We start from the raw sequence: 57671 nt of genomic DNA on the forward strand, positions 1-57671 counted from the left end.
GAAGTAATTTTAATGGCAAAAAATAATGTGGATGGTGTGTACTCAGCAGATCCACGTATTGATGCAAATGCTACTAAATATGAAGATCTTTCATTCCTAGATGTATTAAAAGAAGGATTAGCAGTAATGGATTCAACTGCATCTTCTTTATGTATGGATAATGATATTCCACTTATCGTTTTCTCAATTATGGAACAAGGCAATATTAAAAAAGCCGTTATGGGTGAAAAAATAGGAACTGTTGTTAGGGGGAAAAATTAAATGCCGAAACAAGTTATTGCTGGTACAAAGGATCGTATGACAAAAGCAATTCAATCTTATACACGTGAGCTTGCTAGTATCCGTGCTGGGAGAGCAAGTGCATCCTTGCTCGATCGCATTACTGTTGATTATTATGGTGCGCCAACACCTGTCAATCAAGTGGCTGGTATTTCTACTCCAGAAGCTAGACTACTTGTTATTCAACCCTATGATAAATCTATTCTCGGTGATATTGAAAAAGCAATCCTTAAATCTGACTTAGGTTTAAATCCATCAAACGATGGGTCAATTATTCGTATTGCTATCCCACAGTTGACTGAAGAGCGCCGTAAAGAGCTTGTAAAAGTAGTGAAAAAAGAATCAGAAGAAGCAAAAGTTGCCATTCGTAACATCCGTCGTGATGGAAACGATGACTTGAAGAAGCTTGAAAAGAATGGAGAAATAACTGAAGATGCGCTTCGCGGCTATTCCGACGATATGCAAAAACTTACAGATGAATTCATTCAAAAAATCGATCAAATCACGAAAGATAAAGAAAAAGAAATCCTAGAAGTGTAATTGAGTGTGAAGACCCTCTATTTAGGGGGTTTTTTCACTATTTTAGGGGTATTTTTATTTAATAAGATTACCCGAGAATGTTTTCTGAACATTATTCTTAATTCCTTTTATTTTACATAAGTTATTTATTAGAGATATCTTCTTGCTTTTTTGGTATGATAAAAGCATGTAACCTTGTTTACCCTTTACATAAACAATCGGAGGCAATGATTAATTAATTGAGGAGCAATGCTATGTTTAATAAATTTAGGCTTGGGAAGAAGCAAGAACACTCTTCCACACTCCGAGATAAAATTGAAGAATTAAAAAAACAACCGATACCTGAGCATGTTGCAATTATCATGGATGGTAATGGACGCTGGGCTAAGAAGAGGGCCTTGCCACGTGTTGCTGGTCATCATGAAGGGATGAAAGTGGTTCGTAAAACTACTATGCTGGCAAATAAACTTGGAATTAAGGCACTTACATTATATGCATTTTCAACTGAAAACTGGAAACGCCCTAAAAATGAAGTAGAATATATCATGCGTCTGCCAGAAGAATTTTTAGGTACGTTTCTCCCGGAACTTGTTGAAAATAATGTTCAAGTGAAAATGATTGGATATAAAAATCAGCTTCCTGTACATACACTGCATGCAATTGAAAAAGCTATAGAAGAAACGAAAGATAATAATGGACTAGTATTAAACTTTGCGCTGAACTATGGCAGCCGAGCTGAGATTATTGATGCAGTCAAACAGGTCTTAAATGATAGTAAAAATGGAATACTGAATGAGACCGATCTAAATGAAGATATTTTTTCTTCCTACCTTATGACCTCTGAATTTAAAGATCCGGACCTATTAATTAGAACGAGTGGAGAAATTCGTTTAAGTAATTTTATGCTTTGGCAATTGGCCTACTCGGAGTTTTGGTTCACGGATGTTTTATGGCCTGATTTTAGTGAGAATCATTTACTTGAGGCAATCGAAGTCTTTCAAAAGAGACAGCGTAGGTTTGGCGGAATATTATGAGGTGAACTATTAGATGAAGCAAAGAATTATTACAGGAGTCATTGCTGCGGCATTATTTTTGCCTATTGTTTATTATGGTGGGTTTCCACTTGTATTATTAACCTATTTTTTAGCGACGATTGGTTTATACGAGCTGTTAAAAATGAAGAATTTAACGATTTTTTCTGTTCATGGATTTCTTTCCGTCTTATTTCTTTGGGTTCTTCTCTTTCCAGAGGAATATTCCGAAGTGATACAATCCTTTTATTACTCAAAAACAGAAATAGGCATTGCGTTAATTTTTTTACTGTTAACCTATACTGTGATTACGAAAAATCGGTTTACATTTGAGGATGTATCCTTCTCTATACTCTCTGCTCTCTATGTAGGAATTGGTTTTTACTTCTTCTTTGAGACTAGACAAGAGGGTGGCCTTGTTTTTATTTTGTATTCCTTATTTATGATATGGGCAACTGATTCAGGTGCCTACTTTATAGGGAAATCTTTGGGTAAGAGGAAGCTATGGCCTGAAATTAGCCCTAACAAAACGATTGAAGGCTCAATTGGCGGTGTACTATGTGCAGTCATCGTATCTGTACTGTTTGTTCTATTTACTGATATACATGCTTCTTTAATAGGAATAACTGTCGCCCTGTCAGTTTTTGGACAAATAGGCGATTTGGTTGAATCTGCATTTAAGCGTCATTTTAATGTGAAAGACTCGGGAAATATATTACCTGGTCATGGCGGTATTCTTGACCGGTTTGATAGCCTACTATTTGTTTGGCCGTTATTGCACTTTTTCCATCTTTGGTCTTAGGCGCATGCGTTTTATCTTTAGGAGTTGACATTATTGAAAACAATTAGCTTATTGGGAGCTACAGGGTCGATAGGCACTCAAACCCTTGATGTGATTCGTGAGCACCCAACAGAATTTAAACTAACTGCCTTATCTATAGGAAAAAATATTGAACTAGCAAGAAAAATGATAAGTGAATTTCAGCCAGAGCTTGTTTCTGTACAAAACAAAAGTGATTATATAACATTAAAAACAGAATTCCCACAGGTCAAGTTTGCGTTTGGTCCTGAGGGCTTAATTGAAACAGCAGTTTATGAAAAGGCGGATATTCTAGTGAATGCCGTTCTGGGAAGTGTTGGTTTAAATCCAACATTACAAGCGATTGAATGTGGAAAAACCATTGCAATTGCAAATAAAGAAACTCTTGTTACGGCGGGGCATTTAGTGATGGATGCAGCCAAACGAAATAGTGTAACACTTCTTCCAGTTGACAGTGAACACTCCGCAATTTTCCAAGCACTCCAGGGGGAAAAGGCGAAAAATATTGAAAGATTGATTCTTACTGCATCAGGTGGCAGTTTCCGTGACCGTTCAAGAAATGAGTTAGAAAATGTGACGGTTCAAGAGGCATTAAACCATCCGAATTGGTCAATGGGAGCAAAAATTACAATTGATTCTGCTACCATGATGAATAAAGGGTTGGAAGTCATTGAGGCACACTGGCTGTTTGATATTCCTTATGAAAGAATAGATGTTCTCCTTCATAAGGAAAGTATCATCCATTCAATGGTGGAATTCCATGATTCAAGTATTATTGCACAGCTAGGAACACCAGATATGAGAGTACCTATTCAATATGCACTCACATATCCTGACCGCTTGCCTCTAGCATCGGCAAATCGCTTGAATCTAGCTCAAATTGGGAGATTACATTTTCAGGAAATGGATGTTGAGAGATTTCGCTGTCTGAACTTTGCTTATATAGCTGGTAAAGAAGGCGGAACAATGCCAACAGTCTTAAATGCCGCTAATGAAGCTGCAGTAGCGGCCTTTTTAGAAGGAAAGATTCGTTTCCTGCAAATTGAAGACTTAATTGAAAAGGCATTAAGCACTCATCAAACCATCCAACATCCTAGCCTGAGCGTAATACAAGAGGTAGATCAAGAAACTAGACAGTATGTACAATCTCTTCTGTAAGGAAAGCGGATTGACAGTAATCAAAGTTAAGTGATTCACCCCCTATCCTTAAAAAAGGTGGTTTTAAAATTTGAGTACAGTTATTGCCTTTATTGTAATTTTTGGTGCACTTGTCTTCTTTCATGAATTAGGTCATTTTATTTTTGCAAAAAGGGCAGGTATCCTCTGTCGCGAATTTGCCATTGGTATGGGTCCAAAGGTGTTCTCCCATAAAAAAGGAGAGACTACTTATACGATTCGTCTTCTTCCAATAGGCGGTTTTGTTCGAATGGCTGGAGAAGACCCTGAAGTAGTAGAAATTAAGCCTGGATATCGTATTGGTCTTTTGTTTGATAAACAGGATCATGTGACAAAAATTATTTTAAATAATAAAGAAAAATTCCCTAATTGCCGAATTGTAGAGGTCGAGTATGCCGATATTGAGCAGGAGCTTGTCATAAAGGGATTTCCGGAAGATGAAGATGAAAGCTTGCACGCTTTTAAAGTACTTCCTAATGCAGTAATTGTAGAAAATGGAGTCGAATCACAAATCGCTCCGGTTGACCGCCAATTTGGTTCAAAAACATTAGGTCAAAGGTTTATGGCTATATTTGCTGGTCCGATGATGAACTTTGTTCTCGCATTTATACTATTTATTGTTATTGCATTGCTTCAGGGTGTTCCTTCCAATGAGGCAAAATTGGGTGAAATTACTCCAGATGGGGCAGCCAAGATGGCTGGTCTAAAAAAAGGTGATATAGTTCAGAGTATCAATGGCTCGGAAATTTCTAGCTGGACCGATGTCGTTGAAATCATTCGAAAGAATCCGAATGAAGAGCTTGATTTTTCAATTGTTCGTGCTGGAAATGAAAAGGAGATTCAAGTAACTCCTCTTGAAAAAACCGTTGAGGGCAAGAAAATGGGGATTATAGGTGTTTATAGTCCTGTGGAAAAATCACCTGTTCAAGCCGTGAAGTCTGGTTTCACTGAAACTTATTTCTGGACAAAGCAAATTTTTGTTATGCTCGGCAAATTGATTACAGGCCAATTCTCTATTGATGCCCTTTCAGGTCCAGTAGGAATATATAATTCCACCGCTGAAGTAGCTAAGTCAGGAATTTATTACTTAATGAAATGGGCTGGAATTTTAAGCATTAACTTAGGGATTATGAATTTATTACCAATTCCTGCACTCGATGGTGGAAGATTGATGTTCTTTGCAGTCGAAGCAGTGAGAGGAAAACCGATAGATCGACAAAAAGAAGGAATGGTTCATTTTATCGGATTCGCCCTCCTCATGCTGTTAATGCTCGTAGTCACATGGAACGACATACAGAGATTTTTCTTGAAATAAAAAATTGGGATCGCGAATTGCGGTCCTTATTTTTTTCGGATACATTTTTCCCGAAATGGATGAAGTTTTCTGTCGAAAATCGACGAATCATCATGTATCATATGATATAATTACTATTCAATAATAAAAGAGACAGAGAGATTTTAATATAGATGGGAGAGAGAACGATGAGCGAACATGCCCTAGGCAATAAAGAGCGATTCCAACTCTTGCTCCAGCAGCTGCAATTAATAGAGGATGCTGTTGTAGTGCATTTTACAAATGCGCAAATTGAAAGACTATTGGTCGAAAAGAAAGCGAGAAAGTGGCATTTTCAATTCTTATTTGAAAAAATCCTTCCTTTTAATGTCTATATGAGGTTCACCACACAGCTGGAACGAACCTTTTCCAATATTGCTACTATTTCCTATGATATCAAAGTGTCAAATCCAAACAGTACGCCCGAACTTTTACTAGAGTATTGGAGTCATTGTATCCAACAAATTGATGGAATTTCTCCCCCTCTCTTAAAACTTTTAAATGAACAAATGCCTATCGTTAGCGGAAATAAATTAGCGATTACGGTAAGAAATGAGGCGGAGGGTCTAGCCTTAAAACGAAAATATGGTTCAGTAATTGGAGATATTTTGCAATCGTTTGGTTTTCCGCTGTTTTCAATTGAAACAGATTTAAAAGTCGAAGAAAAAAATGAAGAATACGAAAAATTTCTACTGGCAAAACAAAAAGAAGATCAGGAACGTGCCCTTCTGGCAATGGTTGAAATGCAAAAGAGTGATGCAGAAAGAGACCAAGCTTCAGGAGATGTGCCTGATGGACCGCTTTCCATTGGTCTAACCATAAAGGATGATAATGATCTTCGCAGCATGATTGATATCGTTGATGAAGAACGACGAGTAGCTGTTGAAGGTTATATTTTTGATGCGGAAATAAGAGAATTACGAAGTGGGCGTTCATTATTAACCTTTAAGATTACCGATTATACAAGTTCGTTAATGGTAAAAATGTTTTCTCGAGATAAAGAAGATGCTGCCTTGTTCCAGCGTGTGAAAAAGGGAATGTGGGTTAAGGTTCGTGGAAGCATTCAAAACGATACATTTGTACGTGACCTTGTCATGATTGGAAATGATATAAATGAATTTAAACCCGCTGGGCGGAAAGATACTGCACCGGACGATGAGAAACGGGTAGAATTACATCTGCATACCCCTATGAGTTCAATGGATGCTGTCACACCTGTAAGTGCTTTAGTTGCTCAAGCAAAGAAATGGGGACATAAAGCAATTGCTGTCACCGATCATGCAGTGGCTCAATCTTTCCCAGAAGCATATGGTGCTGGTAAGAAAAACGATATCAAGATCCTATATGGTGTGGAAGTCAATTTGGTCGATGACGGGGTACCGATTGCTTATAATGATGCACATCGTCTCCTTTTAGAGGATACGTTTGTTGTGTTTGACGTAGAAACAACAGGACTTTCAGCTGTGTATGATACGATTATTGAATTAGCAGCTGTAAAAGTGAAGGACGGAGAAATTATTGACCGTTTTGAGTCATTTGCAAATCCGCACCATCGACTTTCAGCAACAACGATTAATTTAACAGGAATAACAGATGATATGGTGCAAAATGCACCTGAGGTAGAAGAAGTATTGCGAAATTTCCATGACTGGGTAGAGGATGCTGTTCTTGTCGCCCACAATGCATCCTTTGATATGGGATTCCTAAATGTAGGGTATAAACAAATAGGGTTAGAAAAGGCCAAAAATCCTGTTATCGATACACTTGAGCTTGGACGTTTTCTTTATCCTGAGCTGAAAAACCACCGATTAAATACCTTGACGAAAAAGTTTGATATTGAATTAACCCAGCATCACCGCGCGATTTATGATGCAGAAGCAACGGGCTACTTATTATTAAAAATGTTAAAGGATGCACTAGAAAAGGGAATCCACTACCATGATGAATTTAACAATAACATGGGTAAGGGGAATGCCTATCAACGTGCTCGTCCATATCATTGCACACTTTTAGCACAGACCGAGGCGGGGTTAAAGAACCTATTTAAGCTCGTTTCCATTGCACATATAGAATACTTTTATCGAGTACCGCGGCTTCCTCGATCGGTTCTGCAAAAATATAGAGAAGGAATTCTTGTTGGCTCTGGCTGTAATAAAGGTGAAGTGTTTGAAGGGATGATGCAAAAATCTCCGGAAGAAGTCGAAGCTTTCGCGGGATTCTATGATTATCTCGAAGTAATGCCAAAAGAAGTAAATGCACCATTGATCGAAATGGAATTGGTTCGTGATGAAAAATCAATGGAAGATATTATTGGCAAGATCGTTACACTAGGTGATAAGTTAGGGATCCCTGTTGTGGCAACGGGAAATGTTCATTATCTCAATGAAAACGATAAAATCTACCGTAAAATTTTAGTTAACTCACAAGGTGGAGCGAATCCGCTAAACCGTCATGAGTTGCCTGACGTTCACTTTAGAACAACCAATGAGATGCTCGATGCTTTTTCCTTTTTGGGTAAAGAGAAGGCAAAGGAAATCGTTGTTACTAACACGAATAAAATTGCCGATATGATTGACAACATAAAGCCGATTAAAGATGATCTCTATACACCAAAAATTGAAGGTGCCGATGAAGAGATGCGTGAAATGAGCTATTCAATGGCTCGTAAAATATATGGTGACAATCTTCCAGAGATTGTTGAAGCCAGATTAGAGAAAGAATTGAAAAGTATTATCGGCCATGGATTCGCCGTAATTTACTTGATTTCACATAAGCTAGTAAAAAAATCACTGGATGATGGTTATCTAGTTGGTTCCCGTGGATCAGTTGGTTCCTCCTTAGTCGCCACGATGACTGAGATAACGGAAGTGAACCCATTGCCGCCACATTATGTTTGTCCAACCTGTAAGCATTCAGAATTCTTTAATGATGGTTCAGTTGGATCAGGATTTGATTTGCCAGATAAAGATTGTCCACATTGCGGCGCTAAATACAAAAAGGATGGACACGATATTCCGTTTGAAACCTTCCTTGGCTTCAAAGGGGACAAGGTTCCCGATATCGACTTGAACTTCTCCGGAGAATATCAACCACGTGCTCATAACTATACGAAGGTTCTGTTTGGTGAGGAGTATGTCTATCGTGCAGGAACCATTGGTACGGTTGCAGATAAAACAGCATTTGGATATGTAAAAGCCTATCAGCAGGATAACAACCTTCAACTGCGTGGTGCAGAAGTGGAGAGGCTCGCATCTGGTTGTACAGGTGTGAAAAGAACAACAGGACAGCATCCTGGTGGTATTATCGTAATTCCTGATTATATGGATGTTTATGATTTCACACCGATTCAATTCCCGGCGGACGATAGAAATTCCGAATGGAAAACAACTCATTTTGATTTCCATTCCATCCATGATAATGTCTTAAAGCTTGATATACTCGGACACGATGATCCAACTGTTATCAGAATGCTGCAAGATCTAAGTGGGATGGATCCTAAAACCATTCCGACGGATGACCCTGAAGTAATGAAAATCTTTAGTGGAACAGAATCGTTGGGTGTAACAGAACAACAAATTATGTGTAAAACGGGTACGCTAGGGATTCCTGAGTTTGGGACTCGATTTGTCCGACAAATGCTAGAAGATACAAAGCCAACAACATTTTCAGAACTCGTCCAGATTTCAGGACTATCCCATGGAACGGACGTATGGCTAGGGAATGCACAGGAGTTAATTCACAACCAAACGTGTAATTTAAGTGAAGTAATTGGCTGTCGTGATGATATCATGGTCTACTTGATTTATCAGGGGCTAGAACCTTCATTTGCTTTTAAAATTATGGAATCTGTCCGTAAAGGTAAGGGCTTAAGTGAAGAAATGGAAGCCGAAATGCGGAGAAACGAAGTACCAGAATGGTACATTGACTCTTGTAAAAAGATCAAATACATGTTCCCAAAAGCACACGCGGCAGCCTATGTATTAATGGCGGTACGGATTGCGTACTTTAAGGTGCATCTGCCACTTCTTTACTATGCTGCTTATTTCACGGTTCGTGCAGAAGACTTTGACATTGAAGCAATGTCTCGTGGGCCTGAAGCAATCCGGGCAAAAATCGAGGAAATCAACGCAAAAGGACTGGAAGCATCCAATAAAGAGAAAAACCTCCTAACTGTTCTAGAGCTAGCGCTTGAAATGACAGAAAGAGGATTTTCATTTCAAAATTATGATTTATATAAATCAGATGCATCAGATTTTATTATTGAAGGGAATACACTCATTCCACCATTTAATTCGATTCCTGGGTTAGGAACTAATGCAGCTTTTAATATCCTAAAAGCAAGACAAGATGGAGAGTTCTTATCAAAAGAAGACCTTCAACAACGAGGAAAGGTTTCTAAGACCATTCTTGAATATTTAGACAAACAAGGTTGTCTAAATGCACTACCTGAGCAAAACCAGCTATCTTTGTTCTAAATAGGGATAATCCTGATAAACCTCCGTTGTGTTTGCATAAAAACAATGGTTATGGTATAGTTTTATTGGAAATACTAAGAAATACTCTCGTGTTCAAGAGTGGGGAAACCCACTCTTTCGTTATGTAATCGAGGTGCTTACACTTAACAGTTGTACGCATCTTGGTTTTGTTTACAAATGTTTTTTAGTGTTATTTGATAAAACTTACCGTGAACTACATAGAATATGGGTGATATATTTTAGAAAAGGAGGTAAAGCATGAGCAAAGTAACGGAAGTTGTAGAAGAGCTGGCTGCACCAATTTTTCAAGAACTTAGCTTAGAATTAGTGGATATTGAATATGTGAAGGAAGGCAAAAATTGGTATCTTCGCGTATATATCGATAAGGACACAGGAGTTGATATTGAGGATTGTGGTCTAGTTAGTGAGCGACTAAGTGAAAAACTCGACGAAGTGGATCCAATTCCCCATAACTACTTTCTTGAAGTATCCTCTCCGGGTGCAGAGCGTCCATTGAAAAAAGAAAAAGATTTTGAAAAGGCTATTGGTAAAAATGTCTTTATTAAAACTTATGAACCGATTGATGGAGAAAAAGGTTTTGAAGGGAAATTACTTGAGTTTGATGGCCAACACATAAAAATTGAAGTGAAAATCAAAACTCGTAAAAAGTCTATTGACATTCCATATGAAAAAGTAGCAAGTGCAAGACTGGCTGTTGTTTTTTCATAAATGAAAAAATTGAATATGAGTAGGGGGATACAAGCAAATGAGCAGCGAATTATTAGATGCTCTTACAATACTGGAAAGAGAGAAAGGTATTTCCAGAGATATACTAATTGATGCGATAGAGGCGGCATTGGTATCAGCTTACCGTCGTAATTTCAATCAGGCACAAAATGTCCGAATTGATTTGAACTTACAATCTGGTTCTATGCGCGTTTTTGCAAGAAAAGAAGTGGTTGATGAAGTATTCGATCCACGGCTTGAAATTTCTCTTGCAGATGCCCAACACATTAATCCTAATTACCAGGTAGAAGATGTTGTCGAAATGGAAGTAACTCCAAAAGACTTCGGAAGAATCGCTGCACAAACAGCGAAACAAGTGGTAACTCAGCGTGTTAGAGAAGCTGAAAGAGGTATTATTTATTCTGAATTTATTGACCGTGAAGAAGACATCATGACAGGTATCGTTCAAAGACTTGATTCTAAATTTATTTATGTCAGTCTTGGTAAAATAGAAGCGCTATTACCTTTAAATGAGCAAATGCCAAATGAACGTTACAAACCGCATGATCGAATCAAAGTTTTTATTACTAAAGTAGAAAAAACTACTAAGGGTCCACAAATTTTTGTTTCTAGAACTCATCCTGGGTTACTGAAACGTCTATTTGAAATTGAAGTTCCTGAAATTTACGACGGTACAGTTGAAATTAAATCTGTTGCCCGTGAAGCAGGAGACCGCTCGAAAATTTCCGTTCATTCTGATAATCCTGAGGTTGATCCTGTTGGTTCTTGTGTTGGACCAAAAGGAACAAGGGTGCAAGCGGTAGTTAATGAGTTAAAAGGTGAAAAAATTGATATCGTTAAATGGTCTGATGATCCAGTTGTTTTTGTCGCTAATTCTTTAAGCCCTTCAAAAGTGCTAGATGTTATGGTGAACGAAAATGAAAAAGCTACAACAGTTGTTGTACCTGATTATCAGCTTTCATTAGCAATCGGTAAACGCGGTCAAAATGCTCGACTAGCAGCAAAATTAACTGGCTGGAAAATTGATATCAAAGCTGAAACTGAAGCACGTGAGCTTGGAATTTACCCACGTGAAGAAACAATTAGACTTTTTGATGATCAAGTGGATACAGATTTTGATTATGAAGATGATGATTTGGACTAATTAGGAGGTGAATGATCGTGAACACAAGAAAAAAAGTTCCTATGCGCAAATGTGTGGCAACCGGTGAAATGAAGCCGAAAAAAGAACTCGTTCGCATCGTTCGCTCAAAAGAAGGGGATGTAACCATTGATTTAACTGGAAAAAAATCCGGTAGAGGTGCATACCTTTCAAGAGACAAAGAAGCTATCCTATTAGCCAAGAAGAAAAATACTTTAGCTAACCATTTAGAGGTTTCTATAAATGATTCGATATACGAAGAACTACTTGAGCTAATTGAGAAGGAGAACTGACAATCCAAATGAAACAAAATCAATGGATGTCATTGCTTGGCTTGGCCAATCGAGCGCGTAAAATCATATCGGGTGAAGAGCTTGCCTTAAAGGAAATTAGAAACGGTAAAGCAAAGCTCGTTTTATTAGCCGCGGATGCATCTGCAAATACGACTAAAAAAATAACAGATAAATGTAATTCCTATCATGTTCCGTTGAAAATGGTGGAAGACCGTCATCTTCTAGGTCAAGCAATTGGCAAGGAAGCACGTGTTGTTGTAGCTGTTTTAGATGTAGGATTTGCAAAAAAACTGGTAACGTTGCTCGATTAAATCTAGCGGGGGTGAAAATATGAGTAAAATCCGTGTTTATGAATACGCAAAAAAACACAATATTTCAAGTAAAGAAATCATTACAAAATTAAAAGAAATGAATATAGAGGTTTCTAACCATATGGCAACAATAGAAGATTCAGACGTAAAAAAACTTGATGCAACATTCAACAAAAAAGAAAGCAATACACAACAGAGTAAACAAATGGGCGGCGGGCAGCAACAACGCTCAAATGGACGTCCTGCTCAGCAGCAACAACAACAACGTCCAAATCAAAGACCGGCACAGTCTGGTCAAAAACCGCAAGTACAGTCTAAAAATGCACCTAAAGCGTTTGAGGAAGCTGCAGATAAATCTCCTACTCCTAAGAAGGTAAAAGTTGTCTCTCCTCCAAAAGCGGCTGAAGGCAAAAAACAGAGCCAAGAAACTCAATCAAAAGAAAATAAAGTCTTCAGTAGTGCAGATAAAGCTAAGGCTAAGCCTTATAATAATAACCAAAATCGTAATAATCGTAATAATAATAATAACAAGAAGAAGACTCATACACCAGTTCAGCAAGCACAGCCTCAGAAGAAAAAAGAAAAAGAGCTTCCTGCTAAAATTACTTTTAGTGAGTCACTCACTGTTGGTGAACTTGCGAAAAAAATCTATCGTGAACCGTCAGAGATCATTAAAAAGCTCTTTTTACTTGGTGTGATGGCTACCATTAACCAAGTGCTTGATAAAGATGCTATTGAATTGATTGCTGGGGAATATGGAGTAGAGGTTGAAGAAGAAATCAAGATTGACACAACTGATCTTGAAGTTTACTTTACCGAAGATGGAACTGAAGACTTAGTAGAAAGACCTTCTGTTGTAACGATTATGGGTCACGTTGACCATGGTAAAACAACCCTTCTTGATTCTATTCGTAATACAAAGGTAACTGAAGGTGAAGCTGGCGGAATTACGCAGCATATTGGTGCCTATCAAGTAGTTGAAAATGGAAAGAAGATTACTTTCCTTGATACACCGGGACACGCTGCATTTACAACCATGCGTGCTCGTGGAGCGAAAATTACTGACATTACCATTCTTGTGGTAGCGGCAGATGATGGTGTAATGCCACAAACAGTTGAAGCGATTAACCATGCAAAGGCTGCTGAAGTTCCAATCATTGTAGCTGTAAACAAAATGGATAAAGAAGCAGCAAATGCAGACCGAGTTATGCAGGAATTAACTGAACATGGATTAGTATCTGAAGCATGGGGTGGGGATACTATCTTTGTACCACTTTCTGCAAAAACCGGAGAAGGAATTGACACTCTTCTTGAAATGATCTTACTTGTAAGTGAAGTAGAAGAATATAAGGCAAATCCTAACCGAAAAGCTGTTGGTACGGTTATCGAGGCACAATTAGATAAAGGCCGTGGATCTGTTGCGACATTATTAGTTCAAAACGGTACTTTGAAAATTGGTGATCCGATTGTTGTTGGAACTACATTCGGACGGGTTCGTGCGATGGTGAATGATAAAGGACGCCGAGTAAAAGAAGCGGGTCCTTCTACTCCAGTAGAAATTACAGGACTAAATGATGTTCCGCAGGCAGGAGATCGTTTTGTTGTATTTGAAGACGAAAAAACAGCCCGCCAGGTTGGGGAAGCACGTGAGCAAACTGCTTTAGTAGCTCAACGTGGTGAAAAATCCGTTGTCAGTCTTGAAACACTATTTGACCAATTGAAGCAAGGTGAAATGAAGGACTTAAACATCATCCTAAAAGCAGATGTTCAAGGTTCTGCTGAAGCCGTTGCTGCATCATTGCAAAAAATAGATGTAGAAGGCGTAAACATTAAAATTATTCATAGTGGTGCCGGTGCTATTAATGAGTCAGATATCACTCTTGCAGCCGCTTCAAATGCAATTGTCATCGGATTTAACGTTCGTCCAGATGTAAATGCTAAGCGTGCTGCGGAAGCTGAAAAGGTTGATGTTCGTCTACACCGCATTATTTATAAAGTAATTGAAGAAATCGAAGCAGCCATGAAGGGAATGCTTGATCCTGAATTCCAAGAAAAGATTATTGGTCAAGCTGAAGTTCGTCAAACTTTCAAGGTTTCAAAGGTTGGTACCATTGCTGGTTCATTTGTTACTGAAGGTAAAATTACCCGTGATAGCGGAATCCGTTTAGTTCGTAACGGAGTTGTTATCTTTGAAGGACAAATTGATGCGCTAAAACGTTTCAAAGATGATGCTAAAGAGGTTGCTAAAGGTTATGAATGTGGTGTCACGATTAAAAACTTTAATGATGTTAAAGAAGGAGACATCATTGAAGCTTATGTAATGGAAGAGATCGAACGTAAATGATCATCGGTGTTGCCGAATGTGAATGTATCATCTATGATGCACATTCATTAAAAGAGAAACGAGCCGTTTTGCAGAGAATTCTAACTCGTCTAAAACAGAAATTTAATGTATCCGTTGCCGAGGTTGACTTTCAAGATGTATGGCAAAGAACGAAAATTGCCATTGCGGTTGTTACCTCTAATCGGGTATCTACAGAGATTGAATTGCAGAACTCACTAAAATTTATTGACTCGTTTCCAGAGATAGAACGAACAATCACCGAGATTGATTGGCTTTAAATTAAGAGGTGAATATGATGAGCCACAGAGCAAATCGTGTTGGAGAGCAAATGAAAAAAGAACTTAGTGACATCATCGGCCGGAAAATAAAAGATCCTCGGATCGGCTTTGTGACAGTTACTGATGTTCAGGTTACAGGAGATTTACAGCAAGCAAAAGTATTTATTTCTGTGTTAGGTGATGACGAGCAAAAGGAGAATACATTAAAAGGCTTAGCGAAAGCAAAAGGCTTTATTAGAACCGAAATTGGCCACCGTATTCGCCTTCGTAAAACACCTGAAATTATTTTTGAGTGGGATGAATCAATCGATTATGGTAATCGAATTAATACCCTTCTACATCAATTGCATACGGATGACGATAAACCGATGGAAAAGAATGACGAAGAATAAGTTCAAAAATAAGCAGAAATTTACAGTGGAAATGGATAGACAATCGTCTATCCATTTTTTTCGAATATTACTGAGATCGGAGTGAATATGGTGGAAGGTATATTACCGTTATTCAAACCAGCAGGGCTAACTTCCCATGATTGTGTATTTAAGCTAAGAAAAATTTTAAAAACTAAAAAAGTCGGACATACAGGAACACTTGATCCGGATGTAACGGGTGTCCTCCCTATTTGTATTGGAAAAGCAACAAAGGTTGCAGAGTATATTACGGACGCAGGAAAAGCATACGAAGGTGAAGTAACCATAGGCTTCTCCACCACGACGGAAGATGCATCTGGTGAAGTGGTTGAAAAGAAAGATGTTGATCGAAACCTTCTACGCGAAGAAATTCAAAAAGTCCTTGATTCGTTGACGGGAGAAATTGAGCAAACCCCACCGATGTTTTCAGCAGTGAAGGTGGGAGGGGTTCGGCTGTACGAGTATGCTCGAAAAGGCATTGAAGTAGAGCGCCCCACTAGGAGGGTAACCATCTATTCAATTGAATTACTGGATGATCGGACAGAATTTTCAGGAGAAACGATTCGATTCCGTTTTAGGGTCAGTTGCAGTAAAGGGACCTATATACGAACATTAGCTGTAATGATTGGGGAGAAACTAGGGTACCCTGCACACATGTCCAAACTAATAAGAATCCAGTCGGCAGCCTTCACATTAGAGGATTGTCTGACCTTTGAGGAAGTAGAAAAACTGATGGAAACTGGTGAAATTTCTACTGTTTTACGACCATTAGAATCAGCACTTTCTTATTTGCCGAAATTACAGATTAATGATAAAGTAGCAGAGAAAGTGAAAAATGGTGCGGTGTTACCAATACCAGAACACTTAAAAACAACTAACGGACCGATTATCGCTGAAAATGCAGAAGGACTGGCTCTCGCCATTTACGCAAAACACCCAAGCAAGCCAGACCTGCTTAAACCAGTAAAAGTATTGCGAAATGAATAATAAGGTTTCGGTATAGAAAAGGTGAGTTTCATTTGGAAGTCAAAAGACTTAATTTTCCACATAAATTAGATAGAAACGATTTTCCGCCTTTAGCAATGGCCTTGGGCTATTTTGATGGTGTTCATATGGGACATCAACAAGTAATCCTAGAGGCAAAAAAACAAGCAGAAGAACAAGATTTCCGAAGTGCAGTAATGACTTTTGATCCGCATCCCTCTGTTGTATTGGGAAAGAGCAAAAAGCACGTACAATATATTACGCCCTTATCAGATAAGATAAAGATAATTGAAGAGTTAGGTATAGATTATTTATTTATTGTTCATTTTACACCTGAGTTTGCTAACTTACTCCCACAGGAGTTCATTGATCAATATGTGATAGGTCTGAATGTGAAGCATGTAGTAGCTGGCTTTGATTATTCTTATGGGCGGATGGGAAAAGGAACGATGGAAACACTGCCTTTCCATTCTAGGGATCAATTCTCTTACTCTGTTGTCCCAAAATTAGCTCAAGGTGAGGAAAAGGTTAGTTCTACAAGAATTCGTCACTTGCTTAACGAAGCAAAAGTAAATGAACTTCCTGATCTTCTTGGCAGATATTATAGGACATCGGGCACTGTCATTCACGGGGACAAGCGTGGGAGAACGATAGGTTTCCCGACAGCAAATATAGACCTGAATGAAGAGTATATGATCCCTCCGTTGGGTGTATATGCTGTAAAAATGAAGGTAAAGGATCATTGGTATAATGGTGTTTGTAATGTTGGCTATAAACCAACCTTTAATAAAGAAACATTAAAGCTAACTGTTGAAGTTCACATATTTGAATTTGAACAAGAGATTTATGGAGAAGAAGTGGTAGTCGAATGGCATCTGTACTTGCGCAAAGAACAGAAGTTCTCCGGAATTGAAGAATTGGTTAGTCAGATAGAAAGAGATAAGCAAAAGGCAATAGATTATTTTGAAAAGAATCGACAATCTTCATGCTAAAGCCGCTTTTATCAAAGTTTTTCTTACATTTAAATAAGGTTTCGACTTGCTTTTTGACGTAAAAAGATGTATTCTTATATACGTATTAAAAACAACCTTTGCTTGGCAAGTCGAGTCACCGACGCTTGCTCGGTAACTGGGGATAGAAAAATTAGGAGGTGAACCTGGATGGCAATCACTCAAGAACGTAAAAATGAACTTATCAATGAGTATAAAACTCATGAGAGCGACACTGGATCTGCAGAAGTTCAAATCGCTGTCCTTACTGAATCAATCAATAACTTGAACGAGCACTTACGTACTCACAAGAAAGATCACCACTCACGTCGCGGTCTTTTGAAAATGGTTGGTAAACGTCGTAATCTTTTAACATTCCTACGTAACAAAGACGTTCAACGTTACCGTGTGTTAATCAATAAGCTTGGTCTACGTCGTTAGTCTACAGAAGCGGGATTTATCCCGCTTTTTTATTAGCCTAAAAAGGCAAAAATTAAAGTAGTAAAGAAATTTTTATACATAATTTTAAGTCAAGACTTTTATGTGCATACTAATACTAATTTGAAATTAATAACATAAGCATTTATGGCTTTTTTTATATTAGGAAGATTTAGAAAGAGGATTTCAGCGAGGAAGTATCCTCGCATTATCCTCCTAAAGTGATTTAGATAGAGAGGGGTACAAATATGGAACAAACGAAACATGTATATTCTATGGATTGGGCAGGACGTAATTTAACCGTGGAAATTGGACAGTTAGCTAAACAGGCTAATGGTGCTGTAATGGTCCGCTATGGAGATACAGCTGTATTAAGTACAGCTACTGCTTCAAAAGAGCCAAAAAATCTCGATTTCTTTCCATTAACAGTAAACTATGAAGAACGGTTATATGCAGTTGGTAAAATTCCAGGTGGATTTATTAAACGTGAAGGTCGTCCAAGTGAAAAAGCAATACTTGCCAGCCGTCTAATTGATAGACCTATCCGTCCACTTTTTGCTGATGGCTTCCGTAACGATGTGCAGGTAATCAGTATTGTCATGAGTGTGGATCAAAACTGTTCTTCCGAAATGGCTGCAATGTTTGGGTCATCACTAGCACTAAGTACTTCAGATATTCCGTTTGAAGGACCAATTGCGGGTGTAATTGTAGGCAGAGTAAATAATGAATTTGTCATCAATCCAACGGTTGAACAAGCTGAAAAAAGTGATATTCACTTAACGGTTGCTGGCACGAAGGATGCCATTAACATGGTCGAGGCAGGCGCACTTGAAGTGCCTGAAGAAACGATGCTTGAGGCAATTATGTTTGGTCATAACCATATTAAACAATTAATTGAATTCCAAGAAAAAATTGTTGCGGAAATTGGTAAGCCAAAAAGAGAAATCAATCTTTATGAAATTGATAAAGAACTTGAAGCAGAAGTAAGAGAAATTTGTGAAGCTGATATGCTTAAAGCTATTCAAGTTCAAGAAAAGCATGCACGTGAAGATGCGATTAAAGAAATAAAAAATCAAGTGATTGCTAAATATGAGGAACAAGAAGCAACAGCTGAAGATTTAAAACAAGTTAAGCAAATCTTGGACAAGATCGTAAAAGGTGAAGTACGCCGCCTAATTACAGTAGAAAAAGTACGTCCAGACGGTCGCAAAATCGATGAAATCCGCCCATTGTCATCACAGGTAGGTATTTTACCTCGTACTCACGGTTCAGGATTGTTTACACGTGGCCAAACTCAAGCTTTAAGTATTTGTACACTAGGAGCAATGGGTGATGTACAGATTCTCGATGGTTTAGGAATTGAGGAAGAAAAACGCTTTATGCACCATTATAACTTCCCATCCTTTAGTGTTGGGGAAACAGGTCCAATTCGTGGACCGGGTCGACGTGAAATTGGACATGGTGCACTTGGTGAACGTGCGCTCGAGCCTATTATACCGTCTGAAAAAGATTTCCCTTATACAATCCGCCTTGTATCTGAAGTGCTTGAATCTAATGGTTCTACTTCCCAGGCTAGTATTTGTGCTTCTACTTTAGCGATGATGGATGCTGGTGTTCCTATTAAAGCGCCTGTAGCAGGAATTGCAATGGGTCTTGTCAAATCAGGAGAGTATTATACAGTTCTATCTGACATTCAAGGGATGGAAGATCACCTTGGAGATATGGATTTTAAAGTTGCAGGTACCGCTAAAGGGGTAACCGCACTTCAAATGGATATTAAGATTGAAGGTCTTTCTCGCGACATTTTAGAGGAAGCATTGCAACAAGCAAAAATAGGAAGAATGCACATCTTGGATTCGATGTTAGCTACCATTACAGAGCCAAGAACAGAGCTTTCCCAATTTGCACCTAAGATTTTAACAATGAATATCAATCCGGATAAGATTCGCGATGTGATTGGGCCTAGTGGTAAACAGATCAATAAGATTATTGAAGAAACTGGCGTTAAAATCGATATCGAGCAGGATGGAACGGTATTTATTGCTTCGACCGATCAAGCAATGAATCAAAAAGCGAAAAAAATCATCGAAGATATCGTTCGAGAAGTTCAAGTTGGTGAATTGTACCTCGGTAAGGTTAAGCGAATTGAAAAATTCGGTGCTTTCCTTGAAATCTTTGCAGGAAAAGATGGTCTTGTTCATATTTCCGAACTGGCTGAAGAGCGGGTAGGAAAAGTCGAGGATGTTCTTAAAATCGGAGATGAGCTTTTAGTTAAAGTAACCGAAATCGACAAACAAGGCAGAGTCAACTTGTCTCGAAAAGCCGTGTTAAAAGAGCAGCGTGAAAAGGCTGAGAATAAAGAATAATTAATAAAGAAACTCAGGCTAAATCAAGGCTGTGATTAATTTATAAGAGTCAGGGGCTTCCCTGACTCTTTCTTTATATGGCAAGATTCGCTCTCTGAGTTCTACCTTGTCCCCCCTATACATAATCTTTATGGAAGGGGGAAAGGTAAATGAAAAAGGTTAGCTTATTTTTAATTATTTGTTTGAGTGCATGGATTTCAGTAAATAATCCTGTTGTGAACAATTATGTATCCTCTTTAAGGGATTCGGCACTTCCGGCAGCGAAACAGTCAGATCCCCTATATCAGAGTATAATAAAAAACGCTTCTACATATGAAATACCACCTTCCGATGCCAAGGTTGACAGGGTTTGGAAGGCTATTCCAGGATATAATGGACTTAAGGTAGATATTGGCGCTTCATATAAAAACATGAAAAGTAAAGGCGTCTTTGATGAAAAGAAATTAGAATTTACCCAAGTGAAACCAAAAATTCATCTAAAGGATTTACCACCAACCCCCATTTATAAAGGGCACCCAGACAAACCTATGGTATCCTTTATTATTAATGTGGCTTGGGGAAATGAATATTTACCTGAAATGCTAGCAACATTAAAAAGACACAATGTATCCGTTAGCTTTTTCCTTGAAGGAAATTGGGTTAAAAGAAACCCAGATGTTGCGAAAATGATCGTAAGCGCTGGGCATGAAGTAGGTAATCATTCCTATTCTCATCCAGATATGCAAAAGCTTACTGCAGCTCAGACAAGAGAACAAATACTAAAGACGAACAACATTATTGAAGCGGCTACAGGAGAAAAGCCAGTTTGGTTTGCACCTCCAAGTGGCAGCTATCGGGATGAGACGATAAAAATAGCAGATGAACTGAATATGTTAACGGTTATGTGGACGGTTGATACGGTTGATTGGCAAAAACCATCACCTGATGTCTTAATTAATCGAGTGATGTCTAAAATTGATAAGGGCTCCATGGTTCTCATGCATCCAACAGAATCAACTGCAAAATCACTTGACAGGCTCATTACTCTTATCGAGAAAAAGGATTTAGAGATCGGTACGGTCTCAGAATTAATGAGTGAGGAAAGAATGATAAAATAATTTGTGAGAATCTATCAGAAAATTGGAGAAAATATCTATAAAAACGTATAATAAATAATTGGAGTAGTAGCATCTGCTGTTTAATGACAGGAGGAAGTCGATGATTAATAAGTACACTTGCCAAAATGGAGTAAGAATTGTATTAGAAAATATACCAACTGTAAGGTCTGTCGCGATTGGTGTATGGATTGGAACTGGTTCAAGAAACGAAGATCCACAGACAAATGGAATTTCACATTTCCTAGAGCACATGTTTTTTAAAGGGACAACGACACGTTCAGCAAAGGAAATTGCTGAATCCTTTGACAGCATTGGCGGTCAAGTTAACGCTTTTACCTCTAAGGAGTATACTTGCTATTATGCAAAGGTTTTGGATACACATTCCAAGTATGCATTAGATGTTTTAGCTGATATGTTCTTTAATTCTACTTTTGTGGAAGAAGAATTGAAAAAGGAAAAGAATGTAGTCCTCGAAGAAATTAAAATGTATGAAGATACACCGGATGATATTGTTCATGATTTACTAAGTAGAGCCGTTTATGAAAACCATCCACTTGGTTATCCAATTTTAGGGACTGAGGAAACACTAAATACATTTACAGGAGATTCCCTGAAGGAGTACATCCATGAACGATATACACCTGAAAATGTGGTCATCTCAATAGCTGGGAATATATCGGAATCCTTTATTAAAGAGGTTGAAAATTATTTTGGATCTTACCAGGGTGGGTCAAAGGAAACACCTGAAAATCTTCCTACTTTCCATGCTAATCGTTTGTCACGCAAGAAGGAAACTGAACAGGCTCATTTATGTATTGGATTTGAAGGATTGAAGGTTGGTCATGAGGATATCTATAGCTTAATTACTTTAAATAATATTTTGGGCGGTAGTATGAGTTCCAGACTATTTCAAGAAGTTCGTGAGCAAAGAGGCTTGGCGTACTCAGTATTCTCTTATCATTCTGCTTATCAGGATAGTGGGGTGGTTACTGTTTATGGAGGAACAGGCGCGAAGCAGCTTGATGTTTTATTTGAAACCATTCAAGAAACACTTGATAAATTAAAACAAACGGGCATTACTGAAAAGGAATTGACCAATAGTAAAGAGCAGCTGAAAGGTAGCTTGATGCTAAGTTTGGAAAGTACAAACAGTCGAATGAGCCGGAATGGTAAAAATGAATTACTGTTAAAACGCCACCGTTCACTTGATGAGATTATTGAACAAATTGACCAGGTGACTAAAAATAGTGTGGATGATATGGCAAGAGCTATTTTTACGGATAAATATTCCGTCACATTAATTAGTCCTAATGGGGAATTCCCATCTAAATTATAATCCCAAAACAGTTCGAGTTTTCGAACTGTTTTTTCTTTAGTCTAAATATAATCTTCCTTCTATAAAATAATAGAAAAGGGGAAGAAGGGGGTTTTTGGGAATATGAGGTTAAGTGAATTAAGTGGGAAAGAGATTGTTGATGTAAAAAAGGCAGAACGCCTTGGTGTACTCGGACAAACTGACTTAGAAATCAATGAAAGCACGGGACAAATACAGGCGTTGCTTATTCCTTCATTAAAATGGTTTGGCTTTAGGAAACAAGGTGAAGAAATAAGAGTACCCTGGCAACATATCAAAAAAATCGGATCGGATATGATTATTATTGATGTTCCCGAAGAAGAATAGATCCACCGATGCGAATGAAAAGCCCAAGCAGAACATTTTCTGCTTGGGCTTTTTCTTTTACATGTTTGGAAAACTCACCGAATGAAGGGAACTTACATAAGATGGTGAAGTGATAAGAAGAAAAGGAATACCTAGAATGATTTTTAAAAAAAAGAAGGTGAATGTTTTCATGCTGACAGGGATGCAGATAGCCGTGATTGGCGGTGATGCCAGACAGCTGGAAATCATCCGCAAGTTAACCGAATTGGACGCGAAATTATCGCTTATTGGTTTTGAACAGCTTGACCATGCCTTTACAGGAGCGGTCAAGGAAAAGTTGGATGAGGTCGATTTTTCTAATATGGACGCACTGATCTTACCGGTGCCAGGTACAAATTTGGAGGGACAGGTAGAAACCATCTTCTCCAATGAAAAGGTTGTTATAACTGGAGAATTACTTAGTAAAACACCTGAACATTGTTCCATTTACTCAGGAATAAGTAACTCCTATTTAAATGGAATAACAAAAGAAAACAAAAGAACACTCATCCAATTATTCGAAAGAGATGATGTAGCTATCTATAATTCCATTCCAACGGTAGAAGGAACAATTATGATGGCAATCCAGCATACTGATTTCACGATACACGGATCAAATATTACTGTATTGGGCCTGGGCCGAGTAGGGATGAGTGTAGCACGTACGTTTGCTGCACTTGGAGCTAAGGTGAAGGTTGGAGCAAGGAAAAGTGAACATTTAGCAAGAATCACAGAGATGGGTTTAACGCCATTCCATTTAAACAATCTTGTGAATGAAGTAAAGGATACTGATATTTTGATAAATACAGCACCACATTTAATTGTTACGGCAATGGTTATCTCTAAATTACCTTCACATACTCTCATCATTGATCTAGCTTCGAAGCCTGGTGGAACAGATTTCCGATATGCAGAAAAAAGAGGGATTAAGGCGTTACTTGCTCCCGGTTTACCAGGCATAGTTGCACCGAAAACAGCAGGTCAAATTTTGGCAAATGTTCTTGCCCAACTGCTTCAAGAAGATTTACGAAAGCGAAAGGGGAAAGTGAAATGAGTTTAAAAGGTAAAAGAATAGGCTTTGGTCTAACTGGATCCCATTGTACCTATGATGCCGTATTTCCAGAAATAGAAAAGCTTGTTCAAGCAGGAGCGGAGGTTGTTCCAGTAGTAACCGCTACTGTTCAAAATACAGATACACGCTTTGGCAAGGGGATGGATTGGATTCAACGTATTGAGGACTTAACGGGAAACAAGGTAATTGATTCAATTGTAAAAGCAGAACCACTTGGTCCTAAATTCCCACTTGATTGTATGGTCATTGCCCCTCTAACAGGTGTTTCCATGAGTAAATTTGCCAATGCCATGAATGATAGCCCGGTGTTAATGGCAGCTAAAGCAACACTTAGAAACTTAAAGCCGGTTGTCCTTGGTATTTCAACAAATGATGCACTCGGTTTAAATGGAGTAAACTTAATGCGTCTAATGGCTACTAAACATATATTCTTTATTCCTTATGGTCAGGATGATCCAATAAAAAAACCAAACTCAATGGTTGCTAGAATGACGATGCTTTCAGAAACAATAGAAGCAGCGATTGAAGGAAAACAGATTCAACCCGTTTTAATTGAAAGATATAAAGATGCTGAATAACTCTCTCTCTCTTTCATCATCAAAAAAGGTTATTTCTTCTGAGGAATATGTTAAAATAAATTAATCTTTTAACAGTGGAGCTTCTTAATAACTGCTCCACTGTTAGGGTTATAAACTATACATGACATGCTGGCATAAGAGTGCCATTTCCTTTAAGACCTTCAAAATACCAGCCATGTTCAGGATGAAAGATTGAAAGGGGAACATGTAATGAGAGAGCATAATGGATTTCACGTTGCAGTAGTCGGAGCAACAGGAGCGGTTGGACAACAAATGATCCAAACATTAGTGAAAGAGAATTTTCCAATCAGAGAACTAACCCTACTATCCTCAGCACGGTCGGCAGGGAAAAAAATAGTGGTTAATGGTCAGGAATATACCGTCCAAGAAGCCAAGCCTGAGAGCTTTGAGGGTGTAGAAATAGCACTGTTCAGTGCAGGTGGAAGCGTATCTAAAGAACTTGCTCCAGAAGCTGCTAAGCGTGGTGCCATTGTCGTGGACAACACTAGTGCGTTTAGAATGGATGAAAATATACCGTTGGTTGTACCAGAAGTAAATGAAGGGGATTTGCATAACCATAATGGAATTATTGCGAATCCTAATTGTTCGACCATTCAAATGGTTGTTGCTTTAGAGCCTATTCGTCAAAAATATGGTTTAAAAAAAATCATTGTGTCTACCTACCAAGCAGTTTCTGGTGCAGGTGCTGCAGCAGTGGAAGAATTGATGGAACAAACGAGGTCAATTCTTAATGGAGAAACCTATGAACCAAATATTCTTCCGGTAAAATCAGACAAAAATCATTATCAAATTGCATTTAATGCCATTCCACAAATTGATAAGTTTCAAGATAACGGCTATACGTATGAAGAAATGAAAATGATTAATGAAACAAAGAAAATTATGCACTTACCAGAGCTGCAGGTCTCTGCTACATGTGTTCGCTTACCTGTGGCTGTAGGGCACTCTGAATCGGTATACTTTGAGATTGAGGAAGGAAATGTTAGCGCAAGTGAGATTAAAGCATTATTAAAAGATGCACCTGGCGTAGTCCTTCAGGATGATCCTGAAAATCAAGTATACCCAATGCCGGCTGATTGTGTAGGCAAAAATGATGTATTCGTAGGACGTATTAGAAAAGATATTGATGAAGACCGTGGGTTCCATATGTGGGTCGTTTCTGACAATCTGCTAAAGGGTGCTGCATGGAATTCAGTACAAATTGCGGAAAGCTTAGTTAAATTAGGTTTAGTAAAATAAAAGTTACAACCAAAGGCAGGTTTTGGTGTCACTATGAAAATAATTGTTCAAAAATTTGGCGGGACATCTGTAAAGGATGAAAAGAGTAGAAAGCATGCCCAAGGCCATATTGAAAAAGCATTAGCAGATGGATATAAAGTAGTGGTTGTTGTTTCTGCAATGGGTAGAAAAGGTGACCCATATGCAACGGATACACTTTTATCGCTAATTGGCGGGAATCTAAGCAAGATCTCAAGAAGAGAACATGATTTATTATTGTCCTGTGGGGAGATTATATCTAGTGTTGTGTTTGCAAATATGTTATTAGACAGTGGTATTAATGCTGTTGCTTTAACAGGTGCACAAGCAGGATTCCGTACAAATAATGACCATACAAATGCAAAGATTACTGAAATGAAGTGTGAGCGATTGCTCAGGGAACTTGAGAATACTGATGTAGTTGTTGTGGCTGGATTCCAAGGAGCGGCAAAGAACGGTGATATAACCACCATTGGACGCGGGGGAAGTGATACATCCGCTGCCGCATTAGGTGCTGCTCTCAATGCGGAATGGATCGATATTTTTACTGATGTCGAAGGAATTATGACTGCAGACCCACGTATTGCTGAAAATGCACGTCCGCTATCAGTGGTTACATACACTGAAGTGTGTAACATGGCCTATCAGGGGGCTAAGGTCATCCATCCAAGAGCAGTAGAAATTGCTATGCAGGCAAAGGTACCAATCCGTATTCGTTCCACTTATTCCGATAATTTAGGAACGTTAGTTACAACCCTAAATAAAAATAATCGGGGGAGTGATATTAAGGAGCGTGTGGTAACGGGAATTGCTCATGTTTCTAATGTTACTCAAATAAAGGTTTTTGCTAAAAAAGATCAATATTATTTGCAGGCTGAAGTTTTTAAGGCTATGGCAAATGAAAAGATCAGTGTTGATTTTATCAATATATCGCCCAATGGTGTAATTTATACGGTAACAGATGAGATGACAGACCGGGCAATAAAAGTATTAAATGAACTAGGGCATGAACCTGTTGTAGAGCGACATTGTGCAAAGGTTTCTGTAGTTGGTGCAGGAATTGCGGGTGTCCCTGGTGTTACCTCAAAGATTGTAACCGCACTATCAGATCAAGGGATTCGTATTTTACAATCAGCGGATAGTCATACAACTATATGGGTACTTGTAAAACAAGATGACTTAGTTAAATCCGTCAACGCACTTCATGACGCGTTTCAATTAGAAGATGAGTCAGTAGAATTCAATCTTTTAGATTTGTAATGGTGTTTAATGAAGTGATATAAGAAAAGTAGAAACATCTCCGTTTTTCACTAGTGGCACGTAACGAAAGGAGTAGAACAATGATTCATTTCGGACGGGTGTCTACAGCAATGGTAACCCCTTTTGATAAAAAAGGGCATATAGATTTTGCTAAGACAACTCAATTGATAAATTTCCTCATAGAGAATGGAACAGATTCACTGGTTATAGCTGGGACGACAGGGGAATCACCAACTTTAACAAAAGAAGAAAAACTTGCGTTATTTAGTCATGTAGTAAAGGTTGTTAACAAAAGAGTACCAGTTATTGCGGGTACCGGAAGTAACAATACGTATGCCTCTATTGAATTGACAAAAAAGGCAGAGCAGCTTGGTGTTGATGCCATTATGGTTGTGGCACCTTACTACAATAAACCAAATCAAGAAGGCTTATATCAGCATTTTAAAGCTGTGGCAGAAGCAACTTCTCTGCCAGTTATGGTGTATAACATTCCAGGTAGGTCGGTTGTAAATATACTTCCTGAAACGATTATTCGTCTTTCAAAAATTGCGAATATCGTTGCGGTGAAGGAAGCTAGTGGAGATTTAAATGCAATGACACAGATTATTGCAAATACGGATGATGAGTTTGTTTTATACAGCGGGGATGATAGCTTAACATTGCCTGTCCTATCTATAGGTGGTGCCGGTGTGGTATCAGTGGCATCGCATGTGATAGGCAATAGCATGCAGGAAATGGTTAAAGCCTTTTTTGATGGAGATAACAAAAAGGCGGCACTGTTACATCAACAGCTTCTGCCAACGATGCAGGGATTATTTGCTGCTCCAAGTCCTGCACCTGTTAAAACAGCTTTACAGATAGCTGGATTAGATGTTGGTTCAGTCAGATTGCCGCTTGTGGGCCTCACTGAACAGGAACGTGCAACATTACAATCAATTCTTAATAAATAGTAAATTTTCTAAGGGCTGACCTATATGGGTCAGCCTCTTTCTTTTTCTTGAAGGCACTCATAGAGGTAAATTAGCTTTTTTAAGTTGTAAACATTTTCTTTTTTCAAGTATAATAATGATAACTGATTTCGAACGGAATAAAAAAGTTCAAGAAATTAAATTGCTACTACATAGGAGGATTCAAACTTGATAAAGAGAAAAAATAAAACCATTAAGTTTATTGCACTTGGTGGCGTAGGAGAAATCGGAAAAAATATGTACCTAATAGAAGTAGATGGAGACATATTGATCGTAGACGCCGGCTTAATGTTCCCCGAGGAAGAAATGCTAGGCATCGATATGGTCATTCCAGATTTAACCTACTTAAGAGATAATAAGGATCGTGTAAAGGCTGTTTTTTTAACACATGGACATGAAGATCATATTGGTGCACTTTCTTATGTATTAAGGCAAGTAAATGTACCTGTTTATGGGACAAAATTAACCCTTGCCCTTGCGGCTGCAAAGCTTAAAGAACAGGAATTTAACGGAAATGCTAATTTTATTGAAGTAAACTCAGATACAGTCGTAGAATTAGATTCAGTAAATGTCAGCTTTTTTAAGACAAATCATAGTATTCCTGATTCTGTAGGGGTGTGCATACATACGTCTGAAGGAATTATCGTATATACAGGTGACTTTAAATTTGATCAGGCAGCAACGAAGCTTTATAAACCCGAAATTGGTAAAATGGCAGCTATAGGTGATCAAGGTGTGTTATGTTTACTATCAGATAGTACCGAAGCAGAAAAACCTGGTTACACAACTTCGGAAGCGATTGTTGAAAGAGAATTGTCTAATGCTTTCTATAATGCACCAGGCCGAATCATAGCCGCGTGCTTTGCATCAGATATTAACCGGATCCAGCATATTTTTGATGTGGCGAAGGATAACGGTCGTAAAGTAGCAGTGGTAGGAAAAAGTTTAGAGCGTATTTATCACATAGCACTTGATATGGGCTATTTAGAAGTAGCTGAAGATCTAATTATCCCAATTCATGAGCTTAAAAATTACCAAGATCGAGAAATTGTCGTCCTTGCTACCGGAACTCAAGGAGAACCAATTGAAGCTCTTCAAAAGATGGCAAAGCAAACACATAAACAACTGAATATTCAGGCAGGAGATACTGTTCTAATTGCCGCCTCACCTTTAAAAGGTAGTGAAGTTTTCTTATTTAAAACAGTAGATATGTTATTTAGAGCAGGTGCCAATGTTATATCTGGCAAACGGACAATCCATGTATCTAGCCATGGAAGTCAGGAAGAATTAAAATTTATGATTAACTTAATGCAACCAAAATTTTTCATTCCTGTTCATGGTGAGTATCGGATGTTAAAAGCCCATCGGAAAGTGGCACTTGAATGCGGTCTTCCAGATGAAAAAATTATGATTCCTGACCGTGGTGATGTGGTGGAATGGAAAGACGGAAAGCTAGCATTGGCAGGTAAAGTTCCTTCTGGTAATGTCCTCATTGATGGAATTGGTGTAGGGGATGTTGGGAATATTGTATTGCGGGATCGTAGGCTTTTATCACAGGATGGAATCCTTATTGTTGTTGTAACCTTGACGAAACAAGACAAGAAAATTGCAGCAGGTCCAGAAATCATTTCAAGAGGATTTGTATATGTTCGTGAATCTGAAAAATTAATGGATGATTCCACTAAATTGGTGCGTGATATTGTTGAGCGTACGATCGCTAAGGGTTCATTTGAATGGGCGAGCCTAAAGCAAGAAATTCGAGATGAATTAAATCGCTATTTATTTGAAAAAACAAAAAGAAGACCAATGATTCTACCAATCATAATGGAAGTATAAGTATAAAGGTACTGGACAATGTCCAGTACCTTATTTATATGGATTGGTAGAATGAAATCAAATCATAGGTTAATACTAAAATATATCATGCTTTGAAGGGAGTATTTGGATGAATAACGATATACAAAAAAACGATACTGGTAATCAGGATGGCGGCGAGCCACAAAAAGAGGAAAAGCCTGCTTCAGGTTTATTAGAAAAAATTCAGCAGCTTGGCCAAACCAATGTTCCACAGCTATCTGCAGATTCAAGAATTCATTGTTTAACAATCATAGGACAAATAGAGGGGCATATGGCACTTCCTCCTCAAAATAAAACCACTAAGTATGAGCATTTATTGCCACAGCTCGTAGCTATTGAGCAAAATCCCAAGATTGAAGGAGTGCTCATAATTTTAAATACAGTTGGAGGGGACGTTGAAGCGGGGCTTGCCATTTCTGAAATGATAGCCTCTTTATCGAAACCAACTGTTTCCATTGTTTTAGGTGGCGGACATTCAATCGGTGTCCCAATTGCTGTATCCTGTGATTATTCATTTATTGCAGAAACAGCGACTATGACGATACATCCCATTCGATTAACTGGCCTCGTCATTGGTGTTCCTGCAACCTTTGAATACTTAGATAAAATGCAAGAAAGGGTAGTTAATTTCGTTACGAAGCATTCGAAAATTACCGAGGATACATTTAAAGACTTAATGTTTGCAAAGGGTAATTTGACAAGAGATATTGGAACAAATGTAATTGGTGTTGACGCCGTGAAGTCTGGATTAATTGATGAAGTAGGCGGTTTGGGACCGGCTATGAAGAAGCTAAATGAAATGATCGATCTTCGGCAGGAAAAAAATGAGGGGCTGATTCAATGATTTTATATACGATGATGCCAAATGAACTGATCTTTCCAACTGAACAAGAATCTTTTCAGCAGCAAAAAATGATAACCTATCAAGGAGTTCCACTCCTAGTAGAGCAAATGGATCCGCAAAATGTTCAAGTAATCCGTATTCTAAGCAGCGATCCGCAGCACTATCTAGACGCACGGATATGCCCTGGTGCTAAAATTTCTTTTGGTGTCCAAGAGGGTTTGTCCGCTTTGCAGTAGTAGATTATGGTATAATCAGGATACAAAGAAAAGAGCAGCCATTCCGGCTGCTTTCTTCCATTTCTATATATTTATTAAGTTATACATACTAACTTATAGTAATATTGTGGAATAATATACCATAACTAACATATAAGGTGATTAGATGGCCAAAAAAAAGAGAAGACAACCAAAAAAGAGAGATAACCATTTAAAACGAACGATCCAATTTGAATTAACTGCACTTGCTATTTTAGCAATAGCCATTATTTCCATTGCCAAGCTTGGGGCAGTAGGAAAAGCAACTGTCCTTTTCTTTAGATTTTGGATGGGTGAATGGTATATGCTGGGTTTGCTAGGGCTAGTAGTATTAAGCGTATACTTAATGTGGAAGCGAGAAATACCATTTTTCTTTCATATTAAATTAGTCGGAAGCTATTTTATTGTTTCTGCTATCCTTTTATTAAGCCATGTTACATTGTTCCACTTACTTACGAATGATGGGAAATTTAAAGATCCAAGTGTCATTAGTAATACATGGGAATTATTCATGATGGAACTTCGAGGGGAAACAAGTACAACCGACCTTGGCGGTGGTATCCTTGGAGCTATTTTGTTTGCACTATTTCATTACCTATTCGCAGAAACAGGTACTAAGATTATTGCATTTATTTTTATTATTATAGGTATAGTTTTACTTACAGGCAAATCCTTCGGGGACTTCATTGGCAAGATTATGCTGACGCTGTTCGACTTCTTTAAAAATCAATGGGAAGCATTTAAAACGGATATGTCAGAATGGAAGCAAAAACAAGAAGAACGGAAAAATATGAAAAAGGAACAAAAAGCAAGACAACAGGAACCCTCTGCACAGGAAAGTGGACCTGTGATCAACGTTCAACAGCCATCCTTGCAGGAGGAAACAATTGTTCCAGAACCGATAATTTCCAGTTTTGCTGACAAGGCTTATACGGAAGAATCAGTAGACATACCTTCCCAGAATAAAACTGAACAACAAAAAGGAAAAAAAGGAAACATGGAAGAGGAAGTTGAAGTACCTCCAATCACGTTTACCGAAGTAGAAAATGTTGCATACGAATTGCCTCCTCTTAGATTATTAAAGCATCCGAAGAAAACTGATCAAAGTGGTGAATATGAACTGATTCATGCAAATGCTGCAAAGCTTGAGCGAACTTTTCAAAGCTTCGGTGTTAAGGCGAGAGTCACACAGGTTCATTTAGGACCAGCTGTAACAAAATATGAGGTACACCCAGATGTGGGTGTAAAAGTTAGTAAGATTGTTAGCTTAAGTGATGACTTAGCCTTAGCACTTGCTGCCAAGGATATACGAATTGAGGCACCTATTCCAGGAAAATCCGCTATTGGAATTGAAGTTCCTAATTCAGAGGTAGCCATGGTCTCGCTTCGTGAAGTATTAGATGCTACTCAGAATGATAAACCGGATGCCAAATTACTAATTGGACTCGGCAGAGATATAACGGGTGAGGCTGTGCTGGCCGAATTAAATAAGATGCCCCATCTACTTGTGGCAGGTGCTACTGGGAGCGGGAAAAGTGTATGTATTAATGGAATCATAACAAGTATCCTGATGAGGGCAAAGCCTCATGAAGTAAAGTTGATGATGATTGATCCGAAAATGGTTGAACTAAATGTTTATAATGGAATTCCACATTTACTTGCACCAGTTGTGACAGATGCGAAAAAAGCTTCACAGGCATTGAAAAAGGTTGTTAGTGAAATGGAAAGACGTTATGAACTCTTTTCATACACAGGAACACGTAATATTGAGGGCTATAATGAGCATGTGAGAAGACATAATTTAGAAGAAAATGACAAGCAGCCATTATTGCCATACATTGTCGTTATTGTTGATGAGTTAGCTGATTTAATGATGGTTGCCTCTTCAGATGTAGAAGATTCAATCACACGACTCGCACAAATGGCGCGTGCAGCCGGCATTCACCTAATTATTGCTACTCAAAGGCCATCTGTGGATGTTATTACAGGTGTCATAAAAGCAAATATTCCTTCCCGAATTGCCTTTGCTGTTTCAAGTGCAACGGATTCAAGAACAATTTTGGATATGGGTGGAGCAGAAAAGTTACTGGGGCGTGGGGATATGCTATTCCTGCCAGTGGGAGCATCAAAGCCTGTTCGTGTCCAAGGTGCATTCCTTTCTGATCAAGAGGTGGAGGATACCGTTGAATTTGTTATTTCACAGCAAAAAGCTCAATACCAAGAAGAAATGATCCCAGATGATATTCCGGAAGTAACAGGAGCAGTTGAGGATGATTTGTATGATGAAGCCGTTGATTTAATTGTTGAAATGCAAACAGCATCAGTTTCCATGCTGCAACGCCGTTTCCGAATTGGTTACACTAGAGCGGCCCGCCTTATTGATGAAATGGAAGCACGTGGAGTAGTGGGACCATACGAAGGAAGTAAGCCACGTGTGGTTTTACAGACAAAACCAAAAGAAGAGCAAAGTTCATAATAAAAGGCTGTGTTAAAGAACAGTGTTGGTTTTTATACCCTGTTGATTGGAGCGGAAGGCTCGAAGACTCCTGTGGGAGTATGGTTCAGGGGAGACCCCGCAGGCGCAAGCGCCGAGGAGGCTCGCCGAAACACCCACGGAAAGCGAAGAGCCTGGAGCGGAAATCAACAGGCAATTTTAATAGAACCTAATAAAAAAAGAGCCAATGGCTCTTTTTTTTATACTAAATTCCCACATGTCCCATACTATAGTAGTAAGTGTGCACTTAAAAAAGATGATGAAAAAGACCTATGTTCCACTGTGAAATACCTATGTTTTTAATAGAAAGATTATATTATAACAGATTTCAAAGCAATAATATCAACAACTTTAAGACATTTTTGAAGAATGAACCTTTTTTCGACAAAATTTTGAATACCTATTTATTTATCACTAAAAAAATGTTACTATAATCTCGGTTAGTAGGAATGATATCAGATGTCTGATGTCTTAGGAAAAAGCCTGGAGGATAAAGCATGTCAATTAAGTCAGATAACCGGCATTTATACTTACAAGTAATCGATCGGTTAAAGCAGGATATTGAAAATGGAATATATAAAGAAAAAGAAAAATTACCTTCCGAATTCGATCTTGCTAAACAGCTTGGTGTGAGCAGGGCAACACTTCGAGAGGCTTTACGTATTCTTGAAGAAGAAAACGTTATCATTAGGCGCCATGGTGTTGGCACCTTCGTTAATGCAAAGCCACTGTTTACTTCAGGGATTGAACAACTTAATAGTGTCACTGATATGATTAAACAAGCTGGTATGAAACCAGGAACCATTTTCTTAAGCTCATCAACACTGGGGCCTACCGAAGAGGATATTCGCCGTTTCTCATGTTCTACAAGTGAGGAGATTTTCGTGATGGAGAGGGTTAGGACCGCAAATGGTGAACCAGTTGTCTACTGTATTGACAAGGTTCCCGAACGGATTTTGCCTAAAACTTTTTCCTATGAGGAAGGTTTCTTCCGCATATTGGACGAAGAAGCAAACCGAAGAATTACATACGCGGTAGCTCAAATCGAGCCGATAGGCTATCATGAGAAAATTTCCCCAATTCTAGAATGTGATCCTGAAACTGCATTGTTAGTTTTAAAACAAATGCATTTCGATGAAATGGATGAACCTGTCCTATATTCGGTAAACTATTTTAAAGCGGACAAGTTTAGTTTTCATGTATTAAGGAAACGTATTTAATTTTTTTAATACGAGATGAAAACGCACCCAGTTCTGCGAAAATTTCTACTATATCAAACATATCATAGGGGGTACAATACCTTGCAAAAGCGTAAAATTGGAATGGCGCTATCTTTAGTTCTTGCTGCTGGAACACTTTTAGGTGCTTGTGGAAAAAGCGATGACACAAGCAAAAACGAAACATCTAAGGGTGGAGAAGAAAAAGGAAAAGCATTCTCTGTTGCGATGGTTACTGACGTCGGTGGTGTTGATGACAAATCATTCAACCAATCAGCATGGGAAGGTCTTCAAAAATTTGGTGCTGACAATGGAATGAAAAAAGGTAAAGGCGGATTTGATTACCTACAATCTAAATCTGATGCAGATTACTCTACAAACTTAAATACTCTTGCTCGTCAAGACTTTGATTTAGTATACGGAATCGGTTTCTTAATGCAAGCTGCAGTAGAAGAAATCGCGAAACAACAAAAAGATTCAAACTTTGCTATCATTGATGCTGAAGTTAAACAACCAAACGTAGCAAGCGTTCTTTTCAAAGAGCAAGAAGCTGCATTCCTTGCTGGTGTTGCTGCAGCTCTTACAACAAAATCTAACCACATCGGTTTCATCGGTGGTATGGAAATTCCTGTTATCGAGCGTTTCGAATCTGGTTTCTTAGCTGGTGTTAAAGCTGCTAAGCCAGAAGTAAAAGTTGACGTACAATATTCTGGAGCATTTGACAAAGCAGAACTTGGTCAAAATATCGCTTCTAAAATGTACTCTTCAGGCGCAGACGTAATCTTCCACGCAGCTGGTGGTACTGGTAACGGTCTATTCAAAGAAGCTACAGACAGAAAAGCGAAAGACCCTAGCAAAGAAATTTGGGCAATCGGTGTAGACCGTGACCAAAACGACATGGGTCCAGATGTTGTTCTTACATCTGCTCTAAAGCGTGTTGACGTAGCAGTACAAGATTTATCTAAAAAAGCTATGGATGGAAACTTCCCTGGTGGAGAATCAATCCTTTACGGCTTAGCTGAAGATGGCGTTGGCTTAGCACCAATTAACAGCAAAGCTGCTAATAAAGATGCAATCGAAACAGCTGTTAAAGAGTGGGTCGAAAAAATTAAATCAGGTGCTGTAAAAGTCCCTGGAACTCGTGATGAATTAAAAACTTTTAGCGCAAAATAATTTTTGTGAGGAAAAAAGCGGGTTGGAGAAACCCTTCCCGCTTTTACCTTATTCAAGAGTCTTAACTGAAGTGTAGAAGTGTAATTCTACTTTTCATTTAAGATTTTATAGTGGGGAGGAAATCCCTGTTTTTTTAAAATTCGGAAAGGTCTGACCTCTTACTACTTCTGGTCAATTTTTCCATTATCATGTCACAGGGAGTGAGAAGAGATGGAATATGTAATTGAAATGCTTAACATCCGTAAAGAGTTTAATGGCTTTGTTGCGAATGATAACATAACTCTTCAATTAAAAAAGGGTGAGATTCACGCATTACTTGGTGAAAATGGTGCCGGGAAATCCACCTTAATGAATGTTCTATTTGGTTTATATCAACCAGAGCAGGGTGAAATCCGTGTTAAAGGGAAGCCTGTTAACATTTCTAACCCGAACATCGCAAATGATTTAGGAATCGGAATGGTTCACCAGCACTTTATGTTGGTCGATACGTTTACCGTAACTGAAAACATCATTTTAGGTAGAGAAATAACCTCTGGTGGCCGAATTGATATTAAAAAGGCAGAACAACAAGTGCGTGAGATTTCAGAGCGCTATGGTTTAGCGGTTGACCCTCAAGCAAAAATTTCCGATATTACTGTAGGTATGCAGCAAAGGGTAGAAATTCTAAAAACTCTTTATCGTGGTGCGGAAATTCTTATTTTTGACGAACCAACAGCTGTACTTACACCGCAGGAAATCAAAGAATTAATCCAAATAATGAAAACGCTTATTAAAGAAGGTAAATCTATTATTCTAATTACCCATAAATTGAAAGAGATTATGGAAGTTTCCGATCGGTGTACGGTTATTCGAAAAGGTAAAGGAATTGGAACGGTTACTGTTAGTGAAACCAATCCTAATGAACTTGCAAGCTTAATGGTTGGTCGTGAGGTTGTTTTCAAAACAGAAAAGAAAGATGCATCTCCTAAACAGGAGGTACTTGAAATTAATAACTTGGTAGTTAAAGATCCTCGTGGCGTGACAGTTGTTAATGGATTGGATCTTACTGTCCGTGCTGGGGAGATTGTTGGTATTGCCGGGGTTGATGGTAATGGTCAGTCAGAATTTATTGAGGCAATTACTGGCTTGCGTAAAGCTGAAACTGGAAGCGTGAAATTAAACGGTAAAGAATTGATTAACCAAACGCCAAGACATATTACAGAATCAGGTGTTGGTCATATTCCTCAAGACCGTCATAAGCATGGACTAGTTTTAAACTTCCCAATCGGAGAAAACATGGTATTACAGACTTATAATAAAAAACCATATTCAAAGAACGGAATTTTAAACTTTAAGGAAATTTATAAAAAAGCAAAATCACTAATTAATGAATTTGATGTTCGTACGCCTAGTGAGTACACGTTAGCACGTGCACTATCCGGTGGTAACCAACAAAAGGCGATAATTGGACGTGAAGTTGACCGCAATCCAGACCTACTGATCGCAGCACAGCCTACTCGAGGCTTGGATGTTGGTGCAATTGAATTCATTCATAAACGCTTAATAGAGCAACGCGATAATGGAAAGGCAGTCCTGCTAGTATCCTTTGAATTAGAAGAAATTATGAACGTTAGTGACCGTATCGCGGTTATATATGAGGGGAAAATCGTAGCTATCGTGAATCCGAAGGAAACAAATGAGCAGGAGCTTGGATTATTGATGGCTGGCTCGAATAGAAAGGAAGCGGGTGAAGTAACAAATGTCTAAACGGTTGAGAAGTATTTTAACACCAGTTATTGCCGTCCTATTAGGTATCCTTGTAGGAACAATTATCATGATTGTCAGTGGTTACGATCCAATTGCAGCTTTTACAGCACTTTGGAATGGTGCATTTGGAGATATTTATTATATCGGGGAAGTAGTTAGACAATTTACACCATATATTTTAGCAGGTTTAGCCGTGGCCTTTGCCTTCCGAGTTGGTTTGTTTAATATTGGGGTTGAAGGACAGTTCTTAGTTGGTTGGCTTGCAGCAGTTTGGGTGGGGGTTGCTTTTGATCTACCACGTGTAATTCATTTACCACTTGCTATTTTAGCAGCAATTGTAGCTGGTGCACTTTGGGCATTTATTCCTGGTTTATTAAAAGCACGTTTCCGTGTCCATGAAGTAATTGTAACAATTATGATGAACTATGTTGCACTTCATTTGTCAAACTATATTATTCGTAACGTAATATCACATAAAGGTGATAATACAGGTCCAATTCATAAATCAGCAACCTTACGTTCTGAGTGGTTAGAAAGTCTAACTGATTATTCACGTCTTCACTGGGGAATTATTCTTGCTATCCTTTCTTGCTTTGTTATGTGGTTCTTATTAGAAAGAACAACAAGAGGTTTCGAATTAAGATCTGTAGGATTTAACCAACATGCTGCACACTACGCTGGTATGAATGTTAATAAGAATATTATCCTTTCCATGTTAATTTCAGGAGCCTTTGCTGGATTAGCTGGAGCAATGGAAGGTCTTGGTACTTTCGAATATGCAGCGGTTAAAGGTGGATTCTCAGGAGTAGGGTTTGACGGTATTGCCGTAGCCTTACTAGGTGGAAATACAGCATTAGGTGTTTTCTTCTCGGCTATTCTGTTTGGTGTTCTAAAAGTGGGAGCATTAAACATGCCTCTTGAAGCAGGCGTTCCTAATGAATTAGTTGATATCATCATTGCTTTAATTGTATTCTTTGTTGCATCAAGCTATATCATCAGAGTATTTCTTGACAGAATCAGTAAGAAGGAGGTGAAGTAAGTTGAGTTTAATGGACATTTTAATGATTCTTGTTCCTTCCACATTATTATGGGCAGCTCCACTTGTCTTCACTGCATTAGGCGGTATTTTCTCAGAGCGTTCTGGGGTAGTAAATATTGGGCTTGAAGGTTTAATGGTAATTGGTGCATTTACAGCCATTGTGTTCAACTTAACTACTTATGATACATTTGGTAGTGCTACACCGTGGATTGCTTTATTAGTAGCTATGGCTGCTGGAGCATTCTTCTCACTATTCCATGCGGTTGCGTCTATTACATTCCGTGCTGACCATACCGTATCTGGTGTTGCGATTAACTTATTAGCAACAGGACTAACCTTGTTCCTTGTCAAACTTATTTATGATAAAGGTGAAACTGGGATTATTTCTAAAGGCTTTAGCAAAGTTGATATTCCTGTGTTAAAAGACATTCCAGTTATTGGAAAAATCTTTTTCCAAGACACCTATTGGACTTCTTTCCTAGCAATTCTTGTTGCTATTATTGTATGGTATGTTGTTTTCAAAACTCCATTTGGTCTTCGTCTTCGTTCTGTTGGTGAACACCCAATGGCAGCTGACACAATGGGTATTAATGTAACAAAAATGCGTTACCTAGGTGTTCTCCTTTCTGGAGCACTTGGTGGTCTAGGCGGTGGAGTGTACGCACAATCCATCACTTCTAACTTCAGCCACTCTACTATCAGTGGGCAAGGTTTCATGGCGTTAGCAGCCATGATTTTCGGTAAATGGCATCCACTTGGCGCATTAGGGGCAGCAATCTTTTTTGGTTTCGCTCAAAGTATCAGTATCATTGGATCAAGTTTACCTTTCTTAAAAGAAATTCCAAGCGTATACTTGCTAATCGCACCTTACGTATTAACAATCTTAGCTTTAACTGGATTCATCGGTCGTGCCGATGCACCAAAAGCAGTTGGTACTCACTATATCAAAGGTAGCCGTTAATAATCATAGAAAAAGCTCTCAGTCACCCACTGAGAGCTTTTTTTGTTTTTAGCTGTGTTAAAGAACATTGTTGATTTACACACCCTGTTGATTGGAGCGGAAGGCGCGAAGACTCCTGTGGGAGTACGGTTCAGGGGAGACCCCGCAGGCGCAAGCGCCGAGGAGGCTCGCCGAAACGCCCACGGAAAGCGAAGTGCCTGGGGCGGAAATCAACAGGCAAGTTAAAAGATTTGTTTTTAATAAACGCATTTACTTGTATAAAACAAGCTTGTCAAATTATAGTAATAAGTATAGGTTTTATTACAAAGGAAAAGATATAAAGAAAAATGTTTACATATTGTAATATATGACCCTTTACCGATAAGGAGGATATAAATGGACGCTACTGCAGAAAAAATATTGGAAATGCAAGGGTATAAACTCCATGTCATTCAAACGGATAAATACAAAACGAATACCTTCGTTTGGAAGATGAAAGCACCATTAACAAAAGAAGATGTGACGAAAAGAGCCCTTCTTCCACAGGTATTACAAAGTAGTTCTGCAAAATACGCTTCAACCACTGCACTTCGCTCTTACCTAGATGAATTATATGGGGCAACTCTATTTGTGGATTTATCTAAAAAAGGTGAATACCATGTAATCAGTTTTTCCATTGAGATTGCAAATGAAAAGTTTCTTAGTGACCCAAGCCCATTATTAAAGAAGGGCTTTGAACTGCTTGCAGAGATCTTAACTAAACCAAATGTTACTGGTAATGCGTTTGACAATGAAACAGTAGAAAAAGAAAAGCGAGCCCTCAAGCAGCGAATTCAATCGGTATTTGACGATAAAATGCGCTATTCGAATGTTCGCTTGTTACAGGAAATGTGTAAGGAAGAGCCATACGCTTTAGAAGTTAACGGAGATGCGGCAGATGTGGATGGCATTACAGCGGAAAATTTATATGAATACTTTAAAAGAGCCTTTTTAGAAGATGAGATGGACCTGTATGTGATTGGTGATGTAAATGAAGAAGATGTAAAAAAACTTTCTTCTGAGCTGCTCCAATTTGAAAGCCGCACACCAAAAAGGGTGGAACAACAAAGTATTAACAAAAGATCGGATGTAAATGAGGTCAAAGAAGAGCAGGATGTAAAACAAGGAAAGTTAAATATGGGTTACCGCACAAATATTGTGTACGGCGATTCAGATTATTTCGCTCTTCAGGTCTTTAATGGAATTTTTGGTGGCTTTTCACATTCTAAGTTATTTATCAATGTTCGCGAAAAGGCAAGCTTAGCCTACTACGCTGCCAGCCGATTAGAAAGTCATAAAGGCTTAATGATGGTCATGTCAGGAATCGATCTAAAAAACTATGATCAAGCAATAGGAATTATTAACGAGCAAATGGGGGCAATGAAAAAGGGAGATTTCACTGAACAAGAATTAGAGCAAACCAAAGCGGTCATTAGAAATCAAATCTTAGAAACCATTGATACCTCTCGTGGTTTAACGGAAATCCTTTATCATAATGTTGTGGCACATACAGATATTAAGCTAGATACATGGCTGACGGAAATGGATAAAACGACCAAGGAAGAAATTGTGGCAGTTGCAAACAAAATCGATTTAGATACTATTTATTTCTTAACCGGAACGGAGGGGGGCAAATAATGGAGAAGATTAATTTTGACCAACTTCAAGAAGAGCTGTACCATGAAAAAATGTCCAATGGCCTCAACGTCTATATTTTACCGAAGAATGGCTTTAATAAAACGTATGCGACCTTTACCACAAAATATGGTTCTGTAGATAATACCTTTATTCCATTGGGAAAAGACGAATACGTAAAAGTACCAGATGGAATTGCTCACTTTTTAGAGCATAAACTTTTTGAGAAAGAGGATGGAGACGTATTTCAGCAATTTAGCCGTCAAGGTGCTTCTGCAAATGCGTTTACCTCTTTTACAAGGACCGCCTATTTGTTTTCTAGCACATCAGATGTGGAAAAGAATCTAGAAACATTGATTGATTTCGTTCAAGAACCTTATTTTTCTGAGAAAACAGTTGAAAAAGAAAAAGGGATTATTGGTCAGGAAATTACGATGTATGATGACAATCCCGATTGGCGCCTATACTTTGGTTTGATTCAAAATCTGTACCAAAATCATCCGGTAAAAATTGATATAGCCGGAACAATTGAATCCATTTCCCATATTACAAAGGATTGGTTATACGAGTGTTATAATACTTTTTATCATCCAAGTAATATGCTGTTATTTATTGTTGGACCTGTCGACCCTGAAAAGATAATGAATCAAGTAAGGGAAAATCAGGCGAAGAAGGATTATAAAGATCAGCGGGAAATCAAACGTAAATTTGAATCAGAACCAACTCAAGCAGCTGAAAAAAAGCAAGTGCTTGAAATGAATGTACAAACATCAAAAGCATTAGTAGGAATTAAAGCCCTTCATGTGGATCAAATGGGAGCGGAAATGCTAAAAAATGAACTAACGATGAATGTTCTGCTTGATCTGTTGTTTGGAAAAAGCTCTGAAAACTATAATCAGCTCTACAGTGAGGGTTTGATTGATGAAACGTTCTCATTCGACTATACACAAGAACAAGGTTTTGGCTTTGCGATGGTAGGTGGGGACACAAGAGAACCAGATCAATTAGCTGAGAGATTAGAAAAGATGCTTTTGGATGCAAAAAAGAATAGTTCTATTACTGAGGAGCAGCTTGCAAGGGCAAAGAAGAAAAAAATTGGAGCCTTTCTACGTGCTGTCAACTCGCCTGAATATATTGCCAATCAATTCACGAGGTATGCATTTAATGATATGAATTTATTTGATGTCGTTCCTACATTAGAAAATATTACGCTTCAGGATGTTCAATCATTAGCAGCAGAAGTGATCTCGGAAGAACGCTTTTCAGTATGCCAAGTCATTCCAAAGAAAAAATAAAGGAAGAAGCGTCGTTTACGCGGCGCTTTTTCTCCTGTTATTACATAGAGAGAGTGATCTTAAAATGAAAAAATACGCACTCATTACGGGAGCAAGTGGTGGAATAGGACAAGCGGTTGCATGTAGGTTAGCAGCAGATGGGTATCATTTGTATCTACATTATAATAAGAATAGCGATTCTATAAGTGAGTTAATGAAGAAGCTTGAACAATTTGGAGGGGAGTACTTCCCCATACAGGCTGACTTATCAAATTCGAAGGGCTATGAGACAATCTCTTCACAAATTTTTTCCTTAGATGCCATCATTCATTGTAGCGGGAATAGTCATTATGGGCTTCTCATGGATATGGAGCTGGAAGATGCACAAGAATTGATGAATGTGCACGTGCTAAATCCAATAATGCTTACCAAGGAAATGTTGCCGAAATTACTACATAAAAAGTCTGGAAATATTGTTTTTATTTCATCCATTTGGGGTCAAACGGGTGCTGCGTGTGAAGTGGTTTATTCCGCTGCGAAGGGTGCACAAATTGCCTTTGTGAAAGCCCTTAGTAAAGAAGTGGCCTTAAATGGGATTCGAGTGAATGCGATTGCTCCTGGAGCAGTGGCCACGCCCATGATGAAAGGCTTTAATGCGGAAGAAATAGAGGAGTTGTGTGAAGAAATCCCTATGGGAAGACTGGGGTTGCCTGAAGAAATAGCAGGAACAGTCAAATTCTTGCTATCCAAAGATTCCTCTTATATCACTGGACAAGTACTTTCCGTAAATGGCGGCTGGTATACATAAATATACATTGTTTATTGTAATCGGAATTAAAATTCACAACTTATTCATGTATAGGACACACCTCTTCTTCGCAAAATAACCTTGTACTATTTTAAAGGAGGTAATGTCATGTCAGTGTTAGAAAACTGGAAACAATGGGAAGACTTTTTAGCTGATCGTCTTCATCATGCACAAAATGAAGGTATGAGTGAAGGGGCTATTGGTAACTTAGCGTTTCAAATTGGTGATTACTTATCAAAGCAAGTTGAACCAAAAAATGAGCAAGAAAGAATGCTTGCAGACCTTTGGTCAGTTGCTGATAAAGATGAACAGCAGGCTATTGCCAATATGATGGTTAAACTTATTCAAAATAACGGAAGCCGCTAGAAGAGAGGAGAGTTATCCTCTCTTTTTTTGTTGATAAATAAATTTTTCCTTTGTTACATATAAATATGCCATAATCTTTGTTTTTTCTTTCATCTTCATTCAAAATCATTTATTATAAGGTTTAGATGATGAGTTGTGAAAAAAATGTCGAAACTTCTTAGTAGGGGGTTTTTTATAATGAAAAAAGAATGGTATTTAGAGTATGAGATTCAAAAAAACCGCCCTGGCCTTTTGGGTGATATTTCATCCTTATTGGGTATGCTCTCAATAAATATTGTAACTATTAATGGTGTGGATGAAGGAAGACGCGGGCTTCTTATACTTGCAAAAGATGACGATCAAATTAAACGACTTGAGTCAATTTTACATACAATGGACACAATAAAATTGATTAAACTAAGAGAACCAAAACTAAGAGACAGATTAGCTGTTAGACATGGCAGGTATATCCAAAGAGATGCAGACGATAAAAAAACCTTTCGCTTTGTAAGAGATGAGCTTGGATTATTAGTTGATTTTATGGCAGAATTATTTAAGCAGGAAGGACATAAGCTAATTGGAATTAGAGGAATGCCGAGAGTAGGCAAAACGGAATCACTGGTAGCAGCAAGCGTCTGTGCAAATAAACGCTGGTTATTTGTCTCATCTACTCTACTAAAACAAACCATTCGAAATCAACTAATTGAAGACGAGTACAATGAAAACAACCTATTCATTCTTGATGGAATTGTTTCAACTAGACGTGCAAATGAGCGGCACTGGCAGCTTGTCCGTGAAATCATGCGTTTACCTTCTGTTAAAGTAATAGAGCATCCGGATATTTTTGTACAAAATTCTGAGTATACCCTCGATGATTTTGACTATATTATCGAACTTAGGAACGATGCAGAAGAAGAGATTACTTACGAGGTTGTTGATCAACATAATATGTTCTCCGGATCAGATTTTGGAGATTTTGATTTTTAATAAATTGGAAGGTGTTAACAGTTGACTGAATTAGGGAATCGACTAAAAGAAGCTCGATTAGCCAAAGGATTTAGCTTGGATGATGTACAATCCATGACAAAAATTCAAAAGCGTTATTTAATTGGTATAGAAGAAGGTAATTATGCAAGCATGCCCGGAAATTTTTATGTTCGTGCATTCATAAAGCAATACTCTGAGGCGCTAGGCCTTAATCCGGATGAAATATTTGAGACCTATAAAAGTGAAATTCCGGCTGCTTATCATGATGAGTTACCTCAACAGTTATCGAGAGTAACGACCCACAAATCAATTAATGATGGGAATTCGAAAATTTTGAATCTACTTCCTAAAATATTAATTGGGGTGTTTGTGGTTGGGCTGGCTAGTCTCATTTATGTACTTGTAACAAATCATGCTGGTAATGATTCAAATGAATCACTCAGTAAAGAAAATGATCCAGTAAAATACGTCAAGTCCGAAAACCTTGAAAAAGCAAAAGAAGCTGAGAAGAAAGAAAAAGAGAAAGTGAAAGAGGAGGAGACCGCTAAGCAAAAAGAGGAAGAAAAAACTCCTGAAGTGGTCACTCCGACTCAAGAAATATCTGTCGTGCAAAGTGCTGGTCGTGATACGACCTATGAACTGAAAAATGCTGATAAATTTGTTGTGAAGTTAGTTGCTAAAGGCGGAGATGCCTGGGTTAGTGTTAAAAACGGGAAGGGGAAAACCTTCATTTCGGACACGCTTAGAATCAATGGTACCTCAAGTCAAACAGTGGATTTATCAGCAGAAACTTTGGCGACCATCAGGGTCGGCAATGCAGCTAACACTGAAATTTATATTAATGATCAAAAGCTTGAGTACGCCATTCCAGCAACAGCAAATGTTCAGAACATCAAGATTCAATATGTTCTGAAAAGCGAATAGTCATCAATCGATGACTATTTTCGCTTTCAATAACTACGCGGAGGAAAATTATGAATATTCCAAACAGAATTACAGTATCGAGAATATTATTAATTCCACTATTCTTGATTATTATGCTTGCACCTTTTGATTGGGGGGACATGCACCTATTCGGTGTAGAATTGCCAGTTACTCACTTTGTAGGAGCACTAATTTTCATTTTAGCTTCAACAACAGATTGGGTGGATGGTCATTATGCTCGTAAGTATAACATGGTAACAAATATGGGGAAATTTCTTGACCCGCTAGCAGATAAATTACTAGTTTCAGCTGCTTTAATTGTTCTTGTTGAACTGAATGGTGTTTATGCTCCTTCATGGATTGTTATCATCATTATCAGTAGGGAATTTGCCGTTACAGGGCTACGACTTTTACTTGCAGGTGAAGGTGAGGTAGTTGCAGCAAATATGCTCGGCAAAATTAAAACGTGGGCACAAATCGTGGCTATTTCAAGTATCCTACTACATAATACTATTTTTGAATTGATCTCCTTCCGATTTGATATAGTATCCTTATGGGTAGCACTTATTTTCACTATTTGGTCTGGTTGGGACTATTTTGCAAAAAATAGTCATGTCTTAAAAAATTCAAAATAGGTAACAAACTACTGGTAAAGAGGGCGAGAGTATGTTGAATGCTGAAATTATAGCAGTTGGTTCAGAGTTGTTACTCGGTCAGATAGTGAATACGAATGCCCGCTTTATATCGCAACAGTTGGCGGGGCTGGGTATTAATGTTTTTTATCATACAGTAGTTGGTGATAACCCTGACAGATTGAAGTCGGCGATTGAAATTGCTGAAAATCGTTCTAAAATCATTATCTTTACTGGTGGTTTAGGACCAACAAAGGATGATTTAACGAAGGAAACCATTGCTTGTCATCTTGGTAAACAATTAGTTATGGATGAAGCGGCGTTGGAATCGATTGAGCTTTTCTTTAAGCGGACTAACCGTGTGATGACAGAAAATAATCGTAAGCAAGCACTTGTACTGGAAGGGTCCCAAGTCCTGCCGAATGATCATGGGATGGCTCCAGGAATGGTTGTAAGTGGTGAAAATCATACATATATGCTTCTGCCGGGTCCTCCTAAGGAAATGGAACCGATGTTTCTTCATTATGGGGCAAAGGCACTTTCATCGAAAGCTCAGTCGAATGAGAAAATTGTTTCAAGAGTGCTGCGCTTTTTCGGTATTGGGGAAGCCGCATTGGAAACAGAGATTATGGATTTGATCGATGCCCAAAGCAATCCAACGATTGCACCACTTGCAGGGGATGGAGAGGTTACGTTACGGCTTACTGCAAAGCATACGGATGAGAATATTGCTCTTACTATGCTTGATGATGTAGAAGCTAAAATCTCACAGCGTGTCGGAGAGTTTCTGTATGGCTATGATCATACTTCATTATTGGCTGAACTGACAAAAATGTTGAAAGATAGAAAACTTACGATTACAGTTGCAGAGAGCTTAACGGGAGGAATGTTCCAGCAGGAGCTAACGTCTATCTCAGGTGCGAGTACAGTGTTTAATGGCGGATTGGTTTGTTATTCAAATGAGGTAAAACATCAGGTCTTACAAGTGAAGCTGGAAACGCTAGATAAGCATGGAGCTGTAAGTGAGCAATGTGCGCATGAATTAGCCGAAAATGCTGCAAAGATTTTTGGTACGGATATTGGGATTAGTTTTACGGGTGTTGCCGGCCCCTCTGAGGTGGAAGGAAAGCCCGTAGGTACCGTTTATATTGGAATGGCAATGAAAGGGATGCCGACGAGGGTTGAAAAGCTTACGCTTGGCGGAACGAGGGAAGCGATTCGAAACCGTGCGGTGAAATACGGCAGCTACTTTATATTACGTAATTTAAAAGAGTCACAGAATACTAAATAGTGTTCTGTGATTTTTTATTTAAATTATGCTCCTTCTAGTCTATACGAATAGAAGGAGCGAGTGACGGTGGAGTTGATTTGGTAGAAGCAGTCTACGAGCCCGAACAGTAGGGGAAAAAGAGGGAACGGTCGCGTAGAAACCGTCTACGAGCCCAAGTAGAGGAAAAGAAAGAAGAACCGGTCGCGTAGAAGCAGTCTATAATCCCGAACAGAGGGGAAAAAAGAGGAACCGGTCGCGTAGAAGCAGTCTATGAGCCCAAGCATAGGGAAAAGAAAGAAGACCGGTCATATAGAACAACCATCTAACAATTATTCTCAAAAAATATTTCCGACAATTAACCCAAATTCCATTTAAAAGCTGAGATTTATGCCTATTTATACAAAAAGTAGGGGGATATGCAATTTATTACATAAATAGCACAAAGAAAACAATCGAATAAATGTTCGTTTTTTTACTCGACAAATACCTAAAAAGAAGGTATATTATTAATAGGTTTTAAATCGATAGATTTTAAGTATGTGTTTATATATAAGGGAGGAAAAGATTCGTGAGTGATCGTAAAGCGGCATTAGAAATGGCGTTAAAACAAATTGAAAAGCAATTTGGTAAAGGTTCCATCATGAAGATGGGAGAGAAAACTGATACAAGGATTCTTACGAGTCCGAGTGGGTCATTAGCACTTGATGCTGCACTTGGAGTTGGTGGATATCCAAGAGGCCGTATAATTGAAGTTTATGGCCCTGAGAGCTCAGGTAAAACAACTGTTGCTTTGCATGCAATTGCAGAAGTACAAGCAAAAGGTGGACAAGCAGCATTTATTGACGCTGAGCATGCATTAGACCCCGCATATGCACAAAAATTGGGTGTTAATATTGATGAGTTATTGTTATCGCAGCCTGATACGGGTGAACAAGCACTTGAAATCGCAGAGGCACTTGTTCGAAGCGGTGCAATTGATATTCTTGTAGTTGACTCAGTAGCAGCATTAGTACCAAAGGCTGAAATTGAAGGTGAAATGGGAGATTCTCACGTTGGTTTACAAGCTCGCTTGATGTCTCAAGCGCTGCGAAAACTATCTGGTTCCATTAACAAATCAAAGACGATTGCTATCTTTATTAACCAAATTCGTGAAAAAATTGGAATCATGTTTGGTAATCCCGAGACAACACCTGGTGGACGCGCATTAAAATTCTATTCTACTGTCCGTATTGAAGTGCGTCGTGCAGAGGCGTTAAAGCAGGGAAATGATATCGTTGGTAATAAGACAAAGATAAAGATTGTTAAGAATAAAGTTGCTCCTCCTTTCCGTACGGCAGAAGTAGACATTATGTATGGAGAAGGTATTTCTAAAGAGGGCGAAATCATCGATTTAGGCTCCGAACTAGATATCGTCCAGAAGAGCGGTTCATGGTATTCCTATAATGATGAAAGACTAGGTCAGGGCCGTGAAAATGCCAAGCTTTTCTTAAAAGAAAACCCTGATGTCCGTCTTGAAATTCAACAAAAAATCCGTGAGCACTACGGATTAGATGGTGAAAAGTTCGTGACGGAAGTTGAAGAAGAAGAGGAATTTAATTTACTAGATAATTAAAAAAGCAAAGCCCCTTTTGGGTTTTGCTTTTTTAATAACATCTGTATTTTTATGAAAATAAGTTAATAATAATTCACTTAGTACACTGTTCATTCTAGAAATAGTTGATGACGAATTCTAAATATTTAAAAAAGCCTAGTGGACTAAGCCTTGACAATGAATATTCACAGCTTTACAATTAACATGTATATTTTACATTTTTGGTAATATTACAATTTGAAAAGCCCTGGTGCTTGCTGTATGTTGAGTCTAAACAATGTACATGCCGACACTTAAAAAAATGTAACAAAAGTTCATAGCAAGAGGAGGTGTAACGATGGACCTAATTACTATCATCTCCATTTTGCTTGGCCTTATCGTCGGTGCCGTTGTTGGCTATTTTGTTCATAAATCCATTGCTGAAGCAAAAGTAGCTGGTGCAAAGAATGCTGCTGAGCAGATTCTTGAAGATGCTAAACGTGATGCTGATTCATTGAAAAAAGAAGCTTTGCTGGAAGCAAAGGATGAAATTCACAAGCTTCGAACAGAAGCAGAGCGTGAGGTTCGTGAACGAAGAAATGAAATGCAAAAACAAGAAAACCGTTTACTGCAAAGAGAAGAGAATTTAGATCGAAAAGAGGAAACGTTAAACAAGCGTGAAAATCTTTTAGAAAAGAAGGATGATTCTCTAAACCAAAGACAACAGCATATTGAAGAGATGGAAAGCAAAGTGGACGAGTTGGTAAGAACACAAAAAACTGAACTCGAACGGATTTCGAGCTTAACTCGTGAGGAAGCTAAAGCGATCATTATTGACAAGATGGAGCAGGAACTTGTCTACGACACTGCAATAATGATTAAGGAAAGCGAAAATCGTGCAAAAGAGGAAGCTGATAAGAAAGCGAAGGAAATTCTTTCGCTAGCAATCCAACGTTGCGCTGCTGACCATGTTGCGGAGACGACTGTATCAGTCGTTAACCTTCCAAATGACGAAATGAAGGGCCGAATTATTGGCCGTGAAGGACGAAATATCCGTACACTTGAAACATTAACGGGAATTGATTTGATTATTGATGATACTCCTGAAGCTGTTATTCTATCAGGCTTTGATCCTATTCGTCGAGAGACAGCCCGCTTAGCACTAGAAAAACTAGTTCAAGATGGCCGAATCCACCCTGCACGTATTGAGGAAATGGTAGAAAAATCTCGTCGCGAAGTGGATGAGTATATTCGCGAAGTCGGTGAGCAGACCACTTTTGAAGTGGGTGTGCATGGACTCCATCCAGATCTTATTAAAATTCTTGGTCGCTTAAAGTTCCGTACAAGTTATGGTCAAAACGTATTAAAGCATTCAATGGAAGTGGCACAGCTTTCTGGGCTACTTGCTGCTGAGCTTGGACAAGATGAAACTCTAGCTCGTCGTGCAGGATTGCTACACGATATTGGTAAAGCAATTGACCATGAAGTGGAAGGTAGCCATGTAGAAATTGGGGTTGAACTGGCAACCAAATACAAAGAACATCCAGTTGTTATTAATAGTATTGCGTCACACCATGGTGATACAGAGCCAACATCCATTATCGCCGTACTGGTTGCCGCTGCTGATGCATTGTCAGCTGCTAGACCAGGTGCTCGTAGTGAAACTCTTGAAAACTATATCCGCCGCCTAGAGAAGCTAGAGGAGATTTCTGAATCCTATGAGGGAGTTGAGAAATCCTTTGCGATACAGGCTGGTCGTGAAGTACGTATTATTGTAAGACCAGATGCAGTTGATGATCTTGCTGCTCATCGATTAGCACGAGATATTCGTAAGCGAATTGAAGAAGAGCTAGATTACCCTGGACATATTAAAGTCACAGTTATTCGTGAAACACGAGCTGTTGAATACGCAAAATAAAGCGGTGCATTTGCACCGCTTTATTTATTGGGTAAAAACTGGTGATTAAATTATTTTTGATTGTGATACAATTGAATCAACTACAATTTCTTATTGACGAAAGGAAAAATAATGAATTTACTTTTTATCGGAGACGTGGTCGGCTCACCAGGCCGGGACATGGTTAAGGAATATTTACCAAAACTAAAAGAGAAATTCCGGCCTACCTTTACCATTATCAATGGGGAAAATGCTGCTGCAGGCAAGGGGATTACAGAAAAGATCTATCGTGAATTTTTAGGGTATGGTGCACAGGCAGTTACGCTTGGTAACCATGCTTGGGATAATAGAGATATTTTTGAGTTTATCGGTTCAGCAAAAAATATGGTAAGGCCAGCGAATTTTCCAGAAGGTACACCGGGGCAAGGGATGGCATTTTTTAAAGTTAATGAGTTTGAAATTGCAGTCATTAACCTCCAAGGAAGAACCTTTATGGCACCATTAGATTGTCCCTTTAAAAAAGCTGATGAGTTAGTTGAAAAAGCAAGTGAAAGAACCCCATTTATCTTTGTTGATTTCCATGCAGAAGTGACGAGCGAAAAACAAGCCATGGGGTGGTACTTAGATGGAAGAGTATCAGCAGTTGTTGGAACACACACACACGTCCAAACAGCTGATAACCGGATTCTACCTGCTGGGACTGGGTATCTATCAGATGTGGGCATGACAGGCCCGTACGATGGCATATTAGGTGTTGAAAGAGATGCTGTCCTTAAAAGGTTCCTTACCAGCCTCCCAGTCCGTTTTGAAGTTCCTACGGCAGGTAGAAATCAATTAAGCGCTGTTTATATCGAACTAGATCGTAAAACAGGGATGACGAAAAAAATCAGTCCTATTTTAATAAACGATGACCATCCGTTTTATTCGTAAGAGCAAAAGAACCCCTTTTGCTCTTTTTTAATGGCAATGTATCAAACGGACCAAAGGGAATCATCTCTTTTTTTGTCCAAGCCGGAATATGTCTATTGCAGGCTGAATATAGTAGCAGTGGAAAGTTATAACCTGATTTGTACATGAAACTGCTCATGCGGGATCGGGATTTTTTAAGGAGGAGCTAGGAATGGAAATATTAAAAGTTTCAGCAAAATCTAATCCTAATTCTGTAGCTGGTGCACTTGCCGGAGTTCTGCGTGAAAGAGGTGCAGCAGAAATACAGGCGATTGGTGCGGGTGCATTGAACCAAGCCGTAAAGGCAGTAGCAATTGCACGAGGATTTGTAGCACCTAGCGGAGTTGATTTAATCTGTATCCCTGCGTTTACTGATATTTTAATTGATGGGGAAGAACGCACAGCTATCAAACTAATCGTTGAACCACGGTGAAAGAGATAGACTATTTTCCGGAGGGCAAAAAAAGGTACTTCTTATTTTTCCTGCTTGTTTGACACAAGCGGGTTTTTTTATTGGCTAGGAAATTATAAAAAAGTCAGAGTGTGGATAACAGAACTAGTAGTCTGAATCCAGCTCCAGCGCCTAGCCCCTCGGGTCAAATAACCTTCGGCAAGAAAAGTCAAAAGGCGGACTTTTCCCGCCGAAGAACATTTGCCTGTCGGGGCTGGACGAGGCGCTTCTGCCTTTTGTTCTTTCGATGGTAGCCATAGTTGCATATAAAAATATTATTCTAATATACAAGAAAAATTTAAGAAACAACAGTTGTGTTTAGTGATAAATCGTCCAAAACCGCATAAGAATAACAGTTTTCATCTGCTATTTATCTATTTTTCGCTTTAAAGGAACACAGTTAATTTTAAATAATAAAAAAATATTCATATTTTAGACAATATTTCGTGTGAAAGGGTTGCAATTTTTAGTGCATAGGTCTAGAATTGTAAGCGTTTAGTACATATCCTTGATTCTATTTTTTAGTCTGCAACGTATTTAAATGGGCTAATCTCTAGTGAATTACTCGGAAAAGTGCTACACTTAGTATGTTCAATCAACTTATTTTTTACATATCCAAAGGGGTGTAAGTCATGATCAATCAACTTTCGTGGAAAGTTGGCGGACAACAAGGGGAAGGTATTGAAAGCACTGGGGAAATCTTTGCAATCGCATTGAATCGCCTGGGATATTACTTGTATGGTTATCGTCACTTTTCATCTCGTATTAAAGGCGGTCATACAAACAATAAAATCAGAGTAAGTACGACTGAAGTTCGTTCTATTTCTGATGATCTAGATATCCTTGTAGCGTTTGACCAAGAAACCGTTGATGTAAATTACAAAGAGCTTCATAGCAAAGGTGTCATTCTAGCTGACTCCAAATTTGATCCAAAGAAACCTGAAGATACACAAGCTTCCATGTATGCGGTTCCATTTACAGAAATTGCTACTGGACTAGGAACTTCTTTAATGAAAAACATGGTAGCTATCGGTGCAACATCTGCTGTGTTAGATTTGGATATTCAAGTTTTTGAAGAAGTAGTTCATGAAATTTTCGGTAAAAAAGGCGAACAAGTTGTTGCGAAAAACATGGATGCAATTAAAGCCGGCTATGATTATATGAAAGAAAAACTTGAAGCTGGTGTCCAAACAATGCAGCTTGAAAAAGCTGATGGTAAGAAGCGTATGTTTATGATTGGGAACGATGCGATTGCATTAGGTGCGATTGCTGGTGGATGCCGATTTATGGCTGCATACCCAATTACACCAGCTTCTGAGATTATGGAATATTTAATTAAAAAGCTTCCTGCTCTAGGCGGAACTGTCATTCAAACAGAAGATGAGATCGCAGCATGTACAATGGCTATTGGTGCTAACTATGGTGGTGTCCGTGCAATTACAGCTTCTGCTGGTCCAGGATTATCCTTGAAAATGGAAGCAATTGGCCTTTCTGGTATTACAGAAACTCCACTTGTTATCGTTGACACTCAACGTGGCGGTCCATCTACTGGATTACCAACAAAACAAGAACAATCTGACTTAATGGCTATGATTTATGGAACTCACGGTGAAATTCCAAAGATCGTTATGGCTCCAAGTACAGTTCAAGAGGCATTCTATGATGCGGCTGAAGCATTTAATCTAGCAGAAGAATATCAGTGCCCAGTTATTTTACTTACTGATCTTCAACTATCTTTAGGTAAACAAACAGTTGAACCTTTAGATTTTAGTAAAGTTGAAATTAGACGAGGTAAGTTAGTTTCAGGAGACATTCCTGCAAACGAAAACAATGGCTATTTCAAGCGTTATGAAGTGACAGAAGATGGCGTATCTCCACGTGTTATTCCTGGTATGAAAAATGGTATCCACCATGTAACAGGTGTAGAACACGATGAAACTGGTAAACCATCAGAATCAGCTCCTAACCGAATTGCTCAGATGGATAAGCGTTTCCGTAAAGTCGAGAATATCCGCTTTGATACACCAGTTTATAAAAATGTAAAGCATGAAGATGCTGATGTTTTATTTGTTGGTTTTAACTCAACACGTGGTGTAATTGAAGAAGCAATGACTCGTCTTGAGAAGGACGGATTAAAAGTGAACCATGCTCATGTTCGTTTAATTCATCCGTTCCCAACAGACGAAGTTCTTCCGCTAGTTCGTTCTGCGAAGAAGGTTGTTGTTGTTGAAAACAACGCAACTGGACAGTTAGCGAATATCATGAAGATGAATGTTGGACATGCTGAGAAAATCGTTAAGCATGTTAAATATGATGGTAATCCGTTCTTGCCGCACGAAGTGTATACAAAATGTAAGGAGTTGTTCTAAATGGCCACTTTTAAAGACTTTCGAAACAATGTAAAACCGAACTGGTGCCCTGGCTGTGGCGACTTCTCCGTACAAGCGGCAATGCAACGTGCTGCAGCAAATGTTGGTTTAGAACCTGAAAATTTAGCTGTTATTTCTGGTATCGGCTGTTCAGGACGTATTTCTGGTTATATCAATTCATTTGGTTTCCACGGTATCCATGGTCGTTCATTACCGATTGCACAAGGTGTTAAAATGGCTAATCGTGACTTAACAGTTATCGCTTCTGGTGGTGACGGTGACGGTTTTGCCATCGGTATGGGTCATACGATTCACGCTATTCGCCGTAATATCGACATTACTTATGTCGTTATGGATAACCAAATTTATGGTTTAACTAAAGGTCAAACATCACCACGTTCCGCAGCTGGCTTTAAAACAAAGTCAACTCCATTGGGATCAATTGAACAAGCAATTTCTCCAATGGAAATGGCCTTAACTGCTGGCGCAACTTTTGTTGCACAAAGCTTTTCAACTGATTTAAAAGAACTTACTGCTCTAATTGAAGCAGGTATCAATCATAAAGGGTTCTCATTAATCAACGTGTACAGCCCATGTGTAACCTATAATAAGGTCAACACATATGATTGGTTCAAAGAAAATCTTACAAAGCTAAGTGATGTTGAAGGGTACGATCCAAATAGTCGTGAAATGGCTATGCAAACATTAATGAAGCATAATGGACTTGTAACTGGTCTAATCTATCAAAATACTGAGCGTCAATCTTACCAGGAGTTAATCCAAGGGTACTCACCGGCTCCGTTATCTCAAGCGGACCTTAATCTTGACCAAAACTATTTTGATAAATTAGTCGGCGAATTTATGTAATAAAAAAAAATCCCGAGGAACTTTGTTCCCCGGGATTTTTTTTTATGAAGGCTGTGTTAAAGAACAGAGTTGATTATTAACCCTGTTGATTGGAGTGGAAGGCTCGAAGACTCCTGTGGGAGTACGGTTCAGGGGAGACCCCGCAGGCGCAAGCGCCGAGGAGGCTCGCCGAAACGCCCACGAACCGCTCGATCCTGGAACGGAAATCAACAGACAATTTTAACAGAACCTTTATGAAAAATAGTGAGTTACATCACATTAATTTTACTTGGAATCCAGTACAATTATTAATTGGCTAATTTTTTATTTTAGATGATTAGCAATGTCCTCTAAAAGGGCGTGTTTACAGGGATTTCTATTGTTTTCATTACAGTAAACCTTTATACTATAATAATGTGCAGATTAACCAAAAAATTATTCTTAGCACAAAGAATAATAATGAAACTAATAGAAGCAATCAGTTTATGTTAACTTGTAAGAAAGGGGATTTTGAACCAAATGAATGAAAAGCAACGTTTAGAAGGTCAACAAGTAGAAACGGCTAATTCTTCGGACAAAAAATCCGCCAAGGATTACAGCAAGTACTTTGAGCAAGTAATTACTGCACCTTCTTTAAAGGATGCGAAGAAACGTGGTAAAGAAGAAGTAAAGTATCACAATGACTTTGCTATTCCAGAAGAGTTCCGTGGAATGGGTGAAGGCAGAAAGTTCTATATCCGTACGTACGGTTGCCAAATGAACGAGCATGATACAGAGGTAATGGCTGGGATCTTTTTAGCGTTAGGATACGAGCCTACTGATAATACAGAAGATGCAAATGTAATTTTACTAAACACATGTGCAATTCGCGAGAATGCTGAAAATAAAGTGTTTGGTGAATTAGGTCATCTGAAAGCACTAAAATTAGAGAAGCCAGACTTACTTATAGGTGTCTGTGGCTGTATGTCTCAAGAAGAGTCCGTCGTTAATAAAATTCTAAAGACGTATAACCAAGTAGATATGATTTTTGGTACTCATAATATCCACCGCCTGCCGAACATCCTTCATGAAGCATATATGTCAAAGGAAATGGTTGTTGAAGTATGGTCCAAGGAAGGAGACGTTATTGAAAACCTTCCAAAGGTACGTCGTGGCAAGATTAAAGCATGGGTTAACATTATGTATGGCTGCGATAAGTTCTGTACGTATTGTATTGTACCTTATACACGCGGTAAGGAACGTAGCCGCAGACCAGAAGAAATCATCCAGGAAGTACGTCATTTGGCAGCACAGGGCTACCAGGAGGTAACTCTCCTAGGTCAGAACGTTAATGCCTATGGTAAAGACTTAGAAGGAATGAACTATGGTCTAGGTGACTTAATGGATGAATTACGTAAGATTGATATTCCGCGAATTCGTTTCACTACAAGCCATCCGCGTGACTTTGATGATTATTTAATCGAAGTTCTAGCTAAAGGCGGCAATCTAATGGATCATATCCACTTGCCAGTCCAGTCAGGTTCAACGGATGTATTAAAAATCATGGCTCGTAAATATACAAGAGAACAATATTTAGAGCTTGTTAGAAAAATTAAAACGGCGATTCCAAATGTTGCATTAACCACTGATATTATTGTGGGATATCCGAACGAAACGGATGAGCAATTTGAAGAGACAATGTCTCTCTATCGTGAAGTAGGGTATGAATTAGCGTATACATTTATTTATTCTCCGCGTGAAGGAACACCAGCAGCCAAAATGGAAGACAATGTTCCAATGGAAGTTAAGAAAGAACGTTTACAGCGTCTGAACAAGCTTGTTAATGAAATGTCATTAGAAGCAATGAAAAAACATGAAGGTCAGGTTCTTGATGTACTGATCGAAGGGGAGAGCAAGAACAACCCTAATGTTCTTGCTGGTTACACAACAAGAAGCAAGCTTGTCAACGTTGTTGCACCAAAATCAACGATTGGCAAAATTATAAAAGTAAAAATTACAGAAGCAAAAACATGGTCATTAAACGGAGAAATGGTGGAAGAATTAGAACCAGTAGAGGTGAAGTAAAGTGGCGAAGTATACTAAAGACGATATCGTCGCTCGTGCAGCAGATTTGGCACGTATGATAGCAGAAACTGAGGAAGTTGACTTCTTCAAACGAGCAGAAACTCATATCCATGAAAATTCAAAGGTAAAAACATTAATTGCAGATATTAAAGGCCTTCAGAA

The 57671-nt window shown here is 38.6% G+C and carries 51 protein-coding genes (2 of these 51 cut by a window edge); all 51 read left to right on the forward strand.

The annotated features are described in order from the left end of the window. Window positions 1-261, forward strand: the end of a protein-coding gene (gene pyrH, locus AC3A54_RS13360) for a UMP kinase (protein WP_308080178.1). It extends 465 nt beyond the left edge of the window; 261 of the gene's 726 nt are visible here — the last part of the coding sequence; the start codon falls outside the window, past its left edge; its stop codon occupies window positions 259-261. After that, window positions 262-819: a ribosome recycling factor gene (frr, locus tag AC3A54_RS13365; protein WP_308080177.1), complete on the forward strand. Its 558-nt coding sequence runs from the start codon at window positions 262-264 to the stop codon at window positions 817-819. Between the two features lie 233 nt (window positions 820-1052). Beyond that, window positions 1053-1832: an undecaprenyl pyrophosphate synthase gene (gene uppS, locus AC3A54_RS13370; protein ID WP_335548077.1), complete on the forward strand. Its 780-nt coding sequence runs from the start codon at window positions 1053-1055 to the stop codon at window positions 1830-1832. A 13-nt stretch (window positions 1833-1845) separates the two neighbouring features. Then, a complete protein-coding gene (locus AC3A54_RS13375; RefSeq protein ID WP_335548079.1) occupies window positions 1846-2631 on the forward strand; it encodes a phosphatidate cytidylyltransferase in 786 nt (261 codons plus the stop codon). A gap of 33 nt (window positions 2632-2664) precedes the next feature. After that, entirely contained in the window at window positions 2665-3807 is a 1143-nt protein-coding gene (gene dxr, locus AC3A54_RS13380; RefSeq protein ID WP_487654801.1) for a 1-deoxy-D-xylulose-5-phosphate reductoisomerase, read from the forward strand. 70 nt (window positions 3808-3877) lie between these two features. Further along, entirely contained in the window at window positions 3878-5140 is a 1263-nt protein-coding gene (gene rseP, locus AC3A54_RS13385) for an RIP metalloprotease RseP (RefSeq protein WP_487654802.1), read from the forward strand. Window positions 5141-5307: 167 nt separating this feature from the next. Further along, on the forward strand, window positions 5308-9633 hold the full coding sequence (locus AC3A54_RS13390) for a PolC-type DNA polymerase III (protein WP_487654803.1): 4326 nt from the start codon (window positions 5308-5310) through the stop codon (window positions 9631-9633). 258 nt (window positions 9634-9891) lie between these two features. Next, window positions 9892-10362 (forward strand): ribosome maturation factor RimP, encoded by a 471-nt coding sequence (gene rimP, locus AC3A54_RS13395; RefSeq protein WP_335548088.1) that lies wholly within the window; start codon window positions 9892-9894, stop codon window positions 10360-10362. 37 nt (window positions 10363-10399) lie between these two features. Next, window positions 10400-11524 (forward strand): transcription termination factor NusA, encoded by a 1125-nt coding sequence (nusA, locus tag AC3A54_RS13400; protein ID WP_335548090.1) that lies wholly within the window; start codon window positions 10400-10402, stop codon window positions 11522-11524. Window positions 11525-11541: 17 nt separating this feature from the next. Further along, window positions 11542-11814, forward strand: a complete 273-nt coding sequence (rnpM, locus tag AC3A54_RS13405; protein WP_308080169.1) for an RNase P modulator RnpM — start codon at window positions 11542-11544, stop codon at window positions 11812-11814. An 8-nt stretch (window positions 11815-11822) separates the two neighbouring features. After that, window positions 11823-12125 (forward strand): YlxQ family RNA-binding protein, encoded by a 303-nt coding sequence (locus AC3A54_RS13410; RefSeq protein ID WP_487654804.1) that lies wholly within the window; start codon window positions 11823-11825, stop codon window positions 12123-12125. 19 nt (window positions 12126-12144) lie between these two features. Beyond that, entirely contained in the window at window positions 12145-14469 is a 2325-nt protein-coding gene (gene infB / locus AC3A54_RS13415) for a translation initiation factor IF-2 (RefSeq protein ID WP_487654805.1), read from the forward strand. After that, window positions 14466-14747, forward strand: a complete 282-nt coding sequence (locus AC3A54_RS13420) for a DUF503 domain-containing protein (protein ID WP_335533772.1) — start codon at window positions 14466-14468, stop codon at window positions 14745-14747. Before infB ends, AC3A54_RS13420 begins: the two co-directional genes overlap by 4 nt. A gap of 17 nt (window positions 14748-14764) precedes the next feature. Next, a complete protein-coding gene (gene rbfA, locus AC3A54_RS13425; protein WP_308084217.1) occupies window positions 14765-15139 on the forward strand; it encodes a 30S ribosome-binding factor RbfA in 375 nt (124 codons plus the stop codon). A 90-nt stretch (window positions 15140-15229) separates the two neighbouring features. Then, window positions 15230-16144, forward strand: coding sequence for a tRNA pseudouridine(55) synthase TruB (gene truB, locus AC3A54_RS13430; RefSeq protein WP_335548137.1), 915 nt, complete (start codon window positions 15230-15232; stop codon window positions 16142-16144). 32 nt (window positions 16145-16176) lie between these two features. Beyond that, the gene (gene ribF, locus AC3A54_RS13435; RefSeq protein WP_487654806.1) at window positions 16177-17133 is read left to right on the forward strand and encodes a bifunctional riboflavin kinase/FAD synthetase; all 957 of its coding nucleotides are present in this window, start codon (window positions 16177-16179) and stop codon (window positions 17131-17133) included. A 168-nt stretch (window positions 17134-17301) separates the two neighbouring features. Continuing rightward, window positions 17302-17571 (forward strand): 30S ribosomal protein S15, encoded by a 270-nt coding sequence (gene rpsO, locus AC3A54_RS13440; RefSeq protein WP_024026799.1) that lies wholly within the window; start codon window positions 17302-17304, stop codon window positions 17569-17571. A 245-nt stretch (window positions 17572-17816) separates the two neighbouring features. Further along, window positions 17817-19934: a polyribonucleotide nucleotidyltransferase gene (gene pnp / locus AC3A54_RS13445; protein ID WP_487654807.1), complete on the forward strand. Its 2118-nt coding sequence runs from the start codon at window positions 17817-17819 to the stop codon at window positions 19932-19934. Window positions 19935-20083: 149 nt separating this feature from the next. Then, window positions 20084-21031, forward strand: a complete 948-nt coding sequence (locus tag AC3A54_RS13450) for a polysaccharide deacetylase family protein (protein ID WP_487654808.1) — start codon at window positions 20084-20086, stop codon at window positions 21029-21031. A 100-nt stretch (window positions 21032-21131) separates the two neighbouring features. After that, the gene (locus AC3A54_RS13455) at window positions 21132-22367 is read left to right on the forward strand and encodes a M16 family metallopeptidase (protein ID WP_309864956.1); all 1236 of its coding nucleotides are present in this window, start codon (window positions 21132-21134) and stop codon (window positions 22365-22367) included. A gap of 102 nt (window positions 22368-22469) precedes the next feature. Beyond that, entirely contained in the window at window positions 22470-22712 is a 243-nt protein-coding gene (locus AC3A54_RS13460; protein WP_335548103.1) for a YlmC/YmxH family sporulation protein, read from the forward strand. A gap of 169 nt (window positions 22713-22881) precedes the next feature. After that, a complete protein-coding gene (gene dpaA, locus AC3A54_RS13465) occupies window positions 22882-23784 on the forward strand; it encodes a dipicolinic acid synthetase subunit A (protein WP_309867984.1) in 903 nt (300 codons plus the stop codon). Continuing rightward, window positions 23781-24380, forward strand: a complete 600-nt coding sequence (gene dpaB, locus AC3A54_RS13470; RefSeq protein WP_335548107.1) for a dipicolinate synthase subunit B — start codon at window positions 23781-23783, stop codon at window positions 24378-24380. Before dpaA ends, dpaB begins: the two co-directional genes overlap by 4 nt. A gap of 210 nt (window positions 24381-24590) precedes the next feature. Next, window positions 24591-25640: an aspartate-semialdehyde dehydrogenase gene (asd, locus tag AC3A54_RS13475; RefSeq protein WP_335548110.1), complete on the forward strand. Its 1050-nt coding sequence runs from the start codon at window positions 24591-24593 to the stop codon at window positions 25638-25640. A 33-nt stretch (window positions 25641-25673) separates the two neighbouring features. Beyond that, window positions 25674-26918 (forward strand): aspartate kinase, encoded by a 1245-nt coding sequence (dapG, locus tag AC3A54_RS13480; RefSeq protein ID WP_487654809.1) that lies wholly within the window; start codon window positions 25674-25676, stop codon window positions 26916-26918. A gap of 80 nt (window positions 26919-26998) precedes the next feature. Beyond that, window positions 26999-27868: a 4-hydroxy-tetrahydrodipicolinate synthase gene (dapA, locus tag AC3A54_RS13485; protein ID WP_487654810.1), complete on the forward strand. Its 870-nt coding sequence runs from the start codon at window positions 26999-27001 to the stop codon at window positions 27866-27868. A gap of 186 nt (window positions 27869-28054) precedes the next feature. Beyond that, a complete protein-coding gene (locus AC3A54_RS13490; RefSeq protein WP_487654811.1) occupies window positions 28055-29722 on the forward strand; it encodes a ribonuclease J in 1668 nt (555 codons plus the stop codon). Between the two features lie 109 nt (window positions 29723-29831). Then, the gene (locus tag AC3A54_RS13495; protein ID WP_308080154.1) at window positions 29832-30587 is read left to right on the forward strand and encodes a ClpP family protease; all 756 of its coding nucleotides are present in this window, start codon (window positions 29832-29834) and stop codon (window positions 30585-30587) included. After that, the gene (locus AC3A54_RS13500) at window positions 30584-30823 is read left to right on the forward strand and encodes a YlzJ-like family protein (protein WP_487654812.1); all 240 of its coding nucleotides are present in this window, start codon (window positions 30584-30586) and stop codon (window positions 30821-30823) included. The genes AC3A54_RS13495 and AC3A54_RS13500 overlap by 4 nt, the downstream gene beginning before the upstream one ends. A gap of 145 nt (window positions 30824-30968) precedes the next feature. After that, complete coding sequence (locus AC3A54_RS13505) at window positions 30969-33317, forward strand: DNA translocase FtsK (protein ID WP_487654813.1); 2349 nt, start codon at window positions 30969-30971, stop codon at window positions 33315-33317. Between the two features lie 515 nt (window positions 33318-33832). Continuing rightward, window positions 33833-34555, forward strand: a complete 723-nt coding sequence (locus AC3A54_RS13510) for a GntR family transcriptional regulator (protein WP_487654814.1) — start codon at window positions 33833-33835, stop codon at window positions 34553-34555. Window positions 34556-34636: 81 nt separating this feature from the next. Continuing rightward, window positions 34637-35725 (forward strand): BMP family lipoprotein, encoded by a 1089-nt coding sequence (locus AC3A54_RS13515; protein ID WP_487654815.1) that lies wholly within the window; start codon window positions 34637-34639, stop codon window positions 35723-35725. 210 nt (window positions 35726-35935) lie between these two features. Then, window positions 35936-37471: an ABC transporter ATP-binding protein gene (locus AC3A54_RS13520; RefSeq protein WP_487654816.1), complete on the forward strand. Its 1536-nt coding sequence runs from the start codon at window positions 35936-35938 to the stop codon at window positions 37469-37471. After that, window positions 37464-38510: an ABC transporter permease gene (locus tag AC3A54_RS13525; RefSeq protein WP_308080148.1), complete on the forward strand. Its 1047-nt coding sequence runs from the start codon at window positions 37464-37466 to the stop codon at window positions 38508-38510. Before AC3A54_RS13520 ends, AC3A54_RS13525 begins: the two co-directional genes overlap by 8 nt. 1 nt (window position 38511) lies before the next feature. Beyond that, entirely contained in the window at window positions 38512-39471 is a 960-nt protein-coding gene (locus AC3A54_RS13530) for an ABC transporter permease (protein WP_335548129.1), read from the forward strand. Window positions 39472-39846: 375 nt separating this feature from the next. Then, a complete protein-coding gene (gene yfmF / locus AC3A54_RS13535) occupies window positions 39847-41127 on the forward strand; it encodes an EF-P 5-aminopentanol modification-associated protein YfmF (RefSeq protein ID WP_487654817.1) in 1281 nt (426 codons plus the stop codon). Then, window positions 41127-42419, forward strand: a complete 1293-nt coding sequence (gene yfmH / locus AC3A54_RS13540; protein WP_487654818.1) for an EF-P 5-aminopentanol modification-associated protein YfmH — start codon at window positions 41127-41129, stop codon at window positions 42417-42419. The genes yfmF and yfmH overlap by 1 nt, the downstream gene beginning before the upstream one ends. 64 nt (window positions 42420-42483) lie before the next feature. Then, window positions 42484-43206: an elongation factor P 5-aminopentanone reductase gene (gene ymfI / locus AC3A54_RS13545; RefSeq protein WP_487654819.1), complete on the forward strand. Its 723-nt coding sequence runs from the start codon at window positions 42484-42486 to the stop codon at window positions 43204-43206. A 108-nt stretch (window positions 43207-43314) separates the two neighbouring features. Then, on the forward strand, window positions 43315-43572 hold the full coding sequence (locus AC3A54_RS13550) for a DUF3243 domain-containing protein (protein WP_309864905.1): 258 nt from the start codon (window positions 43315-43317) through the stop codon (window positions 43570-43572). Window positions 43573-43746: 174 nt separating this feature from the next. Further along, entirely contained in the window at window positions 43747-44538 is a 792-nt protein-coding gene (locus AC3A54_RS13555; RefSeq protein ID WP_308084215.1) for a DUF3388 domain-containing protein, read from the forward strand. A gap of 21 nt (window positions 44539-44559) precedes the next feature. Beyond that, on the forward strand, window positions 44560-45462 hold the full coding sequence (locus AC3A54_RS13560; protein ID WP_487654820.1) for a helix-turn-helix domain-containing protein: 903 nt from the start codon (window positions 44560-44562) through the stop codon (window positions 45460-45462). A gap of 50 nt (window positions 45463-45512) precedes the next feature. Further along, window positions 45513-46097 carry a CDP-diacylglycerol--glycerol-3-phosphate 3-phosphatidyltransferase gene (gene pgsA, locus AC3A54_RS13565; protein WP_308080141.1) on the forward strand — a complete coding sequence of 195 codons (585 nt, stop codon included), beginning with the start codon at window positions 45513-45515 and terminating at the stop codon, window positions 46095-46097. Window positions 46098-46131: 34 nt separating this feature from the next. Continuing rightward, a complete protein-coding gene (locus AC3A54_RS13570; RefSeq protein WP_487654902.1) occupies window positions 46132-47385 on the forward strand; it encodes a competence/damage-inducible protein A in 1254 nt (417 codons plus the stop codon). A gap of 547 nt (window positions 47386-47932) precedes the next feature. Then, window positions 47933-48976, forward strand: coding sequence for a recombinase RecA (recA, locus tag AC3A54_RS13575; RefSeq protein ID WP_308080140.1), 1044 nt, complete (start codon window positions 47933-47935; stop codon window positions 48974-48976). A gap of 316 nt (window positions 48977-49292) precedes the next feature. Continuing rightward, window positions 49293-50852: a ribonuclease Y gene (gene rny, locus AC3A54_RS13580; protein ID WP_487654821.1), complete on the forward strand. Its 1560-nt coding sequence runs from the start codon at window positions 49293-49295 to the stop codon at window positions 50850-50852. A gap of 111 nt (window positions 50853-50963) precedes the next feature. Further along, window positions 50964-51761, forward strand: a complete 798-nt coding sequence (locus AC3A54_RS13585) for a TIGR00282 family metallophosphoesterase (RefSeq protein ID WP_487654822.1) — start codon at window positions 50964-50966, stop codon at window positions 51759-51761. 190 nt (window positions 51762-51951) lie between these two features. Further along, the gene (gene spoVS / locus AC3A54_RS13590) at window positions 51952-52212 is read left to right on the forward strand and encodes a stage V sporulation protein SpoVS (protein ID WP_003211281.1); all 261 of its coding nucleotides are present in this window, start codon (window positions 51952-51954) and stop codon (window positions 52210-52212) included. A 650-nt stretch (window positions 52213-52862) separates the two neighbouring features. Then, window positions 52863-54599 carry a 2-oxoacid:acceptor oxidoreductase subunit alpha gene (locus AC3A54_RS13595; protein WP_335533820.1) on the forward strand — a complete coding sequence of 579 codons (1737 nt, stop codon included), beginning with the start codon at window positions 52863-52865 and terminating at the stop codon, window positions 54597-54599. Beyond that, complete coding sequence (locus AC3A54_RS13600; RefSeq protein ID WP_308080132.1) at window positions 54600-55466, forward strand: 2-oxoacid:ferredoxin oxidoreductase subunit beta; 867 nt, start codon at window positions 54600-54602, stop codon at window positions 55464-55466. A gap of 498 nt (window positions 55467-55964) precedes the next feature. Beyond that, window positions 55965-57509 carry a tRNA (N6-isopentenyl adenosine(37)-C2)-methylthiotransferase MiaB gene (miaB, locus tag AC3A54_RS13605; RefSeq protein WP_487654823.1) on the forward strand — a complete coding sequence of 515 codons (1545 nt, stop codon included), beginning with the start codon at window positions 55965-55967 and terminating at the stop codon, window positions 57507-57509. Between the two features lies 1 nt (window position 57510). Beyond that, window positions 57511-57671: the start of a YlbF/YmcA family competence regulator gene (locus tag AC3A54_RS13610; protein ID WP_487654824.1), read on the forward strand. 295 nt of this gene lie beyond the right edge of the window; the window shows 161 of its 456 coding nt (coding positions 1-161); its start codon is at window positions 57511-57513; its stop codon lies beyond the right edge, outside the window.

The sequence above is a fragment of the Neobacillus sp. Soil_C_43 genome (assembly GCF_057656715.1).

What these genes read in the sequence shown, in the direction of transcription:
- dpaB (WP_335548107.1), top strand. Translation starts at nt 23,781, where the DNA reads ATGAGTTTAAAAGGTAAAAGAATAGGCTTTGGTCTAACTGGATCCCAT.
- AC3A54_RS13375 (WP_335548079.1), top strand. Translation starts at nt 1,846, where the DNA reads ATGAAGCAAAGAATTATTACAGGAGTCATTGCTGCGGCATTATTTTTG.
- dapG (WP_487654809.1), top strand. Translation starts at nt 25,674, where the DNA reads ATGAAAATAATTGTTCAAAAATTTGGCGGGACATCTGTAAAGGATGAA.
- rpsO (WP_024026799.1), top strand. Translation starts at nt 17,302, where the DNA reads ATGGCAATCACTCAAGAACGTAAAAATGAACTTATCAATGAGTATAAA.
- AC3A54_RS13510 (WP_487654814.1), top strand. Translation starts at nt 33,833, where the DNA reads ATGTCAATTAAGTCAGATAACCGGCATTTATACTTACAAGTAATCGAT.
- rimP (WP_335548088.1), top strand. Translation starts at nt 9,892, where the DNA reads ATGAGCAAAGTAACGGAAGTTGTAGAAGAGCTGGCTGCACCAATTTTT.
- AC3A54_RS13410 (WP_487654804.1), top strand. Translation starts at nt 11,823, where the DNA reads ATGAAACAAAATCAATGGATGTCATTGCTTGGCTTGGCCAATCGAGCG.
- dapA (WP_487654810.1), top strand. Translation starts at nt 26,999, where the DNA reads ATGATTCATTTCGGACGGGTGTCTACAGCAATGGTAACCCCTTTTGAT.
- pgsA (WP_308080141.1), top strand. Translation starts at nt 45,513, where the DNA reads ATGAATATTCCAAACAGAATTACAGTATCGAGAATATTATTAATTCCA.
- yfmF (WP_487654817.1), top strand. Translation starts at nt 39,847, where the DNA reads ATGGACGCTACTGCAGAAAAAATATTGGAAATGCAAGGGTATAAACTC.
- ymfI (WP_487654819.1), top strand. Translation starts at nt 42,484, where the DNA reads ATGAAAAAATACGCACTCATTACGGGAGCAAGTGGTGGAATAGGACAA.
- frr (WP_308080177.1), top strand. Translation starts at nt 262, where the DNA reads ATGCCGAAACAAGTTATTGCTGGTACAAAGGATCGTATGACAAAAGCA.
- AC3A54_RS13550 (WP_309864905.1), top strand. Translation starts at nt 43,315, where the DNA reads ATGTCAGTGTTAGAAAACTGGAAACAATGGGAAGACTTTTTAGCTGAT.
- AC3A54_RS13450 (WP_487654808.1), top strand. Translation starts at nt 20,084, where the DNA reads ATGAAAAAGGTTAGCTTATTTTTAATTATTTGTTTGAGTGCATGGATT.
- AC3A54_RS13600 (WP_308080132.1), top strand. Translation starts at nt 54,600, where the DNA reads ATGGCCACTTTTAAAGACTTTCGAAACAATGTAAAACCGAACTGGTGC.
- AC3A54_RS13505 (WP_487654813.1), top strand. Translation starts at nt 30,969, where the DNA reads ATGGCCAAAAAAAAGAGAAGACAACCAAAAAAGAGAGATAACCATTTA.
- nusA (WP_335548090.1), top strand. Translation starts at nt 10,400, where the DNA reads ATGAGCAGCGAATTATTAGATGCTCTTACAATACTGGAAAGAGAGAAA.
- rny (WP_487654821.1), top strand. Translation starts at nt 49,293, where the DNA reads ATGGACCTAATTACTATCATCTCCATTTTGCTTGGCCTTATCGTCGGT.
- miaB (WP_487654823.1), top strand. Translation starts at nt 55,965, where the DNA reads ATGAATGAAAAGCAACGTTTAGAAGGTCAACAAGTAGAAACGGCTAAT.
- AC3A54_RS13525 (WP_308080148.1), top strand. Translation starts at nt 37,464, where the DNA reads ATGTCTAAACGGTTGAGAAGTATTTTAACACCAGTTATTGCCGTCCTA.
- AC3A54_RS13455 (WP_309864956.1), top strand. Translation starts at nt 21,132, where the DNA reads ATGATTAATAAGTACACTTGCCAAAATGGAGTAAGAATTGTATTAGAA.
- pnp (WP_487654807.1), top strand. Translation starts at nt 17,817, where the DNA reads ATGGAACAAACGAAACATGTATATTCTATGGATTGGGCAGGACGTAAT.
- asd (WP_335548110.1), top strand. Translation starts at nt 24,591, where the DNA reads ATGAGAGAGCATAATGGATTTCACGTTGCAGTAGTCGGAGCAACAGGA.
- yfmH (WP_487654818.1), top strand. Translation starts at nt 41,127, where the DNA reads ATGGAGAAGATTAATTTTGACCAACTTCAAGAAGAGCTGTACCATGAA.
- spoVS (WP_003211281.1), top strand. Translation starts at nt 51,952, where the DNA reads ATGGAAATATTAAAAGTTTCAGCAAAATCTAATCCTAATTCTGTAGCT.
- AC3A54_RS13420 (WP_335533772.1), top strand. Translation starts at nt 14,466, where the DNA reads ATGATCATCGGTGTTGCCGAATGTGAATGTATCATCTATGATGCACAT.
- AC3A54_RS13585 (WP_487654822.1), top strand. Translation starts at nt 50,964, where the DNA reads ATGAATTTACTTTTTATCGGAGACGTGGTCGGCTCACCAGGCCGGGAC.
- AC3A54_RS13500 (WP_487654812.1), top strand. Translation starts at nt 30,584, where the DNA reads ATGATTTTATATACGATGATGCCAAATGAACTGATCTTTCCAACTGAA.
- AC3A54_RS13460 (WP_335548103.1), top strand. Translation starts at nt 22,470, where the DNA reads ATGAGGTTAAGTGAATTAAGTGGGAAAGAGATTGTTGATGTAAAAAAG.
- AC3A54_RS13595 (WP_335533820.1), top strand. Translation starts at nt 52,863, where the DNA reads ATGATCAATCAACTTTCGTGGAAAGTTGGCGGACAACAAGGGGAAGGT.
- AC3A54_RS13520 (WP_487654816.1), top strand. Translation starts at nt 35,936, where the DNA reads ATGGAATATGTAATTGAAATGCTTAACATCCGTAAAGAGTTTAATGGC.
- uppS (WP_335548077.1), top strand. Translation starts at nt 1,053, where the DNA reads ATGTTTAATAAATTTAGGCTTGGGAAGAAGCAAGAACACTCTTCCACA.
- AC3A54_RS13495 (WP_308080154.1), top strand. Translation starts at nt 29,832, where the DNA reads ATGAATAACGATATACAAAAAAACGATACTGGTAATCAGGATGGCGGC.
- rbfA (WP_308084217.1), top strand. Translation starts at nt 14,765, where the DNA reads ATGAGCCACAGAGCAAATCGTGTTGGAGAGCAAATGAAAAAAGAACTT.
- dpaA (WP_309867984.1), top strand. Translation starts at nt 22,882, where the DNA reads ATGCTGACAGGGATGCAGATAGCCGTGATTGGCGGTGATGCCAGACAG.
- AC3A54_RS13390 (WP_487654803.1), top strand. Translation starts at nt 5,308, where the DNA reads ATGAGCGAACATGCCCTAGGCAATAAAGAGCGATTCCAACTCTTGCTC.
- infB (WP_487654805.1), top strand. Translation starts at nt 12,145, where the DNA reads ATGAGTAAAATCCGTGTTTATGAATACGCAAAAAAACACAATATTTCA.